Origin of the sequence: Mesorhizobium sp. M0898 (genome assembly GCF_040319695.1) — a bacterium.
Taxonomy (GTDB): Bacteria; Pseudomonadota; Alphaproteobacteria; order Rhizobiales; family Rhizobiaceae; genus Mesorhizobium.
The window spans coordinates 1-57,671 of record NZ_JAMYOE010000007.1; the positions used below are offsets into that span (position 1 = coordinate 1).

The following is a 57,671-nucleotide window of genomic DNA, read 5'->3' on the forward strand; positions in this document are numbered from 1 at the left end:
ACCTGCAACGTGCTCCCAAACAACGGATGCCAGCGATAGGCAACCGTCGCAAAGCGAAAACCATATGCAGAATGTCGATAATTGCCCTGCGCGCCCACGAAACAAGAACAAATCGGCGCCATGGGGATCGCGCTTTTCGCCGATCACATGCATAGATGCCCGACAACAGTGGACACGCGCCCAACCTATGCAAGCGCAAACAACGGTGCGTACGCCACTTCTATCCTTCTCAGCTGTTGGGAAATTGCGTTTGCACCAGCCGATGAAATCGAAGATCGCTCCTCCGATAGACACCGTGCTAGCTTAGCAAGGACCCGATCCGACCAACCAGCCTGCTGCAATCTTTCAGTTTCGAGCGGATAATCCAATTGGCGAAAGATCGCTGATAGTTTGAAGACCGACGGTTCGATGCTAACGACCGGGACACCCTCGCAAAGCGCCAAAATCGAAGCATGCAGGCGGCTGCTGATGACGGCATCGCATTTTCGGTATATGGACCGAAGCTGCTGATATCGAGGCTGGTGGTTGATAACCGTGGATTTATCGATCATTCGACTCAAGCGTCTGGCGAAAGCCAAATCGCGATGGATTGCGTTCGACACAAGAACGATGGGACGCCCGGTCTTATTCAGACCTTCTGCCAGACGCGCCCATTCATCCACGCCCTGCATAGCCCCCAAGCCATTAACGGCAAGCCCGATCGCCCCGCGGGGTATGGCGCTCGCAGCCTCCGGCACCGATGTCTGTGAGGCCAGAAATACCATATCCGGTGCCTCATGAATAATCGAATTGCGCACGCCAAGATCTATCGCAACTTCAACCGATTTTGCGTCGCGCACGCTCAAATAGCACAGGTTCTTGTATACGTGAGCAATCAAGGCACCGAGAGCATTGTTCCCGATCTCGAGGCTGTGGTTGATTGCGACAGTCTTCTTTCCGCTTAACTGAGCGATTCGAAGCAACAGAAGCAACCGCATCACTTGATGAGGATCGCCGGTTGGACAAATTTCCCCTGCGGGATTCCAAACGACTAAATCAGAAGTACAACAAGCTGTTACAGCGGTTACAGGTACTGATCTCTCGATTAGTCCCATGCCGGCCAATTTTCTGCGCAACGCCAGCTTACGCGTTACTCTTCGGAAGGGACCACGAAGCTCCTTTCCAGTCTCGTCAAGCTTGACCAAATTTAACTCAGCTTTCGCTGGCAAAGGCGCGTCCTCCCTGCGAAAGCGCAATGTCAGCGCGTGAGCTAGTGCGTCAAACTCCTTGATCGACCCTCCACCGATGCCCCTCAGATCAAATTGTTCGAAAAAGCGTGGGTAACGATCAATAGCTCGAACATCCGCAGCAGGAAAACGGGATATTGCGTACCGTATGAACTCTGTAGAGAGTCCCTCGTTGCCCGCATTTTGCGTATGAAGGCGCGTTATAAGAAGAATACGAGGTCTCATATTAGTCCCGATCACATAGAGTAACGAGCCAACCGGCGAAAAACAAACCTTAGCGACGGCAGCGTTCGAAGACGGAGTAAACCGCCCTTCCTGCTTTTCGTCCACTGGCCAAATATGAGCGTCTGTGCATCAGATCCTCGCTTGGCAAAAGCAGCACTCTACCGGACGAATCTCCTCTTTGTACCGAGCATGTTGGTCCCAGACGTCACATGCTGCTGCATAAGAGTGGAGTATAGCTCCATTTGCTGCAGGGCGACGCTCTCCATGCTGAACCGCGCGGCGATTGTCTGTACTGCGTGCTGCGCCATCTCATAGCGCTCGGCTTCCGATAGGCCGAGCGCGCGACGAAGAAGCCCGGAAAACTCGGCATGTGAGCGGGCCAGAAAGCCGCTGCGCTCATGCTCCACAATGTCGGACGCACCGCTGACATCGGTGATGATTGGGACCACGCCGTAGCTCATGGCCTCGAGCAGGGCGTTTGACATGCCTTCCGACGCCGAGGTGGAAAGATAGAAATCAGCCTCCCACAGAAAGGGAAACACATCTTCGACCGCCCCGGCGAATGTGACGTTGCCTGAAAGGGCCAACCGGGCCGCCTGTTCCTCGAGAGGGACGCGGCACTGGCCGTCGCCCAGGATAGTGAGTTGCGCCTTTGCCTCGGCGGGAAGTGCCGCGAACGCATCGATCATGTGCTCGAGGCATTTTTCCGGTTCGAGACGGCCAAGGCAGATAAAGCGCCTGCTGCCATTGGCGCTCGGCTCCCAGCGCGCCTTGCGGGGCAGATCGATCCCATTCGGAATCAAATGAATGCGATCCGCGTCGATGCCATGTCTCTTCAGATCACCAGCGATTTGGCGGCTATTGGCGATGAACGCCGTGACATGACGTTTAATCAGGGCGGACGCCAAGCGACCGATGATCCTCTTTTCGCGCACCACATCGAGATCGAAACACCGTCCGCCCCGGCCCAATTTTGCGAGAACCGGTTTGTGCAGGAGGGCTCCCGCCAAGGCAGCCGGAACGGCGTGAAGTCGGGCATGGATGATATATACGACATCGAATTCGTCGCGACGGCGCAGCATCCAGACCACAACCTGCACACACCACGACAGGAACGACAGCATATGCCGCCCGCCTAAGTTCGGCGCCGCGCGCAAGCGAAGGCGCTGGATGGGCACCCCGTCGATGGCGGAGCGTTTTGGCGTCGAGTGCGACAACCTGGGTGCTATAATAGTTACGGAAACGCCCCTTTCAACCAGCACCCGGGCAAATCGCCGCGTCTGTTGTTCAGCGCCGCCACATGACTCAGGAAAATAAGTTGGGAGCACGAGCAGAATACGAGCTTCGGCTCGCGGGAACTTCATCGGATGCGCAGAGGCAATTTCTGTTACAATCATATCAATCCGCCGGATAGCGTCCCTCGGGTCGATGGCGGCCACCAAGATTACAACCGGTCCCACGTGCAAAAAAGAGCGTGCACCGCTATCCAATCTGATAACCTATCGATCACTGTAAAACGCACAGGTCACAGCCGTTCATCGCGGAAGCGCAACATTTCGGACAGGACGCCTTGCTGACACTCCCTTGCTTGCCCAATGCTGGTGGAGAACTTTGCGGTAAATGGCATCGATCCGCTTGCCCATCAGCCTGGCGTCCCAGTTCGAAAGATCAGTCGCCGCGGCACCTTGGGCGAGGCCAGCCAGTCTTTCACGATCCTCAAGGAGGGCTGCAATGGCGTCGGCCATGGCTGCCAAATCGTGCGCGGGTGCAATCACACCGTTGATACCAGGGCGGAGCACTTCGCGAAGACCTGGCAGATCGCAAGCGACGCAAGGCTTGCCGCCGGCGAGATATTGCATGACCACGCGGGGGAGTCCCTCACGCATGGAACAGAGCAGGCAGAGATCCGCGAGCGCGATCAGCCGCTCCGGGTCGTCCCGATAGCCGGTAAAGACCACTTGGCGCGCCAGCCCTAGCCATTTGGCCCGCGATTCGACGACCGAGTGAAGCGGTCCGTCGCCCGCAAGCACAAGCATCGCGTCGGGTAAGCGGGTTTCGACTTTCCTGAAAACGTCCAGAAATTCCGTGTGTCGCTTCCGTGGCTCGAATGCAGCGATCATCAAGAGCACAGGCGGCCGCGGCGCGCCCGGTGCCAAGCGCAACAAATCGCGCCAATCATCGGGCGGACCGGCGTTGCGAAAACGATCGAGATCGAATCCGGAATGGATCACATAATGTTTGTCCGGACGTCCCACTCCTGCGCTTAAGCACAAATCACGGATGCCCTCGCTCACACTGATGAACGCACTGGTGAGTGGTGCTGCCAGCTTTTCCAAGACGAGATAGGCAAACCGCTCGACGACACCGACATTGACAAAAGGCACGATATGCACGCCATGAACGATCCCTGGAACGCCCGCCGCCCATGCCGCGAAACGCCCGAGAATGCCTGCTTTGCTGGTGTGCGTATGCACGATGTCGGCATTCAACGAGCGGAAGCGTCGGGTAAGCGACAACAATGCCCTCACGTCGCAAACGGGCGAAATGGACCGGGTCAAGCTAGGGACACCAATGAGTTTCACCCGCGGGTCCACTCTAGCTATGATTTCCGGGTGGACCGTCTCGCCGTGAAGCAGGACAACATCATGTCCTCTTTGCGCGGCCCAATTGCAGGAATGGACAGTATTCTCATCAGCACCGCCATTGATGAGACGGGTAATGACATGAACGATCCGCAGTCGATGCCCCATGTCGATCTTGTTTTCCGGATCCCGTGCTTTCATATGGCCGCACCGATCGCGCTGAATCCATGGGATGGGTACGTTCCATGCCCAGCCGTGCATCGATGGGTGGCATGCCGCATCCTCAAGACCCCCGAATCCTGTTCTCTGCCCTTCTCCTTGTTGGGTCATGGCACGTGCAGTTCCATAAGGAGGGGGGTTATCCCAGTCGCTCAGATTGAGCCTGATTAATTTAAACGTCTCAGAGACATATCGCTGTTACCCCGGGCACAGCGGACTGCTTATTTTGCGGTATACTTCTATGCTAATGTCTCTGCTTAACGCGTTTGCGCGAAATCGGATTCGTTGAAAGAAAAAGAAGTAGTCAAGGCAACGCTTTAAGGAAGCGGTGCGCTTACCTTTTCCAGGGGACAGGAGCCAATGGCAGAGGTCGCTTGGCCTGCAGCTCGGGGAACTTTCGCGTGCCCCAAGTTGCTTATTGTCGATGTGCGCCGGCATCGATCAAGAGATTCGTGGCTTTGATATGAAGACATTGATCCTTCCCTGGTCGGCGGGTCCTACGGAGTCTGACCCGAGGAGCATTCTGGCTTGGTTAGCCATAGCCGGCCAGTTGGCCCTCTTCATCACACTCGTCTATCTCCTCAGGCTTGAGACTACTGCGCTTGTCCGCGTCCTGCTCGTCGCTCTCGCCGGCTGGTGCGTGCACTACTTCCTGCCACAGCGTTACCGGCTGCAGTTTTTCGTGCTGCTCTCGTTCGCGGGTATCGCCGCAGTCTTTGGTAACTTTGGGCCCAACCATCATCATTGGAGATTTGAAGGCCTCATCGATGCTGCCTGGATCGTCGTCATTGGGCTCGTATTGATCGAAATTGCTCGCCTGCCGATCGCTTTTGGATGGAGAGTGCTGGTGCTGGTTGGCGCCGGCTGCGGGCTCGCCGCCGCACGGATCGATTGGATAGCTACCCCATGGACGCACGCAATCTGGCCCGTGCTCGCTTCCATGTTCATGTTCCGTCTAATCGTCTATGTATACGAAATGCGGCGAGAACAGAGAATGTCGACGCTGTCGGAACGGCTCGCGTATTTCTTTATGTTGCCGAATGTATGCTTCCCGCTCTTTCCAGTCGTAGATTTTAGGACTTTCCGTAGCAGCTACTACAATGCTGACCAGCACTATATCTATCAAACGGGTATTCAGTTGCTGTTTCGCGGCGCTATCCATTTGATATGCTACCGCATCGTATATCAGCGATTTGTGATCGATGCAGCGGATGTACAGAATCAGGTTGAACTTGTGCAGTTCATGATCTGGCCGTTTTTGCTTTATATGAAGATTTCAGGAACATTTCACGTAATCAGCGGGATTCTTCATTTATTTGGATTCAATCTTCCAGAAACCCACAATCTCTATTTCCTCTCCTCGAGCTTTACAGACTTCTGGCGTCGAATAAATATATATTGGAAAGACTTTATAATGAAAATTGTATACTATCCCGTTTATTTTCGTTTTCGACGCTGGGGAGAGAGCGTGGCGCTCGTCAGCGCGACACTCCTGGCGTTCCTCGCGACTTGGCTGCTGCACAATTATCAGTGGTTTTGGTTGCGTGGCACCTGGGTATTCACCTGGAACGACTTCCTCTTCTGGATGATCCTGGCCGTGCTCGTGACAATCAACGCCCTCTATGAAATGCGGCACGGTCGCACGCGGCGCCTGCGTGGCGGGGCACTCAGCTGGAACGGTTCGCTGCAAACTGCGGGCCGGACCATCGGCGTGTTCGTCGTTATCTCGCTCCTTTGGTCGTTTTGGAGCGCGAGCTCGGTCCCGCTATGGTTCTCGGTCTTCGACACCGTGGGCGTCGAAGGTCCCGGCAAAATGACGCCCGTCCTCGTGCTGGTCACGGTGGTAGCTATAATTGGCATTCCTGCCCTTGCGCTCGCGCGTGGCGCCGCCGACCGCCAGTACAGTTTCTGGCGGTCGGTTGCGTCGGTCGGTGTCTGCGGGTTTATCGCGGTTTGCACCTCGCTCCTGGGGGTTCGCGGTGGCCTGGGCGAGACAGTCAGTACCGCAATGGCCGACATTAGAATGCCGAACCTCAACACTCGCGACAGGGCGAACCTGGAGCGCGGCTACTACGAGAACCTCGTCAATGTCGGCGCATTTAACCCAGAACTGTGGATTGTCTATGGCCAACGACGACTTGACGGATGGGAGAATTTAGACAAAACGCCGCTGAGTGAGTTCACAGGTGCGCTTCCCACGACCTATCTGCGTCCACTCTCCCAAGCAGACTTTAAGGGAACCCGGGTCCACATCAACCGCTGGGGCATGCGAGATCAGGATTACGAAAAGCTCGCTCCTCCCGGCACCCTACGAATTGCAGTCGTCGGCTCTTCGCACGTCTTCGGCGAGGGTGTCGCGGATGACGAGAATTTCGAGGGCCTGTTGGAGCGGCGGTTGAATGAGCAGGCGGCCGACAGCGGGTATCAACACTACGAGGTGCTGAACTTTGCCGTTGGGGGTTATGCTAGTCTGGACATGCTGGCCATCATCGAGGATCGGGTGCTTGCATTCAAACCACAGTACATCTTTTACTTTGAGCACAGCGCGCTTAATCCGCGAATGCTAAAGCAGCTCGTGAAAGCAATCCAGAATGGCTCCGCATATCGCTACGACTTCGTGCGCGACATTATACGCCAGGGCGCGATAGATCACAGGGCCGATCGTGAGGTGATTAGACGAAAGCTCACGCCCTACGGAGAGACACTTTTGCGTGCGATCTATTCTCGAATCGTGGAAACTGCGAAGCGTGAAGGTGTGGGGGTCTTTTGGATCTATCTTCCCAGACTAGACGAGAGGACCAATCCTGACCTGGAGAGGCGCCTCGCTGCCGAGGCCGGATTCAACGTTCTCGATCTTTCCGGCGTGTATGACGGGTACGACTGGCGGACCCTTCAAGTAGCGCCTTGGGATGATCACCCAAACGCCGCTGGCCATCGGCTTATCGCCGACAAGCTTTACGAGGTGCTGCAGCAACGCCGGGATCTAATTCCCCTGAACCTTGCGGTTGCTCCACAAAAGGAGGAAAAATGGATGCGATCCAGATTAGGACAATGGCAAAGGACTTCATATTGAAGGAGTTCCTGCCCGGTGAAAGGCCGGAGAATCTGACGGATTCAACGGAGCTGATAGATGGCGGCATTCTCGACTCGCTGGCGACGCTTAGGCTCGTTGCCTACCTAGAAAAGTCCTGCGGTATCGAAATCGCCCCCGACGAACTCGTGCCAGAGAACCTGAACTCCATCGCCCATATTGCCCATTTCGTCCAATCGAAGCAGGCGTTTACATAGAGCCCGTCATGACGGTCGCTACCTTACACGAATATCTGGAACAGAGCGCGATGCGGCATAGCGGTGCGTGCGCAGCCGTCGAGGCGAGTTCCGGGCGGCAGATCACTTACGGCGAACTCGACACGCTGTCGAGCCGAGTGCGCGCCTATCTCCGTCGGATAGGCGTCCGTCCGGGGGATCGCGTCGGCATTTGCCTTCCAAAGTCGATCGCTTCGCTCGCTGTTTTATTCGGTATCTTGAAGGTCGGCGCGGCCTATGTGCCTGTCGACTCTCTGGCGCCGCCTGCGCGTAATGCGTTCATATTCACCGACTGCGGCGTGCGCGCGATTTTCGTGGAGGCGTTCCGAGCCGAAGCTTTGCGCTGCGAGTTAGCGCGCTTAGATGCGGAACCTCGGCTCTTGCCGCTCGACGGGTCCGACAGTTCCTCGCCGCTCTCGACGTACCTGGCTCGCATGGAAGCCGAGGGCGGTTTGGCGGTGGAGGACGAATCGGCGCGGCCGGGGCCGGAGAACCTGGCTTACGTGCTCTACACTTCGGGCTCGACCGGCCAGCCGAAAGGTGTGATGCTGACGCATCGTAATGGCTCGAGCTTCGTGGACTGGTGCTCCGAGATCCTCGCCCCTGACGAGACTGACCGCTTCTCCTCTCATGCGCCCTTCCACTTCGACCTGTCCCTCCTCGACATCTACGTACCGCTGAAGCACGGCGCGACCGTATTCCTGATCGGTGAAGAGCTCGGCAAGAACCCGGCCCGAATGGCCTCGGTTATCGCGGAGCAGCGGTTGACCGTCTGGTATTCCACGCCCTCCGTACTGACGCTTCTAGTCGAGCACGGCGGCCTTAATGCTCGCGACGACTACGCTCTTCGGTTCATTCTATTTGCCGGCGAGGTTTTTCCGGTCAAGCATCTGCGCAGGCTGAAGGCTCTGATTCCGCGCCCCCGCTACCTGAATCTTTATGGCCCAACCGAAACCAACGTCTGTACCTATTACGAAATCCCGCAGACGATCGTCGAAGACCGCACAGCACCATTTCCGATCGGGCGCTCTTGCTCGCATGTTAAGGCACGCGTGATTGATGCGAAGGGCCGCGACGTGCCGCGAGGCCAGGAAGGCGAGCTCGCAATCAGCGGCGCGCCCGTGATGCTGGGCTATTGGAACCTGCCTGAGCGAACAAGCGGCGCTTTTCACGTCGATTCAACCGGCCGCTGGTACCGGACCGGCGATATCGTGGTCGAAGGCGATAATGGCGTCTACATCTTCCGCGGTCGACGCGACCGGATGGTCAAGAGGCGGGGATATCGGATCGAACTTGGCGAGATCGAGACGGCACTCTATCGCCATCCAGCGATCTCCGAGGTGGCGGCGATCGCTCGCTCGGAGGAGTCGGGCGTTTCGATTAAAGTGTTCTATGCCTCGCGCAACGGTGCTGCGCTGTCACTCATCGACCTGAAGCGGTTCTGCGCTCACAATTTGCCGGCCTACATGGCCCCGGACTGGTTCTCGCATCAGCCATTACTTCCGAAGACATCGACGGATAAGATCGACTACCAGCATCTAATAAGGATGGAGTGATGGATTTCGCGCTGAACGAGGAGCAGCGTATCCTGCGCGGGGAGATCCTTCGCTTCGCGCAAGGTAAGCTCAACAAGGATCTCAGGCAGCGCGACCGAGAACAAATATTCCAGCGCGAGTTGTGGCAGGCCTGCGCGCAAATGGGCCTGACCGGCCTGCCAGTCCCCGAAGCCTACGGCGGATCCGGTCTCGATTCCCTGTCCACGGCCATTGCAATCGACGCGCTCGGCTACGGCTGCGAGGATTCCGGCTTGGTGTTCTCGATCTGCGCCCACCTTTTGGCCGGCGTTGTGCCGATTTGGAAGTTCGGCACTGAAGAGCAGAAGAATCGATATCTTCCGGGGCTCTGTGATGGCACTTTGATCGCAGCCAATGCGATGAGCGAACCGGAGTCGGGCTCCGATGCATTTGCGATGAAAACCAGGGCGGAGCCCCATGGCGACGGCTTTATAGTCAATGGGACGAAGACCTTCGTGAGCAACGGGCCGGTGGCGGATGTAGCCGTCGTCTTTGCTATCACTGACTTCGCACGGGGTCATTTCGGCGGGATCACGAGCTTCCTGATGGACTGCACGCTGCCGGGCTATCGGGTCGCGCAGAAGTTCGAAAAAATGGGGCTGCGGACGTCTCCGATCGGGGAGCTTGTCTTCGAGAATGTGCTCGTTTCGAAAGACGCCGTTCTCGGCGGAGTGGGCGGCGGCTCGAGGCTATTCGCCCATAGCATGGACTGGGAGCGGGCGTGCCTATTCGCCGGCCATGTAGGTACGATGGAGCGGCTTCTGGAAAAGGCAGTGGCCTATGCGCGCACCAGACATCAGTCCGGCCGAGCCATCTCCAAGCACCAGGCGGTCGCCCATAAAATTGCCGACATGAAGATGCAGGTGGAGGCGGCCCGACTCCTCGCCTACAAGGCGGCGTGGGGCCTTGAGCGCTCCGAGTCCGTATCCCTCGATGCCGCCGTTTCGAAGCTCTTTGTGAGCGAATCGCTAGTCCGCACTACGCTCGATGTCGTCCAGGTCTTCGGCGGCTACGGCTTCTTGAGCGAATTCGATGTCGAACGTGCCGTGCGCGATGCCATTGGCAGCAAGCTCTATTCCGGAACTTCGGAGATACAGCGCAACATCATTGCTGGCTGGCTGGGGCTTTGATGACCGCTGTGGTCAGAGGACCTATCCGGTGAAGGGCGACGTGAGCTGTCGCGGGCCCTGCCGTAAGCTCGCGAAAAAGGGCGCTCGACTTTGCTGAGGCAACCGGAACGGCGGCGCGGTGGCTCGACCTGAACGGCTAAGCTTAAGCTAGAGCTTCGCGTGCGGGGCCGGCACCTCAGGAATGGGTCTACAGTCTGTTGCCGATTGATCGCCGTTACTGCGAGCACTTGTTCGCGGATTGCCGATTATGGTCTTGGCACCCTTTGATTGCTTGCGGCACAGAAGCTTGAAAGATAGGCTTTGTGGATGCGGCTTCTGTATATACATTCTGCATACGCCCAGCGCCGGCCGCCAATGCGGCACATGTCGCAAAGATGTCTCATGCATTTCGCGTTGCCGGTGCGGAGGTCCTGCTAGCGAATTCGCGCGCGATCTTTTCATAATGATCCCGTGTATTCATAGAGGCGCGAGGAAGCGGATTGAACACCGAGTTCGGCTACTGTAGCGCTTGTTTCCGCCGGAATTTTCCGGTTCACGATTTTGAGCTTCACCATCCGATTGGCGGTTTGAGCAGCCGTCAGCGTCGGCGCCTTGCCAAACTGATAGGGTTGGAGGCATTCAGTATGCTGGTCACCCACGTCGCAACGTCTGCCGGACGACAGCATCTGTCTTTTTCCTCAACATGCCGGAAAATTTTTCATCGCGCCCAATGGCGCGGACCCGGTTCCACCGAACGTGGAGACATGCAGCCTGCCTGCCACGTTTAAGATCGGTTATGTCGGGATGAGATCATAAGCGCTATTGCGCCTCGATGCGGCTGGGCGACATTTCATATCGTCGGGGGAACACCCAGCGATTTAGCGTATTGGACATCGAAGCTGGCCCAATGCCCGAACACAGTGTTCCATGGCTACGTCCCCACCGCGACATGTGCCTACTTGGCTGAAATGGACGTTGTACTCGCGCCGTATCTCAGAAATGTACAAGGCCAGGGTGGCGGTCGAGGCTGAGGGAATGTCGCTGCTCAAGCTCTTCGAATATATGGCGCACGGCAAACCCATAGTATCCTCCGACCTGCCGGCTATCCGTGAAGTCTTGAGGGATAGCGTCAACAGCGTTCTGGTGTCGCCGGACAATCCGTCTGACTGGGTCAAGGCCCATCAGCGGCTGCATGAAAACGAGGTGTTTCGGGATCAGATTGGCCTACAGGGGAGGCGGACTTTCTGGCCAAGTATAGCCGCATCGCACGCGCAACCAACATCTTAAAGGAAATCGAGAACCGGATGTCGTCGAGCCGAAGCTTATAGGCTGCACAGTTTTTCTTATTGAAGGCGGCCGCGCCGTCAGCAGGTTTTCCTGATCCACTTCCCGCGCCAGAAGAAATCATGCGCTCATAAAGATCCGGCGACTGAACCGGCACGACCCGAATTTTGGGGCTCTATATACTCACTGGCGCGGGATCGCTCGAGCATCAAAATCAAAACTATCAGTTCAATCCCGGACGATGGATCGCCTGTCCATGCCGCTTCTGAGAGTCCGTTTTGAAATTCAGGGATGAGCGTTTCGGCGGATGAGATTGCCGCCCATTGCGGCAAGGATCATGGCTTGCGAGACATCGATGCGCTGCTCGTAGTCGCGCACGAGGCGGCGCCATCTTGTCATCCAGCCGAAGGTCCGCTCGACGACCCGGCGGCGGGGCAGGATCTGGAAGCCCTTCTGGTCGTCGGATCGACGAATGATCTCGACCACGAAGTCGAGATAGGCGGCTTTGTCCATGAGCTTCAGCCTGTCATAGGCGCCGCCGGCGAATAGATGCTTCACCCAGGGCCAACGCTTGCGGATACCATCCAGGATCGCCTGAGCACCGGCACTGTCGGAGATATCGGCGGTGGTGAGATTGACCATCAACAGGCGCCCATCCGACGGCAATGTGTCGCTTGCGGCCGACAATCTTCTTGCCGGCGTCGTAGCCCTTGTTTCAGCTTGCGGAGCTTTGACCGACTGGCTGTCGATCACGCCAGCCCTGGCCTCGCGCCCGGCTCGCTCGCGATCCAGCTTCAGCGCCACATCATGGGTGGTCTAGTCTATAGTCTAGAGCAGAAACCGCCGCGCCAGCTCGCGAAACCAGCCGTAGACCGTCTGCCAGGGCCCGAAATGGATCGGCAGCATTCGCCAACCGCAACCGGAGCGGACCAGGTAGCGCACGCATTGATCACCTCGCGAAAATCAACCTCGCGCGGACGGCCGCGACGCCCAGGCTTGGGCATCAGCGGCGCGAACTGCTCCCACTCCTCGTCCATCAAATCAGACGGGTAGCGCTTGGTCTTCTTGGCGATCGGGCTATCCGGCCACGACTCTGCTCTGATCGCATCTAAAGCTTGAATCACAACCAAGCTCAGATGGAACCCATAGTCAGCCGATTTTCAAAACGGTCTCTGCGAAGCCCGAACCCGGTGGATCGCTCGCTGACCGTCTCGACCTGTCGGCGTTCGCCGCACGCCAATCCCAAGGTTGATCGAACCGGCCCTGCCAAATGCCGCGGTGAGCCGCCTTGGCGTTGCCTTGCTCGGCGGCAAATGTCCCATTCGAATACCGTGCCCAGTCCAATGCGAGGCCTTGTGTATTTCGGCGTGGAATAATTGCGGGCCGATTGAGAGACAGGGCGAGTCTGGGCGCAGCGCCGTCTCCCCAATACGAGGTATGACGTCGCATGCGAGGCATCGAAAGAGGTAATTGCCTCCGAAATCGCCTCCGGTCAGACTGGCTGATTGTCGCGAGCGCGAGAGCCAGGCTGATGCTGAACAACCTCCAGGTGCTCCGGGCTGTCGCCGCCTATGCGGTGGTTTTGTACCATGCCCAGCCGTTCATCAAGCGCCTGCACCCGCTTCCCTATCATTCACATCTGGGGGCTGCCGGTGTCGATATATTCTTCGTCATATCTGGCTTCATCATGGTTTATGCGAGCGACAGAAGCCACTGTGGCCCCGCCGCGTTCTGGCGTGACCGACTCATCCGGATATTGCCGCTATACTGGATCATCACTGTCGCGATGATAGCCGTCCACTCTGTCGGCTTCAGTCCGTCGGGACTGCACAATTGGGACGGCTCGGACCTGCTGACATCCCTGTTCTTACTGCCAAATATACGACTCGACGGCGTTTCGGAGCCCATACTCAGTCCGGCATGGACGCTGATCTACGAGGCCTTTTTCTATTTCTTCTTCGGCCTTTTCCTGCTTTCGGGGCGAATTAGTCGGGCAACTACCATTTTGTCGGTGGTCTTTCTGTCGTTTTGGTTCATGGGCGTAGTATTCAAGCCACAACCTTTTGCGATCAAGTACTATACGAATGCCATCCTACTTGAGTTCGGGCTCGGCTGTTTGCTGGGGCTCTTATATCTGAAGTCACAGGCACTCGACCTGCCCCACGGAGCAACACTGAGTGTCCTCGCGATTGGGCTAGCCATTGCTGTGCTGATTGCCCAGGACTGGTACTTGGGCGTCGAGGTTACGCGCACCGGGGAAATCAGGCTCATGCGGCTTGGCCTACCAGCGACGGTCATCGTCGCCGGAGCGTTGATACTTGAGCGTTCAAACCATCGGGCGTCGCATCGAGGCGCTCTCCTGCTGGGGTCTGCGAGCTACGCGACCTACCTAATCCATCCGCTGATTCTGCACGCCGTCTACTTTCTTTCGGCAAAAGTGCTTCCAGCTGGTTCCATTTTCTCAGCCACTGTTTATTTGTTCGCCGCATTTGCCGCTGTCTGTCTCTTCAGCGTTGGCCTGCATTTGTGGGTAGAGGCACCGCTCACCCGCTCTCTCAAGCAGCTGTCCCGCAGCCAGTCAGACAGGACAGGTATTCCAATGCCCAAAGGTGCGAGCGCTCGGTAGGACCTGTCAAGTCTTCCCGGCGATGCTACAAGACCGCCGTGCCGGTGCGGTCGGTCTCGCGCGTCATGCCAAGTGCAGCGCGGCATCGACCTGTTCCGCGTCCTCAGAGACGGTCAGACTGTCCTGAACGTGCTTCGGCGTGTGGGCGTAGCCTTTGGTTGTCTGGAGCGAGGTGTGCCCCATCCATTCACCGTGACTGCCCCTCCCAGCGGCGTCTAGAATGCGCAGTTAATGTGAGAGGCCGCTCTATGGCCTGCTACCGGTTCCATGGACACAGAGTTAAGAGTCCGTTTTGAAATTCAGGGATGAGCGTTTCGGTGGATGAGATTGCCGCCCATTGCGACAAGGATCATGGCTTGCGAGACATCGATGCGCTGCTCGTAGTCGCGCACGAGGCGGCGCCATCTTGTCATCCAGCCGAAGGTCCGCTCGACGACCCAGCGGCGGGGCAGGATCTGGAAGCCCTTCTGGTCGTCGGATCGACGAATGATCTCGACCACGAAGTCGAGATAGGCGGCTTTGTCCATGAGCTTCAGCCTGTCATAGGCGCCGTCGGCGAATAGATGCTTCACCCAGGGCCAACGCTTGCGGATACCATCCAGGATCGCCTGAGCACCGGCACTGTCGGAGATATCGGCGGTGGTGAGATTGACCATCAACAGGCGCCCATCCGTATCGACGGCAATGTGTCGCTTGCGGCCGACAATCTTCTTGCCGGCGCGCTACCCGTCTGATTTGATGGACGAGGAGTGGGAGGAGTTCGCGCCGCTGATACCCAAGCCTGGGCGTCGCGGCCGTCCGCGCGAGTGATTTTCGCGAGGTGATCAATGCGTGCGCTACCTGGTCCGCTCCGGTTGCGGTTGGCGAATGCTGCCGATCCATTTCGGGCCCTGGCAGACGGTCTACGGCTGGTTTCGCGAGCTGGCGCGGCGGTTTCTGCTCTAGACTATAGACTAGACCACCCACGATGTGGCGCTGATGCTGGATCGCGAGCGAGCCGGGCGCGAGGCCAGGGCTGGCGTGATCGACAGCCAGTCGGTCAAAGCTCCGCAAGCTGAAACAAGGGCTACGACGCTTGGTCTTCTTGGCGATCTGGGCTATCCGGCCACGACTCTGCTCTGTCCGCATCTAAAGCTTGAATCATAACCCAGCCTCAGACGGAACCCATAGTCAGCCGATTTTCAAAACGGTCTCTGCGAAGCTGCTATACATCAATAGACATTACGATCCGAAAGCACCAGTACAGCGGTTGTCCAAATTATCTTAAGATCGAGCTGCACGCTCCAGGACTGTATGTACCAGAGGTCATGCTCTACGCGTTTTTCCATCCTCCACAGCTCCTTCGTTTCCCCTCGAAAGCCATTGATCTGAGCCCAGCCTGTCAAACCGGGTTTTACACGATGGCGATAAGCATAGCTCGCAATAACCGCACTATACGTATCGTCATGAGCGACGGCGTGGGGTCGTGGCCCCACGAGGGACATCTCCCCCCGAAGCACATTGAATAACTGCGGCAGCTCGTCGATATTTGACTGGCGCAATATTCGGCCAAGTCGGGTAACCCGCGCATCATTACGCTGAGCCTGGCGAATTTCCGCACCGTTCTCCTGCACGGTCATTGATCGGAACTTGTAAATATTGAATGGCTTACCACAAAAACCCCGCCGCGTCTGCCGGAACAGCACTGGGCGACCGCTCTCGAGCGCGATGGCACACGCGACTACGGCCATCAACGGAAACAGGAACAGCAGTAGCAGTGATGCAAAGGCAATGTCGAATAACCGCTTCAGCAGGCGTTCGGCAGGCCTCAAAGGCGCGCGCTGGACTTCGAAGGCTCGCTGCCAGCCGGTGTGCAATGGGCATCCGGCCAGAATCTTGTCTATGTAGGCATCGGCGAAAAGATAGATCGGCAGCGGGAGGCGGGACATTTCGTCCAGGATGCCTGCGATCAACTTCCGCTGATCCCAAGAGCAAAAGAGATAAACTGCCCCATACGGGTCACTACGGAACGCAGCCTGCGCAGCTGCGACGGCGGCTTGCACCGATCGTGCTGCGATCGTGCCATCATGGTTCTCGATGTTCGAAACACCGCAAACCGCGATGCCCTGTTGCCCGAGCTTGCCGATTATCCCCTTTTCCATTCCAGGAACGCCAGCGTAAAACAGATAAACTGTGCGCAGGACGAGCTTCTCGGCGGCCAGAAGCCGTTTCAGCACACGCGCTAGAACTGCGTGGCTAGGCAGCAGGGTTGGGAATCCGACCGCAAACGCCAGCGTCAAGGAACCGCGGGAGAACGTCGACGTCGTCTTCGTGAGAAAGGCGAGCCAGAGAATTGAAAAGAAAACGAATAACCACCCGGTGAAGAGTGTTTTGATCACGCGGTGATCGTCCAGGATGCCACTGATCGTGTAGGCGCCTCTGGCCCCCATGAATGCGACAAGCAATAGGCCGGCGGTAAGACTTAGATAAATCGTCTCCCAAATATCTGGCCGGCTCACGCCGACGTACCTATGATAGACGTCATTTGACGCAAGAAGTATCGTCTCTCCGAGGAGGAAATCAGCAGTTGCAAGAAACACGCAAACTGCTCCCACAGGAAGCCGTAGCGGTTCTACGCTCCGCTTCAAGAACGCACGCGACGCCTGGGTTGGTGCATGCCGCATGGAGACAAGCCCCCGAATCCTGTTGTATCCCTTCTCCTTTTTGGGGCATGGCACACGCCGTCCCATAGAAGGGGGTTATCCCAACGGCTTTCAGTCGATCACATTTGATTTAAACTCTCTCAGAGACAGGGTCGCTGTTACCCCGGGCACATAGAAGTGACTATTTTATGCTATCCTAATATTCCTAATATGGTAACACTTCTGTCTGAGCGCTCTTGCGCGAGAACGGCCCGAAATCGGACTCGTTCTAAGGGGTAGTCAAGGCAACGCTTTAGGGGACCGGGGCGCTTTACCCTATCAGGGGGGCAGGAGCCATGGCAGAGTGCGGCGCTGAGGTTCGAGTCAAACAGCTCGATAAAATACGGTTATTTCAGCAATTTGACCAGGATATCCTTAGTGAACTGGCAAAAGTGGCCATTCTGCGAAAGGTTCCGAAGAATAAAATCTTAACGCGCCTTGGCGACGTGCCAATTTATATTTACTACATAATTCAAGGAAAAATTCGGCTTAGTGCTCCCCTCTCGGACGGACGAGAATTCATCTTTGCAGATCTTGGTCCCGGTGACACTTTCGACCTGACTAGATTGTTCATCACGCGAAGAAGTAACATGAATGCTGAGTCAGTTGCGGACAGCGACTTGCTGCAAATCGAAGTAGCTTTCATGGTTAGGGTCTTCGACAAACACCCCGATCTCGCATTAAAGGTGATCCCGTACTTGTGCGAAGCAACCCACGACGCGCAGGAGCGAGTGATCCACAGTGCGGCCAGTGCCCTATCCACTCGATTGGCGAGCACGCTCTTGCGATTGACAAAGAGGCCGCACAGCACGGCTACCGTGGATAGAGCTCTGAGTATCCACATTTCGCAGACCGACCTCGCGGCAATGGTCCCGGCTTCTCGAGCGAAAGTGAATCGTTGCCTGAGAGAATGGGAACGGCGGTATATGACCCGATACGACCACGGCTCGCTGACGATCCTCAATCGCGCCGCGTTAGAGTCTGTTGCTCTTGGCGAGATCGCCTTTGATCGTTCTATGATGCAAATGCCACGTGCTCGAGCATCTCCGTGGCATGCTCCGGGGAGACAATGAAACCGGAAGTGGTGCCGGTCGTCCTCGCATCCCTCGGTAAAGTCCTTCTCGTCGGCGTCGTAAGTCGCCGCACCGGACATATGCGCCTTCTCACCGGCGTCAGCGCCAATGAGACAGAATTGGGGCTAATTGAGAGCGGAGGGTTTCCGAGTCATCGTAGTCTTTCAAAGGCGCAGAAGGTTTTCGCGAATGGATTCCGCCGGCCAGTCGCGCATGGGCCGGCTGCACTGGGACCGTCGCGACAAACTCGAAATCAGCCCGAACCCTTTGGGCCGGCCGTCGGCCTAGCGCGATGGCGCCGGCACCGCCCTGGTCGACGACGCGGCGACAATGGCGGAGCGGATCGACGAATACCGCGCATTGAGATCGAAACCTTCATCCTGCCCGACTATCCGCATCTGGAGGAAGCCTATCGCTTCGGCGAACTGGTGCTGCCGCTTCTGCCGCTCGATCACGAGGTTTCGACGCGGCCAATGGCCGTGAGCATGGGGCCGTTCGGCGAGACGTGGCTGGCGACCATCTGCGCGCGAGCCAGTCTTGGGCGTGCGTCGTCTGCTTCCAGCGTCGTGATGAGGCGAGCGGGGCCTTAAGACTACCGGTAACAAGATGCGGCTCAGTTTTTCAGATCACTACGATCAGTGAATGTCGGTATCGGTGCTTGCGTGTCCCTGATTTGAACCTGCGCCGGCAAAGAGCCGATAACTATCAGGCAGCAGGTTTGATGGTCCTCTTGCTCAGCTTTACGACGAAAGCGTTCCTATAACGCGACAATCTGGGAGAGACCTCGCGTCCTGATCGCCGCGCCGCATATTCCCCTTCTTCATGGCTACCGTTTTCCGGCATGTAGTTCCAAGTGGGGCCGCCAGAAGGGTACGCAGGGTTTAATCCTGCGTGATCAAGATTGGTCGAGATGAATGTCCACCAGCCTCACGGTTGATTGCGACCTTTCGCGAGCCCGTCTGCTCGCAATCGCATCGCGCGTGTCTGCTTTCCGGAGCAGGGCCATGTTCGTACACGGCGTAATCCCGCCGTGTGCATGTCTTTTCACGATGCCGTCGAATCTACGATGATGGCTTTGCAGGCCTAGGCGAGGGCAGGGCGCTACGCGGCGCAGATAATGCCAGACCTGCTCGACCCGATTGAGCTCCGGAGAGCGCGATGGCAGCAGGATCGGCGCAATGTTCTTTGGCCAGACGAGATTGCCGGTGGTATGCCATCCGGCTCGGTCCAGCAGCAGCACGGCGTGAGCGATATCGCGGTGGAGAGAATGCCAGACCGCTCGTTGTCGGATTTGTTCAAGAGCTCGCGCGCTGTTGAGGCTACGACGGGATGCGGGTCGATCTCTCCGAGATGCGGCGTCGTCATCATCGCTGCCACAGTGGTCTCGATCGGCCGCTTTGGGTCTGACACGATTCCCGCGACGCCGGCCAGCATCTTGTCGGGCTCGGCGTAGAGTACGTGCAGGATCGCCCCGATGAGCAGCGAGTGACTGATCTTCTCCCAGTGATTGCGCTTTCGAGCGAGCCTTCGGGATCGACCAGCACGTCGACGACATTCTGGACGTCACGCGTCTCCCACTCACCGCGGCGCACTTCGAGAAGCGGGTTGTAGGCGGAGGACTTCCTGTTCGTGGGATCGAACAGCAGCACCCGCCCGTGCCTGGCCGCGGCGCGAAAGCCTGCGGTGAGCTGCCAGTTCTCACCCTTGATATCGTGCACGATGGCCGAGCCCGACCAGGTGAGAAGCGATGGCACGGCGAGGCCGACGCCTTTGCCGCTTCTCGTCGGCGCGAAGCACAGGATATGTTCCGGCCCGTCGTGACGGAGATAGTCGCGATCGAACATGCCGAGTACCACGCCGTCAGGGCCGAGCAGACCGGCGGACTTGACCTCATTCGGTTTCGCCCAGCGCGCCGATTCGTATGTCTCGACGTTCTTCGCCTCGCGCGCCCGCCAGACCGAGATGCCGATCGCCACGGCGATGGAGATGGAGCCGCCAGAGGCGGCGATGAATGCGCCCTCGACGAAGATCGGTGGCCGCATAGCTGGCAAGGTCCTCAGCGGTTCAAATCGGGACTAGCCCTTGCGAGCCGTCGCCAACTAGCGGGGCTCCTTCCACCTCGGCAGGTCATTTCAGGTCGCGACAGCCTAACGCTAAACGCGCACGCAAGTGCAGTTCTCTCGGTGGCTGCTCTCCACAAGTATCCTATAGATTCGGCGGCGGGCGGGGATCGTTTCCGTGCGTGTCTTGCGCATTCAGCGTGGTTGAGACACCGTGGCAGCGCGGACGGCGGTGGTACGACCTGCTGTAGTGAGGGAATAGATCAACAAGCCCCGCATTTTCCTTGGCTCGTCGGGAGCGCAGATGAAGCTGGTGCAGGCGCTGACGCGCGGCCTCGAAGACGTCGCGCCTGTCGATCCCTGGACGACATCCTTCAATCCGGGAAGGAGCACGCTGACCGTCTCCTCGAGCTTACGCGTGAGGTGGACTTCGCGACGTTCGTGTTCGCCAGCGACGACTGGACGACGGCCAGCCTGCCCGCTTCCCCTCCCGCTGGTTCCGGCCAGGCTTCTCCGCGCGACAATGTCGTCTTCGAAGCCGGTCTTTTCAGCAGCGTCCTCGGCTTGCGCCGAACTTTCATACTGCATGCGAGCGGTTCGAAGCTTCCGACCGATCTCCTCGCATTGACGTGCGCAGGATATGGCGAAGCGACAAACGCTGCCGAGATGAGGACCATCAACCAGAAGCTTCGAAAGGTGATCGAGAGCGAGGGCCGCGTTGCACGCATTGAGGGCCTGTGGTGGCAATTCTCCCTCTCGGCGCGCGGGAACCTTCCGGCCTCCTGCGCATCTCGCGAGCCCTCGACGCTTCCCCGTCGGTTCTTTAGGTCACGTAGAAGGAGGCTGCCGAGAGAGATGGGGGGAAAAGCGTGGCGAACTGTGTTTGAGCTGTGCCGCCGATCCCGTCGCTGTCGAAAGAGAGCGCCCCGGTTGCACTATTGTAGATGATATGATCGGAACTGTCGTGTGCTGCCGTCCCGGCATAGAAAGCAGCCGGGGAAAGCGCTCCAACCGGAAGCCCTTTGAAAATGCCATCGTCGAGGTGGATTTTGTCCTGCGAGGAGTTGAAGTCGGTAATCCTGTCGACATTGCCGCTGCCAAGGGTGTTATTGAAGACGAAAGTGTCGTTGCCGCCAAAGCCGGTCAGCGTATCGGCGCCGCCGCCGCCGTTGATCACGTTGGCGCCGGCATTGCCCTGGATGGTTTGGGCGAACGCATTGCCGGTGAGGTTGATTGCCGTGGTGGCGGACGCGTTGGTGGTGGCAAGAAGTTCAATTTCCGAGCCGGCCGAGAGCGCGTAGCTCACAGAGGTCCACACCCTGTCGTGACCGCCGCCCGAAGCCTCGTTTACCTTGTCACCGGCATTGTCGACATAGTAGGTGTCGTTGCCGCCATAGCCGGTCATCGTATCGGCGGCGCCGCCGCCGTTGATGACGTTGGCGCCGGCATTGCCCTGGATGGTTTGGGCGAACGCATTGCCGGTAAGATTGATGGCCGTCGTGCCGGACGGGTTGCTGGTGGCGAGAAGCTCGATCTGCGAGCCGGCCAACAGGGCATGGCTTACCGAGGCGAGCACTTTGTCGTTGCCGCCGCCCACCGCCTCGTAAACCCTGTCGCCGGCATTGTCGACATAGTAGGTGTCGTTGCCGCCATAGCCGGTCATCGTGTCGGCGCCACCGCCGCCGTTGATGATGTTGGCACCGGCATTGCCCTGGATGCTCTGGGCGAACTCGTTGCCTGTAAGATTAATGGCCGTCGTGCCGGACGCGTTGGTGGTGGCGAGAAGCTCGATCTGCGAGCCGGCCAAGAGGGCATGGCTTACCGAGGCGAGCACTTTGTCGGTGCCGCCGCCCACCGCCTCGTAAACTCTGTCGCCGGCATTGTCGACATAGTAGGTATCGTTGCCGCCATAGCCGGTCATCGTGTCGGCGCCGCCGCCGCCGTTGATCACGTTGGCGCCGGCATTGCCCTGGATGGTTTGGGCGAACGCATTGCCGGTGAGGTTGATTGCCGTGGTGGCGGACGCGTTGGTGGTGGCAAGAAGTTCAATCTCCGAGCCGGCCGAAAGCGCATAGCTCACAGAGGTCCACACCCTGTCGTGACCGCCGCCAGCGGCCTCAATGACTACGTCGAATGCGTTGTCGACGCGGTAGGTATCGTTGCCGAAACCGCCGGACATTTTGTCAGCACCAGCTCCCCCATCCAGAACGTCATCAAAGCTGCCGCCGTTCAGGATATCCGCCGCATCCTTCCCGGTCAGGTGCTGCTCCATCACGTCCGGCGCGGCATAGGCGCGCACGTAGTCGATGACCAGATCGTAGGTGCCGGACGCCCGCTCGACCTCAAGGGGATTCATGGCAAGCGAGGCCACCATATAGAGCGGCGTGCGGAAGAACTCGCTCATTGGAAAGCGGCTCAGCTCCGTGCCGTCATAGTACACGGTGATCCAGTCCGTCGTGATCCTCGCGCCGTAGGTGTGAAACGCCCCGTCAAACATCGAACCGGCGAGGCCCGTATAGTTGCCTTTCGAAGCCTGGCTTTCCTTATTGCTCAAGTGCACCGCCTGGTGATGACCATCGGGATCGCCCCCATACGCTTCAACGATGTCGACCTCGACGCGTGGCACAGTCTGATCGGGCGACAGCATCCAGAAAGCCGGCCAGGCTCCCGCCCCGCCGTGAAAGGCGGCGCGCATCTCGAAATACCCGTACTCTTGCGCGAAACCCTGGCCGGCGCTGTTGACCGTTTGCATCGTTCCCGACTGCCAGACGCCGTCCACCTGCTTCATGGTAATGGTCAGCTTCCCGTCGGAGACAGAGAACGGATTCGTTGCCCCCACCGGCGACATGAACGTGGCGGCCCCATAGGGGGCGTGTACTGGCGCGAACCACTTGCCGGTGCCGTTGTTCGGCACGACATCAAGCGTGTTGAACTCGTCAGAAAAGGAGAGCTTGAACCCCGAGAGGTTCAGCTTCGATCCCTTGTACTGTTCGGTCCAATCGCCAGGGAGAGCAATCGCAGCCATTGATGGGGTCCTCGTTCTCGCAACATTTTCGCGGTTGACCCCCCACCAAGGCTTATAGTGGACACCCATTCCGTCGCAAATGCGGCCAGTACGGTTGTCCCCAACATTTCACGAGAAATTTGGGAGATGTCGCAAATCGGTTGACTAGCCGGCACACGATACTGCGAATCCTCCGATACCGTGACGCCGGGCGCGAACGTCGCTGCAACCAGCCGCTCCTTCTCCGCCCGCGACCAGCGCCGCCGGCGCTGCACCGAGGTGATCACTTCCACCGCGCAATCGTCATAGGACTCCTCCCCGGATTATTCCCGGATTTGCCAATGCGGCCTCAGTCGGGGTTTCAAGAGGCTCGGGCGTCTCGCCAGCGGGGTGGCGCGACGGTCGGCGCAGATAGGATGGCCGAACGTCCGTTTTCTCAATCCGATTCGGACCTGCAATTTCGCCTCCGGAATGACGAGGCTCTGTACTCTTTCGCTTTGACGCTCAGCCAGCCCGGTAAGGGCCTTCTTCCGTCGTTCCCTGTTTGGCTCGATCACTCGCCGCAAATAACGACTGTAAGGTTGGCGGCAGTTCTGGTCGGACTACCAGCTTTAAGGGCCTGTGCATGTGACGACGATTGTCTTCGGAACGGACCAGTTTCCGAACTGCTTTGGAGACGGACTGACAATCTTTCTTTGTTTCTCTTTGTCATGTTCGGGGCGTCCCTTCCCAGTCAGCCGCAACTCGCGTAGGCGCGGATGAGGGAACGATGTAGGCCCTCGCGGGTTTAGAGCTCGCAGCGGTCGATTCTTCGTAGATGTGCAGCCGCTGTGGGGGGGGCCGTCGCCTCTCCCTCACCGGCGGCGGGCTCCTTTCGCGAAGGCGGTGTTGGTCAGAGACACATAGAACCTCATACCGCAATCCAATTTAGCTAGTTGTCATTGGGGGGAGTAACGTTCCCTCCTCTTTTGCAGCAGCCAAGAATGCCTTGCGGGCCTCCTCAGGTTCCATCTCGTCGAAAATCACGGCCATGCAAACGCGCACCGCGAGATCCCAGCAAGGGCCACGCTTGGTCCACTTCATCAGCTCCTCGCCGGCTGCCTCGGCGTTGTTGACGTTGCGGATGATCCTGGGACGCTCGGTCTTGACCGGGACCGGAGGGTTGAACCAGTGGGGGGCCATGAAGGGACCTCAGGGCGGCTAGCGGGTTTCGTCTCTACTAACCGGCTCAGCGATGAGGACGGTTAACCGTTTGTTAGGCATGTCTGAGTTCGTGACGGGCTGTTTCCAAACATTCATCGACGGTTGTCCGAGCTGTCGGTACGAAGCCGGTATACGCTTGCCGCGGCATGCCGAATCGACGGCTAACAGCGCTTGGGCCGAAGTCGGGCGCGGTTTTCCCTGACCCCAGTCGCGCCGCCATGCGCAGTATCTAGCGTTCGCACATGGCGGACAGTTGGGTCAGCCGCAAACCTGCTTCGGAACGGCCTTGCTCATATCCAAAGCTGGTAGCGGGAATGGTTCGACTTGTCCTCCGGTCTTGTCCAGATACTGCATCAAGGCCGTCACGAGATGGTAGAAAATGCTCGCGGGGACCTCAGTCGCCAGTGACCTTCCGCGCTCGTCAATCCTGTCGATCCACAAGCCAAGCGGTGCGGGATCGATATGCCATTTGAAGAGGCGGGCGACACGAGCTTCGATCTCGGGTTTCAGATCGGGCCCGCCGATGCCGTCCAGGGCGACGGCCGCCTTGACGGCTTCGCATTGCGGCCAGCTGCGGGAGAGCCGGTCGAAGGGCATTCCCTGCCGCGACACGGCTGCATAAGCCAGGCCCGTCGCCCGGTTCAATCCGCTGGCGATCGCCGACGAATAGAGCTTCCTGGCGTAGGCTGCCAAGTCTTTCTGCCCGCTTGCCCGCGCGAACTCGACGAGGAGCGAGGCCCATTCGAAATGGTGCCCTGGTTCGGTCCACTGTCCCTCGTCTCCCGGCAACGGTAGCCAATCAACGTCGAAATGTTCCCCAAGCGTCCAGCTCTCCTGGTCGAAGAAATGGCACCGGAAGAGATCGACGACGCGTGCCGCCCGACGGAGATATGCACGGTCGCCGGTGACGCCGTGCCAGGCAAGGAAGGATTCCAGCATGTGCATGTGCGGGTTCGAGAGCCGCACCCCCTTCCAGCCGGGGGTCTCAAGGAAGCCGTTCAGGCTGACGTCCTCGAGATGGGTGTCGATGAAATGGAACGTCTCTTGTGCCAGCTGCAGGGCGTCCTGATGGCCGCATCGGTGAGCATGGGCAAGCGCCAGGAGCACGCAGGAATGGTCGTAGGCGTCCTCCGTCGGGTCAGCCACGCTGCCGTCGGAATTAAGGGTGCGCACCCAGCCGCCGCGATCGGTGCGGCCGTGTTTCGCGATGAAGTCGATGCCGTGTTCGATGAGCTTGTCGGCCGGTCCGACCCAGCCGCGTTCTTTGGCCACAGCAAAGGCGTAAATCTGACGAGCCATCGTCCGCATGCGCTTGGGTTTGCCCAACGGCCTTGCATCGAAACCAAGAGCCTCGTGGAAGCCGCCATATGCATCGTCGACACCTGCAGTGGACCACAACGGCAGGGTCTCGTCGAAGAGCCAGTGCTCGACGCGCTTGCGCCATGATCCGCTAATGATGACCCGGTATTCCGACGCCGTGAACTTCGTTTCAAGGCGTCCGCTCTTCTCGAGTTGTTCGACGACTTTCTTCACGTTCTGGCTGTGGCTGACAGGAGCAACGAATACCGCGTCCGGTGTCGCCACCACGGCAACGTGCTTCATTCCGACGACTGTCAGCAGCCTGCCCTGGCTTCTAAGATAGGAGTTGCCACAATCCATGGCGACGACGTCTCCCATTACGACATTGCCGTCACAGTCCGTCGGGCTGGCTTCGAGCAGCGATTGCCAAGATCCAAGGTCGTTCCAGCGGAAGGAAGCCGTAACCATCGCAATATCGCGTGCATGCTCTATGACTGCGTAGTCGATCGACGTCGACGGGACAGCCGAATAGAAGCCTTGGGGCAGGTAGATGCCCAAGACGTCGGTCCGTGCAGCCTTATAGGCCCGTTCCGCGGTATCCCAGATGTCCGGCCGGAAATCGATAAATGCTTTCCGCATCGTGTCGGCACGAAACAGGAAGATGCCGGCGTTCCAGTAAAATCTTCCCGAAGACACGTATTTGCGGGCCGTCTCGGCATTGGGCTTTTCGACAAAGTGCAAAACGGAAACGGCGGCCCCGCCGTCACTATTTGCCGTAACCTCGATGTAGCCGTACCCGGTTTCGGGATGCGTCGGCCTGATGCCGAAAATGACAATGCTTCCTGAATCGGCGGCGGGTACGCCCGCTTCGACGGTTTCCCAGAATTGCGTTTCGGTCGATATCTGATGGTCGGAGGGGACCACGAGCACAAGCGTGTCACCGCCATATTCGGAGATCGTCTGCAAAGTGGCTATGGCCGCCGCCGCGGCGGTATTGCGGCCGACGGGTTCGAAAATCGGTCTGCCGCCATTCAGGCCGAGCGGACCGACGTCCGAGATAACACGGTCGGCATGCCGCTCGGAAGCTATCAGGTAGATCGGCGTCTCGCCGTCCTTCCGCGCCTTGAGGCGCCGGACAGCCTTCGCAAGCATGGAGCCGTCGCCCGAAAGGTCGTGGAATTGCTTGGGATTGTCTTCGCGCGAGAGCGGCCACAGCCGTGAGCCGACGCCCCCGCTCATGACAAAACTTACGATCCGCTCCGGCATGGTCCAGTCCTCTCAAAATGTCTGATTGTAGGTTCCGACCTCTGGATTTCGAGAGCCTCGAACATCTCGCGACGTCGCGCCGGAGACCAGCACCATCTTGCTCCGCTCTTGCGCAGAACAGCCCTAGCACGCTGCCGGGCGCAGGCCCCCTCGTGAATTCGAGTAGTCCTAACACGCTGGTTCGCGCCCCCTCATCCAATGGGAGCATGCTTGCCGATGGCCGAAATGATGACGCGTCCAAGCGTGGCGGTGTATTCCCGAAGCTGCACTCTGCTCGGGCGCCGACGACAAGGATGCGCTGCAAGATGCCACGGCCCGCGGTTTCCTTTCCGCGAGAATGTCGACGAAAGACGTTTCGCACGCTTGGCTCGCCTTCTCGAAGGCATTCAAGTGGAAATCCAACGGCATCCGCGGAACTCCGCCCCGTCCGAAGAAAGGATGATGGACTGTGCGCCGTTCGCCCTGGAGGCGATCGAAAAGGCGAGACCCGGAACGTATGTGCACGAAGATCGATACGCTCACCGCGGGATGTAGCGATCAACCGCGGACGGCGGGTCTCGTGGAAACCGCAAATATCATTTGTCGACAGATCGAGAACGAGGCCTACCGCGCATTCTCTCCTCCCATAGGGCGTAGGCCCATACGCCCATTGGGGGCGTTTAACCTTTCCTGGCGCAGGGGTAGCCTTTTGCGGCACTCTGGGAACGCCGGGCCTTCGCGTTCATGAAAACATCGGCCGGATGCCATGGACCGCCTGCATCGAGACGGCGTGCGCGCAGGATTTTTCCGCACGCGTGCTGGAGAAGTTGATTGGATCGCATATCCCCCCACCAATGGGCCTCTACAACGGACCCGCAGGCTTCCGCCAGCCAGGAGTTCATCGGCCTCGCCGACATAACCGGATTTCTGAGGCGCTATATCGGAACGATCATCGCCTGTGTTGCCGCGGCTGTCTTGGTGGCCTGGTTCTACAATTTGACCACCGACCCGGCTTTCACTGCCAGCACGCAGATCCTGATCGAGCCGAAACTGCCGCAACACCTGCAGGAGGGCGGCGAAGTCAATCTGTCATTGGACACTGCCCAAGTGGAAAGCCAGATCGCAGTGATGCAGTCGGAAAAGATCGCGGCGATGGTCCTCGATCAGTTGAAGCTCGTTGACGATCCCAAGTTCAACCGTCCACAGGTTCCGATTTTGGTGGAGAGAATCAGGAAAATAAAAGCGATCCTGGTTGAAGCTTTCGGGCTCCAGAAAAGCGCTTGGCTCACCCCGCTTTGGGAGTTTTTTGGCTTGGACGTGCCTGAGACGCCTGCGATGCTGACCGATTACCAGAAGTCCCGGCGCACCATGTTGATTTTCCGCCAAGACCTCGACATCCGCAGAGTCGGCGTTTCCTATGCCATAAACATATCCTTCACCTCACTTGATCCCGAGGGCGCAGCCAGAATTGCGAACGCCACGGCCGATGCCTTCGTGCGTGAGCAGATCGAAACCAAGGCCGACGCTGCTAAACAAGGCGGCGCATGGCTCGAAAAGCGCCTTCGGCAGCTGCGCACTCAGATGAACGAGGCCATGGCGACAGCGCAGGAGTTCCGTTCAAGGCACGACTACAGCGTCGGCAAAGAAGCCAAAGAGGCGGACCGGGCCAACGCTGTCCCGACGCTTGAGGAGCTTGAGGTGACTGCCGAAACCTACCGGAAGATGTACGAGAGCTTCCTGCAGGCCTACACCAACTCGGTGAGCCAGCAGTCGTACCCGGTTGCAGACGCAAGGGTGATCACGGCTGCGACGGCGCCGCTCTATCCGAGCGCTCCAAGGCCGAAGCTGATGCTGGCTTTCGCGGCGGTTTCCGGGTTTATTCTCGGGATCGGAGTTGCGTTGGTAAGGCATACGCTCGACTGGACCGTAAGGTCGCCCCGACACATCCGGGACAATCTGAGTATTGAATGCGTCGGAGAACTGCCGGCCATCAGCAGGAGGAGGGCATCCGGCCACGTCGACGAAGTGGTAAGATATCCGCACTCCCGATACAGCCAGAGCCTCAGGAAAGCGAGGACCGAAATCAGCCTTGCGGAAACCAACCACCCGATCAAATTGCTTGGGTTAACCGCTGTATCCAATGACAGTTCGAAGAGTTCCGTTGCCAGCAATCTTGCCACGCTTTACGCGATGTCCGGCCTGAAGACATTGGTGATCGACGCCGACGTCTGGCGGCCGGCTATGACCAAGCGGCTACTCGGCCCATCGGGCGCCCTGGACAAACCGTTCCAAGATCCTGTCCGGCTCAACATCGTCTGCGCTCCGGGGCGGTCGTTCGACCTGCTTCCAAGTTCGGTCGTGCAGGCCAAGAACCTGCTGGCACCACGTAACATGGAGGCGTTTCTCTTGGACCTTGCCGCCTGCGACATTGCCCCCTACGACATTGTCATCTTCGACTTGCCGACACTTGCCTCGGGAGCCGACATGCTGATGGTCGGATCCGTCCTGGACGGCGTGGTCATCGTCGCCGAGTGGGGTAAGATACACGTCGAAACGTTGCGGGGACTAGTCAGGACGCTGCAGGCCAGCAGGACGCCCGTCCTTGGCGTGCTTCTGACGAAGGCGCGCGCCAAGCACCGCAAAGCATGAACGGATGGCGAGGCATTCTCCTTCGAAAGTCGCAAAAAGCGTGTGGGGGATCAGTCCTTGGGATTAGCATGGGATTAGGGGGATAGTTCCGGACCGCGACGCTACCTCCTTTGCCTTTCTTGCCGACGAGCCCCGACCTTGGAAAAGTGTGGAGAACAATTCGAAACAGCGACCCTCCCATGACAACGAATGCCGTCGAGAAGCCGTCGCATCAGGGAACCCCGATCTGGGTTGAGTCATCTCGACTGGCGGCGACCGACAGCCGAACAATAGCACTGCACGTTATTCCCGCGCCCGACCAGGACAGTGCCGGGACAGTGTTGACAGACCTGTCGCCCGCCACCAGTACAGGAGCGACGGAACCTCCCTTGGGAGGTCTCCTGAAGCGGATCATGGATCTGGTCGTAGCGGTCATGGCACTTGTGATTGCCGCGCCAGTGATGATCGTCGTCGCCCTGCTGATCAGGGTGACGGCGGGAGGCCCGGCAGTGTTTTCGCACAGCCGAGTTGGCCTCGGCGGGAAACCGTTCAATTGTTACAAGTTCCGCTCGATGGTTGCCAATTCGGAAGAAGTTCTAAAAGCATATCTCGAAGCCAATCCGGAAGTCATCTTGGAATGGGAGGAAACCCACAAGATCCGGGACGATCCTCGCGTCACATCCCTTGGGTGGATGCTTCGTAAGTCAAGTCTGGACGAACTCCCCCAGCTCTTCAACATCATCCGCGGCGACATGAGCTGTGTGGGTCCGAGGCCCATCGTGAATGACGAACTCAAACGGTACGGCGACCACCTCGGGGAATACCTTCGGACGCGGCCGGGACTCACTGGCCTGTGGCAGGTGAGTGGAAGAAGCAGCATGGACTACGCCAACCGCGTGGCGCTGGACAGCCAGTATGTGCGGAACTGGTCGGTCTGGGTCGACGTCGTGATCCTGTTCAGGACCGTCTTTGCGGTCATTCGCATCGACAGAGCTTGCTGAAGTCCGCAAACATCACCGTTCGTTCCGCCTCCGGTGCACCGAAAGGAACAGACCTGCGATATAAGTGCAGGCCAATGCGAATGCCAGGATCAGGAATTTGGTGACGGTCACGTAGCCCGGCAGCCCTAGGGTATTCCAGACAAAACTCCCCATCAGCAGCAGGGCGGTCGCCGCAATGAGGGCGGGAGCCTTGAACCGCACTCCCAACATAACGCCGACCGCCGATACGGCCACTACACTTATGAGCACCAATATCTCCACCGGTATCCGCGGGACCAATTGGCTCTTTGCGGCAGGGAAGGTTCAGTCAGGGTGGTGATTTCTGTCGCGTTTGACGGCTCCCTGATAGGGGGCCTCAAAGTACATGGCAAGTGCCCGGTTCACGCCAAGGCGTCAAATTCTGTGGGTGGACCGATCAACGAGCGAACGAGGCGAAGGCCACGCTGGACCATAGAACTTGATCAGTTGGCGTCCAGAACCGCTATCGGCTCCGCCTGAGAGCTGCCGCCTGCAGGCAGCGCAGCCAAGCCTGACCGCGGCAGTGGGATCTCGATCTTCACGGTATCGCCGGGCTCGATCGGCGTCGTTTCTTCAACCGTGAGTTCTTCCGTGCCGCTGTCGGACGTCCTCACGATCTTAAAGATCGGTTTGGCCCTTTCGGAGCGTTCCCTGAGGGCGAGCAGAGCAGGGGCCGTGATCTCGGTTTCGTGCAGCAACTGTACTGCGGTGTCGGTTTTACTGGCGACTTCATTGAGCTGTAGCTGCGTCTCCCTCAAAGTCTCGGCGACCTCGCTGGTATGGCGATTGCTGAGGTCGAGGATCTCGATGTCAGTCTTGCTTATCTCCTGCCTGACCCGCAAGAGCGAGGTCTCGGCAGCCAACCTGTCGCTTTGCATCTGGGCGACCATTCCCGCCAGAGAGAATTCCCGCGGTGCAACCGCAAGCCCTTTCTCGACAAGGGTCGAAACCCCGGCGAGCTCCTTCTGGACGAGTTCGACCCGTTTGTCGTGGAAAGTCAGCTGCTTCTTGAGCGAGACCAGTTCCTTTTCCAGGAACTCCCTGAGTTCGTGAAGTGCACGGAGTTGCGTCGTCAGCGCGTCTTTGCGAAAAGCGAAGATCTTGCGCTCCTGCTCCATCGTCAACCCGACCGTTTCGTTCGAAGCCCTGTTCTTCAGTTCTGCAGGGAAAGAGATGTCGTTGCTGCCAGCCAGTTCGGATTCCAGTCGCGCCTTGCGGGCAAGCAAACTGACGTTGGTCAGCGCCAGCAATCCCACGTCACCTTGGCCCGCGATCACCTCACGCTCGAGTCTCAAGACATCTTCCTCGCGTGTCCGCAGGCCGCCCGCGATCCCCACCGCCTGCAGCACCGTCAGTCCGGGCCTGTAGGGAAACTCGCCGGGCTGCGTGACGTGGCCGACTATGTAGAAGGGTCTGTACTGGATGATTTCGACGGCGACATCCGGCTGGCGGCCAAGGCCCATCTGCTGCATCAGGCGGTCGCTGATCGCGCGGGCGAGGTCGCCGGGGGCGGTGCCTTGCGCGCGTATCTGGCCCGCAAATGGCAGGAAGAGCGTGCCGTCGGCGCCGACAACGAAATCGTCGTTGAGAGCCGTCCATTCGAAGATCACATCGCGTGATGCGCGCCACTCGTAAATTTTGAGCCTGACCTTATCCTGAGGTCCCAGGAGATACTCGGCAGCCACCGTCGGCAAGGGCCAGGCCGCGGCCACGTGTGAAGCCGCCACCACCCTGACCAGCCATTTTCGCATTGTCTTCCCCACATCAGATTTTCAAGATGTATTCGGGTTCGATCCGTCCTGTGGCCACGTGACGGATCGCGAGCATGTTGCCCCTGAGCCTGCCCCTCCGATCGACAAACGGCTCAGGCCACAGGCTCTTTGCGAGGTTGGCCGCTATGTTCCTGAACATCAGGGGAAGCGCGAAAGAGGCCGGAACAGTCCCCTTCTTGATCAGGTAGATCGCATTCGCAACCTGGGAGTATCCGAACCGCTCTCCGCTGACACGCCCTGTCTTGATGCCGAGATGGACGCCCCTGATTGAAGTCACGCAGACCACTCGGCCTTTGGATCTCATTTGGCTGGTGAAGTCGATGTCTTCCTGCCAGCCGTACAAGACGAGGCGCTCGTCGAAGCGCAAACCGCCCACCAAGGAAGAACGGAGGGACATGTTACATCCGTATGCACCGACATGATCGACCACCGATGGTCCATCATGTTTTTTGCCCTCGCTTGCCCGCAGGACGGCTTCAGCATCTTCCCAGGTGAGTCCCGCGTTGGTGGCCCCGTCCTTTACGACTATGCCCATCACCACCGCCCATCCGTCATTTTCCACGAAAGCTTTCTCGACCTGCTCCAGGTATTCGGCGGACGGAACGAAATCGTCGTCGAAGAATGTGATGATATCGAAGCGCTCCAGGGAAGGTACAAGAGCCGTGTTCCGCTGGGCAGACGATCCTATCGGCCCGAAAACGAGCGACAAAAGGAAAGGACAGCTTTCCGGCAGCTCGACATGCGCGGCGTCGGGCGCCGACACTATCACCTCGTCGGGAAGTCTCGTCTGGCCACCCAAATATCTGAGCAGGCGCGCGACCTGTCCGCTGCGGCCAAGAGTCGGGATGATTACGGTGAGTCTCATGCTGGATCCCGTTTCGGTTCCAGCGGACCGTAAGCCGACGAGAGGACCGAGACAGCCTGCATAAAAGGAGACGGCAGGAGCTTGGCCTACCTCCGGACACAGGCTTTGTGAGTACTGCGGGTGAATGCCCACAGCCAAATGTATTAGGTAGGCATGCACCCGGATCAGCCTGTAACCGATCGGACAACTTGCCGGAGCCATAACACGGAATGGAAACTGCTGGCCTGCTGAGGCTAGGGGAACCATGCTCCACGAACGCTCTTCCGATTTGGCCATCACGGCCAAGGTCAACGTGCCCATCGAGGAGTTGCCCGCCGGGCCGGGGCTTGGCGTCGACAGGTACGCGAAGATCGCGGTCGTTCATGACTGGTGCCCGAATTTCCGGGGAGGTGAACGGGTTCTAGCGCAAATTTGCAAGCAGTTTCCTAATGCCGAAGTCTTCACGCTGTTCGATTTCTTGCCAGCCGATATAAAGGAGAAATATTTCCGCGACGTAGAATTCCATACGTCCGCAGCCAACCGCATACCGATGGTGCACAAATTCTATAGGTCTCTCTTCTTCTTTTGTCCTTTCCTGATCGAACAGTTCGATGTGACAGGTTACGACGCAGTGATCTCGTCGTCGGCAGCATTTTCGCGCGGCGTGATCACCAGGCCGGACCAACCGCACCTTTGTTATGTGCACAGCCCCGTCCGCTACGCCTGGGACGAGCAGTTTTCTTATCTTCAGCAAGGGCGGCTTGGTTTCGGTCCCAAGGGAATGCTCTATCGGTACATGCTCCATCGGCTGAGGACATGGGACACGAGAACCGCGCACGGCCCGGATATGATGCTGGCGAATTCGAATTACGTCCGCTCCCGAATCCAGCACATTTATGGGCGCCAGGCACGCGTCGTTTTCCCGCCGGTCGCTCTGGGAGAACTGCCCTGTGTGGAGGACAAGGACGACTACTACGTTTCGGCGTCCTTCCTCGCCCCTTACAAGCGCACTGACCTCGTCATCCGGGCCTTCAACGAAATGCCGTCGCGGCGGCTAGTCATCGTTGGCGAAGGGCAGCAATCATCCAGTCTGCGAGCGCTTGCCGGCCCGAACGTCACCTTCTCGGGTTATCTGCCTCGGAAAGACTATGTGGACAGCTTGGCGCGGGCAAAGGCCATGGTCTTTGCGGGCTGCGAGGATTTCGGCATAGCGCTGGCCGAGGCACAGGCCTGCGGAACGCCACTGATTGCCTTCGGCCGCGGCGGGGCGGCAGACATCGTGCAGCGCCTTGGATCATCCCTCGAACCGACAGGAGTGCTGTTCAAGGCTCAAACTGTCGATCACCTCAAGGAGGCAGTCGAATGGTTCGAAGAGAACAGCTATGCCATCACGTCCCGCGCCTGCGCCAGGAATGCAGGACGCTTCTCCGAAGAGAACTTCGACCGCGCGATCCTGGAATCGCTCGGGGCTGTCCAGGCACTTCACCAGATCATGTAAGTTCGCGCGCTCTGACGACCCTCGTTTCCGTATCGATACCGTCGGCGGCAGCCATTACCTCGAGATAGCGTAAGGCCGTAGCCCTCCAACTGTATGCCGAGGCTCTGGCCTTGCCCTTGCCTATCAACTGGAGTCGCAAGGCCTGAGAACTGTGAAGCTGCACGAAGCTTTCGAACCATGCTTCCGGGTCGTCGGGAGGTGCAAACAGGGCTGCGCTCCCGCAGACTTCCGGCAGGCTGGCGCGGTCGGAAACCACCACAGGGCAGCCGACCGCCATCGCCTCGAGGACCGGGAGGCCGAAGCCCTCTGAAAGGGAGGGGAAAGCTAGACACAGTGAGTCCCTCAGGAGGGCCGCCAACTCGCCATCGGAAATGCGCCCGAGCCAGTGGATGTTTCGGGCTTCGGCTCGGGCTGATGGTGATCTAAAAACACGGGAATCCGACATCCCGACAATCGCGATGCTGAGTCCGGCCTCGCCAAGATGGTCAGCCATGTTCAGGATGAGCTCCACATTCTTGTGGGGTGCGGCACTGCCGATCATAACGATGGTTTCCCGCGAGGCCGCCAGGCGTGTCTCTGCCGAGTGTTCAGGCTTCCACCGCAAAGCATGCTCGTGGCCGTTTGGCGCTACGAAAGCCTGTTGCTCCCGGATGATGCGGCGGCGGACCAGTTCGCCCAACGAGTAATCGGAAACCGTCGAAATACCCCGCGCCGTCTTACCGAGGCATGGCAACAGATTCTTGTAAACTATTCTAAACGCGATGGAATAGCTCTGCGGAGCGTTCCAGACGTTTGCGTCATGAATGCAGACGATGTGCTTGTGGGACAGCAGCGGTCCGGTGTTGCAGAGGCTGAGCAGTCCGCTGCCGTCTAGCGAGGACGGGAGCTGCACCTGCTCCCAGACATGCCCCCTCCTGCTGCCGATCTCGCGGCGTTCGATGGAAACGAGGGGGATGTCGCCCGACCCCGGCGGACAATGCAGTCCGACTTCGAGACCGCGGGCGAGAGGCTCCTGTTCCGCGATCAAAGCGTCGAGCGAACGGACGACCTCGCGCGCATAGCGCTGGACGCCTGTCGTCGGTTGGGAAAGAAAACGCCCATTTATCGTCCAACGCCGTGCCATGTGTTCCCCTTTTTTACCCTCAGTGTGCAGCCGCGAAGACGGGCGGTCATCACGGCCATTGGGTCATCGGGGCTGACCGGGAATCATCCAGATAGGCGAGAGGATAGTGTGCCTACCTCAAACGTCTGAGGACCCTTGCACCCCCGAGAATGCTAGTCTGGCTCGCGACGCCGAAAGGGCGGGGGAGCGACATGGGCAATCTCGAAACCGATACGACAAAGTGGCCACCAAGACGGCCCAAACAGGTGAACAGAAACAGCGCCGACACAGTGCTGGCGAGATCGCTTGCCGAAGATCCCGAATATCTGGTCGGGCACCCCGGCCGGACGTGGGCGGACAGCGAAACTGCGAGGCGGCGTTGGACGATAAACGGCGACTTCACCACGCTCAGGGCGACCGGAATAGCCCGCTACGCCAGCGAGGTGACCATGGCTCTCGACGCGCTCATTTCGGAAGGACACCCGCTTGGTCGCGATCTGGAGATCGATCTCGTGGTGCCGCGTCCGCTTTCCGAACCTTTCCGCCTCAACGCCATCTCCACCCGAGTCGTTCCCGAATTCAACTTGCCGCGACTTCCCCAATTCTGGGTGCAGGCGCAGTTGCCCTGGCACGTGCCCGGAGGATTGCTGAGCTTCTGCAATCTCGCTCCCGTCGTACTGAAGCGTCAGATCGCGTGCATCCATGACATGCACACCAGGCTCATGCCGTCGAGCTACGGGCGGGGTTTCAGATGGGCGCACCGACTGATCTTGCCGGCACTTGGCAGGCGAGCCGCCCGCATTACGACGGTCTCGCAACTCTCGCGCAGCCATCTTGTCAAATTCGGGATCGCGCCGGCGGAAAACATCGTCGTCACATACAACGGCAGCGAGCATGCAAAGAGATGGGATACAGCGAAATCCTCACTGGTTGTCGATCGCAGCAGGCCATATGTCCTCTGCCTCGGCAGGCGGGACCAGGAATACAAGAACATGGGGCTTCTCGCCAGGCTGGCCCCGCTGCTCGATGAGATGGGTCTCGATCTCTGGATGCCAGGCGATGTCGACGAGACCACCGTCCTGCGCTACGTTCCGGAACTGCCCGGGAACATCGTCCTCCTTGGCCGCATAGGAGACGACGACTTCAAGAAGGCGCTCGAAGGCGCCCTGTGCTTTCTGTTCCCGTCACGGATCGAGGGTTTCGGGCTACCCGTCGTCGAAGCGATGGCGTCAGGCTGTCCGGTGGTGGCCTCGACCTCGCCGTGTCTTCCCGAAATCTGTGAGGATGCCGCTCTCTACGCTGATCCCGACGACGTCGATTCGTGGGCCGAAACCGTCCGCCTGCTGATGCTCGCCCCAGATTTACGGCAGCGATTGGTCACGAAGGGGTACGCCAGGGCGAACAGTTATTCCTGGCGGTGGATCGCGTGGAAATACCTCGAACTGATGATTCAGGTCGACGCCGATTTCGGGGAGTTCGGCAGTTGACCGGCTTGAGTGTTGGGCAAAACGAGCCAGGAAACCCAAGCCTGGGTTCGGTTTACCGCAACGAAGCTCATTTTGTGCTCGCAGTTTGGGGACCCGAATTGTGGGTTTCCTATGGTGACTGGCAGAAGGTTGTGGCGTGAAAAACGGCGGTGCGTCGGGTCGACCCCTGGTTGCTGTGGTGACGCCTGTTTACAATGGGGGCGCCTATCTCGAAGCCGCGATGCAGTCCGTTCAACAGCAAACCTATGACAGACTCATACATGTAATAGTTGACAACTGTAGCACGGACAATACGCCAGAAATCATCGATCGATTTCGCTCCCAACGCGTCGAGTTAATCACTTTCCGCAACGGAAACTTACTTCCCGTGCGGGAAAATTGGACCAAGGCGCTGTGCGCTGTTCCAGCCGAGACGTCTTATGTGAAATTTCTCTGCGCCGATGACCTGATGCGAAGTGATTGTATCTCGCGCTTCGTGGCGGTCGCGGAATCTGACGATAGAATTGGGGTCGTCCTTTGCGATGATGTCTTCATGGACAAAGTGCACCGCGCGAATTTGCGTTCAGACCAGAGCGTCTTTGACGGGATTGAGATTGTGGGCAAGATGCTAGATGGAAGCATCAATTGGTTACCCTATCACCATCTGTTTGTTCGGTTCCATCAGGACACTCAAAGCGCCGAATTTTTCAAGGATGCCCCCGTTCATTTTGACTTTGCCGCGGTCGCCCGCATTTCACTGTGTAGCAAGATCGCCTATTTGCATGACCCCCTCGTCTGGACGCGTTGGCACCTGAATTCGCTCACAAGCCAGGAGCTTGGTGCGAATCGGCTAAAAACCTTGGTTGAGGGGTTTGATCTTTTGTGCACATTTGGTCTCCGATGCTGGGACGAGCCGACCTTTCGAAGAAAAAAGGAATATATGCGCTCCAGAATGATGCGCTCAGCTATAAAATGGACACTAATGGGCCGGTGGGACGCCGCTCTAGAGCTTTTGAGGGACCTGAAAGAGCGGCGAGTCACTCCGAGCGCTGCAGATTGGGCCAGATCGATAATTGAGCTAATGTCCTATGCAAGCTGGAAACGAACCCGGCGTCTTCCAACCGGCCCTGAAATTGATGAAGGCAAGTTCCGGTCTGAAAATTTTTAGCTAGTAGCTGTTGAACAAATGGCTCGCAGCGAGGCTGTGAGTGTCATTCAGTGTCTCGGGAGAGATTCGAAGAGCGAAGTATGCGCGGCGGACGAATGGTCTGGCGAGCTGTTCTGTTATGTTGATCTCGAGACGCGGGTGCGGTGCGATCGGTGGGAATGAATTCAATGCCCTAGTTCCCTCCGCTAACAGCTGAGGCTCTCACCGCATGCTACGACTCATCAGATCCAGTACGGAGCAATTCAGGCGCCGGGGGTCGAGGCATACCATAGTCGCAGCGGTCCATCTCTGACTGGAGCAGCCATTCAACCAAATGGGGGTTTTGCCATCGCTCGGTCATCGCGTTCTTCGCCGCACAAACCGCATCATCGCTAGTGGATGATGCCGGGCGACCGAGGGATAGCGCGCGGGCCAGCTTTCAAGCACCGGCCCCCGCTTCGCGCCGGAAGCTCAGCAGCACATCCTGGAACAGCTTGAACTGCCCCAAGACGAACAGCAAGACGAACGTGTAGATACTGGTCAGGACCACGCCTCCCGCCAGGAGTCGCAGAAGCGAAGGAACCTCCGGGCCGAGATAGCGCTGCACCGCCAGCGCACCCGCCGAGGCCACGATACCGGACGTCCACGGCCTCGCGATCGTCCGCAACAGATCCCCAACTGAAACCGGCGTACGATGCAGGCTCCACGCCAGGTGGGGATAGAGCCAGAGCAGCAGCGCCGTCGAGTAGCTCAGGGCCACGCCCTCGGGGCCGAAGGAAATCCCGATGCAGTAGGAAACGATGACGAGAGGCGCGATGGCAAAGGCGAGATACAGGCTGCGCTTCTGCCTACCGGTCGAGATAAGCAGCCAATATGTCGGGTTGATGATCCCGAACACCAAGATGGTAGGGGTGAGCAGCCGGAAGATAGTCGCCGCTTCCGTCCATTGCGAGCCCAGCACTACGGTGACGATCTCATGTGCGAACAGGAACGAGAACATTGTGATGGGTACCGTCGCCGCGATGAGGATCGAATATCCTTTGAGGTAGAAGTTCCGTAACCGCGCGGGATCGTTCTGCATCCGCGACAACGCTGAGAACAGTACCGCCCCGACGGCGTTATTGATGGTCGCCGTGGGAATGCCAATCAGCTGGAAGGCCCGGGTATACAATCCGAGTGATCCAGCGCCCCAGAACCGGCCAAGAAGAACTTTCTCGGCATTGTAGCCAATATAGACGACGAGGCCGTTCAGCGTGACGATTCCACCGAAATGCAAGAGCGAGCGGATATTGGCGCCGCGCCGAGGCAGTCCAGGAATCCATCCAGTGGCGATCCAGCAGCCCAGACTGTTGATCGCCGGTGAGATAAGTATCGGGGCGATCAGTGCCCAGGGACCGTAGCCACGGAACGCCAGCAGCGCACCGGCCACAATGCCCAGGCACAGGGCGCCCGTGTCGATTCCGCTCAGGGTGACATAACGAAGACTGCGCTCCAGCAGAGCGGCATGCTGCACGCCGGCCGCGTTAAGCAGGAAACCTGGAGCGATCGCGATTGTGATCCAGAGCACGCGCGGCTCATGGTAGAAGGCGGAGATGGGGTAGGCACTCGCAGCGCAGAGCAGCGTCAGAAGGATCCCGACCAGTATATTGATCCAGAACAGTGCCGAGACCTCCTCAAACGAAATCTCATGCTTTTGGATAGTCGCGGAGGAAAGCCCGGCGCTGGTGAAGACATCGAAAACGCCTGTGAGTGCCACCACCATGGCGACCAGACCAAAATCATTAGGGCTGAGCAGGCGTGCCAGTATAGCAATGTAGCCCACCTTGAGCATCAGGTTCGCGCCCTGGCTCACCATCCTGACGACGCCACTTTGAATGGCTTCGCTCTTGATGTTCCGACGCTCGCCTTTCGCAGTCAGGGCCTTGTCGGTCATGTATCACTGGCTGCATGCGCCCGTGTCTCCGTTTGAGCGGCCTGGGCATGCATTTTCTGATCAGGCCGGTCGCCAGAAGTCCTCTCGAGCCATATCTCCCGCCACCAAGGATAGATGGCTCTCGGGCACTGCATCCGGCAACCGCTATACCGCGAATTGCACCAGGCTTTCTCCAAGATAACGGCCGGCCCTCTAAGCCTGTTAATAAGTCCGGTCTGTTCATTAACGAACGTTGTCACGCGTGATCTGACTTTGAAGATGTGGCCACAATAGGGAACCATCTCCGCATCGAAAGTAAGACCCCGGCTCTTGTTGTCGGTATCTAAGGTCGCGAGTATTTCTTCATAAGATCTAACCCTGATCAACTCGCCGGGTTGGAGATCAAGCTTGACAGTCGGAACTGGCTGGCCGGCAGGAATTGATCCCCGATGTCGCGGGAAAGGAACACCACCGTAGAGGCGCTGCACCTTGTCATAAACCCAGCTGACACCCACGGATAACCTGGTGAGGCCTAAACGGCGCGTGTAATGATAGTAGCTGAATATCGTTGCGTAGACGAACCCGGCGAAGAGGCGCGATGCGCCGGCATTTCCCGATGCGTAGTCTTCCGCGTATTGGCGAACATCCCACCAACGAAGAGGGGTAGTCGCCTCCAGAAGTTCTGTGGCTTGGCATGAGTATCTCGGACCACCCGACAAAGGCTGATTCTTGGCGCGCGCGCCAGCCAGCACATCCCCTTCTGTGCAACCCTTTCCGTCCGCCATCTTAGTCGGAAGCGAGACAGCTCCATTCGAGGACGGCGAGGCCACAGGCTTAAGCCATCCCTCCTTCCAGAAAACCAGGCACGCCGCCTGGCAGCCTCCAAACGCGTTGCCGTCGCACCTCAGGTTTTCAAGATGGATGACGCCCGATAACTTACGACCGCCAGCACCGTTGATCGTGTCACATGTCTTGTGCGCGCGCTTATAAACACGAAAGCGGAGACCACAATATCGAAACATTTGTGGCATAAAAGGAAGCTTCTCAAGGCGACCATTCTTGTCGAGTGTAAGAAGGATTTCTTCCTTGGACCGCACCTCCACCCAGTCTCCGACCCTCAGGGACATGTATCACTCCCGTTCACAGCGCTCTGGAACCTATGTCATTTGCCCAGCGCCAAACTATACCATCCCGAAATTCCAATAGCCGGCCCCAAATTAGCGGTAGCTACCTTCCACTTTTGACTGAGTGGACGCTAGCCCGAGAAGAGCGCAGAGTTGCCGAGAGCCCCCTGCTGGATTTGCAGGCTGTGACTTGAATAGCGGGCGAATAAGAAGCAATGGGGGTGGTCTGCTGCGCCGACGTGGACACGCTGGCAACATCATCGCAAAGTTGGCAAACGTGCCCAGCGTCGATGTAGTCATTCCGAACATCAGTACGGGTGCCGAATTATCAATCTTCTTCTTTTCATACCCGTCTGTATCAAGACGCGAGCAGATTACTTTATGATACGTTGCTCGACGACATTCTCGCGCCGGGCAGTCCGTCACGCGAGGCCAAGGCTGGATTCTGGGACATTGACGAGCGTTATGTCCGGCTGAGCGCGGCCGGCGATCCACTGGAGAAGCTGAACGCGGTGGTGCCTTGGGAGGTTTTCCGGAAACCGCTGGCCAAGGCGCTGAAGCGCTCCGATGGCGCCAAAGGCGGCCGGCTGCCCTTTGATGCGGTCATGATGTTCAAGGTCCTGGTTCTGCAGGCGCTCTACAGTCTCTCGGACGATCAGACCGAGTTTCAGATCCAAGACCGGCTTTCCTTCATGCGTTTCCTCGGGTTGGGGCTCGGCGACAAGGTGCCCGACGCCAAGACGATCTGATTGTTTAGGGAGCACCTCACGCAGGCCCGGGGCGGTGGACAACCTGTTCGCCCGTTTTGACAAGCACCTCACCAAGGCCGGTTATCTGGCGATGGGTGGCCAGATCGTGGATGCCACGATCGTGGTGGCGCCGAAGCAACGCAATTCCGATGCTGAAAAGGCTGACATCAAGGCAGGAAGGTGCCGGACGAGTGGCAGAAGAAACCAGCCAAGCTGCGCCAGAAGGACCGGGACGCGCGCTGGACCGTGAAGTTCTCGAAGGCCAAGGCCGATGAGGAGGGAAAGACGAAGCAGCGCGATATCGCCGTTCCCGCCTTCGGCTACAAAAACCATGCCTCGATCGATCGCCCCCACGGCTTCATCCGCGGCTGGAACGTCACCGGCGCCTCGGCTTGGGACGGGGCGCAGCTTCGCAACGTGCTGGACAAGAACAACACCGGCTCGACGAAAGGCCGGCCGATGAGCGAGGCGATGGCACGGGCCAATGGCCGGCGCTCAAAGATCCGCGCTTTCGTCGAGCACGTCTTCGCGCAGCAGAAATCCCGCATGGGCCTGTTTGTCCGCACGATCGGCATCGCTCGCGCTTGCACCAAGATCGGCATGGCCAACCTCGCCTACAGTCTCACCCGCTTCGTCTGGCACCAAGGGCGAACTGCGTTCGCCTGACGGCGAGAGCGGCGGAAAACGCCGCCGCGATGCCGAAATCGGCAACCAGCATCAGTCCCAACGACCGAAATCCAGCCCCCGCCGCGCGCCAGGCTGTTCGCAACCTCATTGTCGCACCACCCACTCTGGAAACGCCGGGTTCGAGGTGTCCAATTGTCCAAGCGGCGGCTCCGCAGCGGTCAACTCGGTCGGCAGAGCATCTTCGACATCAAGGATTTGTGCCTCTCCTTGCGCCCAAACCTGGAGTGGGGACCGAGTGCTAGGTGCAGCGGACCAGGGTGCAAACCGCAAGCATTGCACAAACAGAGACTTGAAACACGCCGCGAGAATCTTGCGAGACTCGATGCGCTTCAAAGGGATCCGGCAGACAGAAGTCGCAGGATCTTTCCCTTCCTCGTGATCTTGCGCCATGGGTAGACCCAGTTGAGCCTGTTTTTTGTCCGCCGCCTGTGCGAAACCCCCGCGCGCACCTGGGCCTCAGGCGGCTTCGGCGGCTTCACATGGCAGTCCATGAGCTGCAGCACTGCCATCCGGTAGAACCGGTTGAAATACTCGCCCCAAGGCCACCCCGACCTATCCCACGGCTTGGGCCCGCCCGTGAAGTGCCAAACGACCGGGGCGAACCCGTTCCTGCGCGGATCGAGGATCATCATGTGCTCGCTTTGGTAGTTGTACGTGAGCGGCAGCATGGCAACGCGGCCGCGGGCGGCGTGATTCAGCGCGCTCTGATCTGAGGAGCGGCAGAGTTCGGGATGCTCGACTAGAAATTCCAGTGCCTGCGGAACGATGCTGTTCCAAGCCTCGCGCGACGTGTATATCACCCCCGCATTGAAGTAGCTGTCCGCGTCGCAGCCCAGGCCGTTAAGATAGGCGAGGTCGCGTTTTTTGCCCCGGCTCTTCTCGTCCATGAACATACGGATTACGTCCGGGGCCGCCATGATCCTTCCAGGGGGAGGCCTCATAGCCAAGAGGCTATCCAACTCTGCGTCGACCATCGTGTCTCCGTCGATGTAGAAAAACCTGTCTATCTCCTGGTCGAGCAACCCGTCGAGCCAAAACCGCGCCAGTGTGATCGGGGGCAGGTATCTGTCGCGGTGGAACCGAGCTGCTTCCTCGAGCTGCGGCAGCTGAACCGCCACTATCCTGATCTTGGTGCCCGCCACCGCACGGTCGAACTGGCTGGCCCATCCGGGATCGGAATTGACCACGAATATATAGACCGGAACATTAGTCGCTGTATGGCGGTCAGCCGAAAGAGCCGTGGAGAAGGTGGGCAGGAGGTAGTTCTCGTTACAAATGAGGACGATCGCAGAGCCTTGTGTTGCCGAAGAAGCCAATAGATCCTCCTATGCGCAAGATTCATTCGCGGGTTGAGCTTGGCTCGCCGGAATACCGGATGGTCTTCATTGTCTCGTCAAAGAGCGGATGTCGGGCGAGAATCAATGCTGTTGCGCACCCCCCAGAGCCAACAATCCCCCCGAATGCATGCTCGAACGAAAGGGCGAAGCCGAAGCCTCGCGGCTCAGTTCGTCACGCGGATGAGGAAGTTAGAACTGGAGAACTCCCTGGCGGACAGACAATCGCCGGGATGGCCATGCCGATCACCGACAGCCCGATTTCTTCAGGTGTCAATATTCGGGAGACTACGGCTGCAGTGACAAAATTCGTAACGAGCACGACGTAGCGTTCACCCGTGCTCATGAGGGATGCACGTTTTACCGAAGGCATTCTTATCCCTCTTCCCAGCAGGCGGGCGCTGCGCCCGCGGGGATATTCTAACAATTGAGGACGGAGGTCATGCCGCCCAATATGTTGAAGGAGCAACCACCTAAGGGTGTAACAGACAACCGGGTGATCCTGAGGGATGCATTGTATCTTCGCTGCCCAAGCTCCAGGCTCGGCCACCTTTTTTGTTGCATGGCGAAATCATATGACCAGGCAATGCGCCCCTGACCGGTTCCCTCGCTCCACGGAGTGGGAGACCATAACGGGGATACGTCTCAGCCGATTGCCCGCTGACAAAGACAAGCTGAGCTTGCAGAGGACGGCAAGGGCCATCTGTTCTTGCGGTCGCGGTCAATTGCAAATGACGACTGGTTGCTGGTTTTTGGCCTGCTGTCGGTTACGCCCTGGAGAGGGGCGCGGAGGAACCAGGACCCGAAGTCCTGTAGAGTCTCGCCCTTCCGAGCCACCCTGCTGCACAGGGATTCTGGCTGGCTGCCAAAGCAGCGACGGTTAGGAGACGACCCCCGAAAGGGGTAGCGCGGGCCATTACTCAACCGTATGTGCGAATTGCCTGACCCAAGCAAAGTCCTCGAATATCCCGGTCTCAAGTCAGGGCAAGGAGGTCCGGTTGCCATGTTAATTCGTTACGCAAAAGCTATGGCGTGCCTGCTGGCACTAACCGCGCCGGCATCCGCCGACGTCCTGTGGGGCGTCAACGGCCATCCGGTAATATCTTATCCGGGGATCCCAATCGAAAGGCAGCTCGATTTTATCAAGGATCTCGGCCTAAAATCATACCGGGTCAACGTCACGGGCGAGGATGACGCGGATATCCTTGGCCACCTTGTCGACGCCGGAAAGGCGCGAGGGATCGAGATCCTGCCCGTCATCACCCCCGCGGCCATCGATCTGGAAAAGGACAGCCCGGACGAGCTCTACGGGAAGACCCGGAAACTGGCGGTCACCCTTGGCACCAGGTTCAAGAACGACATCCGCGTCTGGGAACTCGGCAATGAGATGGAGAACTACGCCATCCTCAAGCCGTGCGAAAATCGCGACGACGGCTCGAAATATTCGTGTAAATGGGGACCTGCCGGAGGAACGGGAGAGCTCGATTACTACGGCCCGCGGTGGGTGAAGGTGAGCGCCGCCCTCAAGGGACTGTCTGACGGCATGACCGAGGTCGATCCGGGCATCAGGAAGGCGATGGGCACTGCCGGATGGGGCCACACCGGTGCGTTCGCGCGGATGAAGCGGGACGGGATCGCCTGGGACATCTCGGTCTGGCACATGTACGGCGAAGACCCAGAATGGGCTTTCCTCGAAATTTCTGGTTATGGCAAGCCGATCTGGGTCACCGAATTCAACAATCCTTATGGAAGTCAGCGCAGCGAGCGGCAGCAGGCGGATGGGATCAAGAATGCAATGACACGGCTTCTCGAACTCAATGAGAAGTACGACGTCGAGGCCGCGCATATCTACGAACTGTTCGACGAAACCTACTGGGCGCCGAGCTTCGAGGCTAATATGGGATTGGTGAGGCTCGCCGCTGCCTCCGATGGCAAATGGACGGCCGGCGAGCCGAAGCCTGCCTACGAGACGGTGCGTGACCTCACCCGCGGCCCGCGACCAGTGCCCAAGCCGCATCGGAAGTGCGATACCGAGATCGCGGCCACAGGCGAGTCCATGCACGTTCGGCAGGCACGCTTCGCCTACTGCCTCATCCTTGGCCACGAGGGCGACGCGGCGAGCCTGGATCAGTGGTCTGCGGCGCTTGAAAGTGGAGACACCAAACTCGCAGACATGATCATACATATGATGCACTCAGACGAGTTCGAAACCAAGTTTGCCACGATTGGCCTGACGGACCGCGCCTATATCAGTTTTCTGTTTCTGCTGCTTCTGAACCGTCCCGCGGACGGTTCGGGGCTCGAAACTTATGCCCGACCGTTGGGCGAGGGATCCATGACGCGCGAAGCCGTGGCCTTCGGAATCATCAACTCATCGGAGTTCAAATCCAGCCACGCGGTCATCCGCGAAACCTACACGCTGTCGAACCCCGGGTGAGCAGAGCCAATGAGCGCACGTGAGCCGGAAGGTGGTGGCAAAAGGCCACGACCGCAAGGCAAGGCAGCAGGAAACCGCCGGCGGCAGGGAAACCGGACGTCGCCATCTTCGGCTTGTTCGGCTGCGGCAACCTTGGCAGTGATGGCTCGCTCGAATCCATGCTTTTGTTCCTCAGGGCGAAGTGACCCGACGCGCGGCGCGCTTCTGCATCTGCCAGCCCCCCGAAGTGCTAGCCGAAAGCTTCGGCATCAAGACAGTCCCGATCCGGATCGCGAAACCAGAGGGGACCGCACGCCTTCTCGACGGCATTTTCCTGAAATCCCGCGCAAGACCATCGATTCCCCCATGCAGCCCAGCGCATCGCCAAGGCGGGAGTCATGGTCGTGCCCGCAACGGGAATGCTTGATGATTTCGGCGACCGCCCGATGGGCATGCCTTTCGATGTCTTCAGCTGGTGCCTGGCGGCGTGTCTCGTGGGAACGCGTATTGTCCTTGTCAGTGTAGTGCTGCGCCGGCTGGACACCACCTCAGCCGATGGCTGATAACAAGCGCGGCCCGCATCGGAGCTACAGAGACACGGGCTCGAGGGAATTCATGGAAACGTCGGCGTCGACACCAGCCGGGAGTCGACGGATCCCGATCTCGCTTTCACGCTGCGCGTTCCACAATCCGCCAACGCCGACCCTTCACACCTGCTCACGGTCGGTGTCGGCGTAATGAACTACGGCGGCTGGTGCGGTTTCGAGGAGCGCGGGCAGGGCATCTCTGAATCTTATTTGCCAAAGTAGCGATATTCGTCGCCTACCTCCTGGCCAGCGGCTAAAATGTCCGCTTTCGCACAGGCGACGAAGGTGATACTCCCGCGGTCGAGGCGGTCCTGGGCGAAACTTGATACCCAAGGGCTTTCGTGCCCACCCGTCCATTCCCTGCGCGACGTCTTCGGCCAATTCGCCCTGACCGATCTCGTGGTGGCGACCCGCTTCCAGTATTGTGGCCGCCCTGATGGCGGGAAAGCCCGTGATAGCACTGGGCTATGCGCTGAAGAACGACCAATTGCCCGGTCAGATGGGTTCCGTCAGACGTCGAAAGCTTCGATGTCGAAATCTTGATCAGGCAGTGGCGCATCGGCAAAGAACATGCACGCAGGGTCCGCAACAGCGTCGAAAATTCAGGGAGAGCCTCGACGTCCAAGGACGGATTCCTGCTCTCGACCATCCTTTGACAGAAAGCGTCGAAAGGACTAGGGGCTCACCGCCCGAAAGAGGTAGCCGACTGTAAGGCTTCGTCCAACGGGGCATCCTGATCGCCCATTGGCGTTCTCCCCCACTCCTCTCAGCCCACGTAGCCTCTGCGTGATCATATCCGCCCGAGAAGAGGTGTGCGATGAAAGTCATGGTAACCGGCCATCAAGGCTATATCGGCTCGGTGATGGTGCCGATGCTGCTCCGCGCAGGACATTCGGTGACGGGCTACGATAGCGATCTGTACCGGCGCTGCACCTTTGCTTGGGGAGGAGAGCAGGCTTCCGTCCCGTCCATCCAAAAGGACGTCAGGGACGTGCAAGCGCGCGACCTCGAAGGATTCGACGCCGTCATTCACCTGGCGGCTCTTTCCAACGACCCGCTGTCCGACTTCGATCCGGACATCACCTACGAGATCAATCACAAGGGTAGCGTCCGCTTCGCTAAGGCGGCCAAGAAGGCGGGCGTGTCGCGCTTCCTCTTCGCGTCATCGTGCAGCAATTACGGACAGGCGGGCGACGAAATGGTCGACGAAACGGGCGAGCTCAACCCGGTTACGCCCTACGGCTGGTCCAAGGTGCTTTCCGAACGGAATATTTCCGAACTGGCCGACAGCAGCTTCTCTCCGATCTATTTCCGGCCCGCCACGGCCTACGGGCTGTCGCCCCGGCTCCGCTTCGACATTGTGCTGAACAATCTTGTCGCCTGGGCCGTTACCAGAGGGGTGATCCTCCTGAAATCCGACGGGACACCGTGGCGGCCGATCGTCCACATCGAGGATATTTCCAGGGCGTTTATTGCCGGACTGGAAGCACCGCGCGAGGTCATTCACAACGAAGCCTTCAATGTGGGTCAGACGGATCACAATTACAGGATCCGCGATATAGCCAAGATCGTCGCCGAGGTCGTGCCGGGCTGCCGACTCGAATTCGCGTCCGATGCTGGACCCGACAAACGATCCTATCGCGTCAGCTTCGACAAAATTGCGCGTACCCTGCCTGCCTTCAAACCGCAATGGGATGCGCGTAAGGGTGCCGAGCAGCTTTACCAAGCTTACCGCAAGTCGAATGTTACTCTCGAGGAATTCGAGGGGCCCCGCTTCCAGCGCATCGACCATATCCGGTACCTTTTGGCCAACGGACTTTTAGTCGGGCGCATGCGGGTCGCTGAACGTTCGACAACGCTCGATGTCGCAGCCGAGTAATCGGAATGGAACACCTGAACCCCTACGGACTCGGGCCGCCGTGGTCTTCTATCGGCGTCGGCCAGGAAATCTATGCCTTGGTCGAACGTCTCTTTCCGATCTGCAGGAGCATCACCGGAGACGGGGTGCGACAAACGCTGGATATCCTATCGGGACACGTTGATTTGGAAAGGCACGAAGTGCCCACCGGGACGCAGGTGCTCGACTGGACTGTTCCGAGGGAGTGGAACATCCGCTCGGCGAGCATCACCGGCCCGGACGGGAAAACGGTCGTGGATTTCGCCGACTCCAACTTGCACGTCGTCAACTACAGCGTACCCTTCAAGGGAGTCCTGCCGCTCGACGAACTGCGGCCGCACATCCATACGCTGCCTGAACAGCCAGAGGTGATCCCCTACCGCACCTGCTATTACGCCCCGGCATGGGGCTTCTGCGTTGCCTACGAACGTGTCGCCAAGATGCCCGACGGCCTCTATCGCGTGGAGATCGATGCCGAACTCAAGGACGGCAGTCTCACTTACGGCGAATATCTGCACTGCGGGCAGACGGAGCGGGAATTCCTTCTTTCGGCACACATCTGCCACCCGTCACTGGCCAACGACAACTGTTCAGGCTTGGCCCTGCTGGCAACCCTTGCTAGAAGCCTGAAGGCAAGGAAAACAAGATACAGCTACCGCTTCCTGTTCGCTCCGGGCACGATCGGCTCCGTTGCATGGCTGTCGCTCAACGAGGACCGGACACATCTGATCGACCACGGTCTGGTGCTGTCATGCGTTGGCGATGCCGCTAGCCCGGCATACAAGCGCAGTCGTCAAGGCGACGCCTTCATCGACCGTGCCATGGCCCATGTGCTCGGGCAGGAAGCAGGGGCAAAGTTGATGGATTTCTCCCCTTACGGCTATGACGAGAGGCAATATTGTTCGCCGGGCTTCAATCTTCCAATCGGCATGTTTCAGCGAAGCGTCCACGGCACCTTCCCCGAATACCACACGTCGGCCGACAATCTCGACTTCATCGGCCCGGAGCACCTGGAAGACTCCTTCCGGATTCTGACGGATGTGATCGACATCGTCGAAGGGGACTGGACGCCTTCGAACCTTTTTCCCAAGGGCGAACCACAGCTCGGCAGACGCGGCCTCTACGCAGCCCTGGGAGGGCAGAAGTCTTCGGGAGCAACCTCGATGTCCCTGCTTTGGGTGCTCAATCTCGCCGACGGACAGCATTCGCTTCTTTCGATGGCGGAGTGCTCGGGTCTGCCATTCAGGGAATTGGCCGCCGCCGCGAGATTACTGTCAGATCACGGTCTCCTGGCCGAGGGGCCTCCATGAGCGCTGTTGAACCTTTCGCCTCCAGTCTTTCGGTTCGTTAGGGGACCGGCTTCTTGACCAGCGGCCACGTCCTGTCTTTCTCCGACATGGCGGTCGGCATCAAAGGCCAGTTTATCGAAATGGCGGGGTCGCTGTAGCGGACGCCTTTCGATGCCTGGGGTGTATAGAACTGCGATATGAGATACGAGACCTCGGCGTCGTTCGTCAGGGTCTGGAGCCCGTGGGCGAACCCGGCAGGGATGTAGACCTGTTTCATGTTTTCGGGCGTCAACTCGAAGCTCAGCCAGCTGTGGCGCGTCGGCGAGTTCAGGCGCAAGTCCACGACGACATCAAAAATCGCGCCGCGGACACAGGAGACAAGCTTTATCTCGGCATACGGTTCCTCTTGATAATGCAGCCCCCGGAGGGTTCCCTTTTCGACCGAATGAGCGCGGCTGTGCTGGACAAAGCGCGTCACCAGCCCGCAATCAGCCATTTCTTTTTCGCAGAACAGGCGGGTGAAGGAACCGCGGTCGTCAATCACCGGCGTCGGCTCGATCAGCCAGACACCCTTCAGCTCCGTTTCGGTAAACTGCATGTCAACCTTAGCCCCAGTTGCCGGGTAAGGACCGGCAGTTCCAATTGTTGGCATCGCCCGCCCGGGCTGGAAGCGCTACCTAGGTCTTAGCTGGCTTCTCCGATAGCGGTATGCCGGGCCGATCGCTTACCCGATCGAGGGTCTTGGCGGCTTCACTGCCCTGACGGTTTCCCTATTAGGATTAAGGCAACCCAACGGATTGGCAAATCGAACCCGCGTGCGCACCGTCCTAAGCTGCCGCTGTCACAAAAGAAGCACCCCCTGCGGAGGGCGGCGGCAAAGGTTCTTGGTCAGGCCAATGCGTCTCCGCCTTTCAAACCGGCGGGGCAGGAGCACGGAATGAACATTCAGGCTGTCGAAATCGTTCGCGACCATAACGGGGCACGCCGGACTGCCAGCTGCAGACTTTGCGGATCGCGCCTGTACCACACGCTAGTTGATCTAGGCATGTCGCCTCCTTGCGAGGGCTTCCTGCGGGCCGATCAGCTCGACCAGATGGAACTCTATTACCCGCTCAAAGTACTGGTCTGCGACAGCTGCTACCTGGTGCAACTCAAGGAGTACATGAGCCCCGAGACCATCTTCAGCGAATATGCCTACTTCTCTTCTTTCTCGACAAGCTGGGTAGCCCACTCGAAAGCCTATTGCGAGGCGATCACGAAGCGGCTTGGACTTGGAACTCACAGCTTTGCGGTGGAACTGGCAAGCAACGACGGTTACCTGCTGCAGCACTTCCTGCCGCTCGGCGTTCCCGTGCTTGGCGTCGAGCCGGCGGCCAACGTTGCGCGCGCTGCGGTCGAGAAGGGCGTGCCTACCCGGGTCGACTTTTTTGGAGCGCGGCTGGCAAATGAAATGGCGGCCGAAGGGCTTCACGCCGATCTCATCATTGGCAACAACGTCCTGGCGCAGGTGCCGAACCTCAACGACTTCGTCGCGGGAATGAAAATCCTTCTCAAGCCAGAGGGCGTAATCACTCTCGAGTTCCCGCACATTGAGCGGCTGATGGCCGAGAACCAGTTCGATACCATCTACCACGAGCATTTTTCATATTTCTCGCTGCTGACGATCGATCTGATGGCGGCCCGCCACCGGTTGCGGCTCATTGATGTCGAGGAACTGCCCACGCATGGCGGCTCGCTGCGTGTTTATCTCGCCCACGAGGGCAGCAGCTGGGCCGTGGATCACAATGTCGGCGAACTCCTCGACCGTGAAAAGAGGCACGGGCTGACTGTAATGACGACCTACACCTCCTTCGGCTACAAGGCGCAGCGCGCGAAGCGAGATCTCCTAGCGTTCCTGATTTCGGCTAAAAACGAAGACAAGAGGATCTGCGGGTACGGCGCGCCTGGCAAGGGCAACACACTGCTCAACTACTGCGCTATCGGCACCGACTTCCTCGATTTCACGGTGGACCGCAATCCATATAAGCACGGCCGCTTCACGCCGGGCATGCACATCCCAATCAAGCCCATCGACGCGATCGACAAGGCCAAGCCAGATTACATCCTAATCCTTCCGTGGAACCTGAAGGACGAGATCGTCCAGCAGATGCACCATGTCGCCGCTTGGGGCGCGAAATTCGTGGTGCCAATTCCTTTCGTGACAGTGATCGATTCATCGGAGTTACCAAGATGAAAGTCATCCTTTTCTGCGGAGGTCGCGGGACCCGGATCCGGGACCATTCCGAAAGCATACCGAAGCCGATGATTCCGCTCGGCCAGCAGCCGATCCTGCGCCACGTCATGCAGTGGTACAGCGATTACGGACACGACGAATTCGTCTTGTGCCTGGGCTACAAGGCAACCGTCATTAAGGATTTCTTTCTGAACACCCGGCCACAGACCTTTTCCGATTGCGTGGTCACGCATGGTGGCCAGGACGTGAAGCTGCTTGGCGACATCGTCAAGGACTGGAGCATTACCCTGCTCGACACGGGCATCTGGCGCAACATCGGAGAGCGCCTCTGGGCCGCGCGGGATCACGTCAGGAACGAGAGGATGTTCCTGGCCAACTACTCCGACGGCCTGACCGATGTCGACCTCGACGATATGATCGCGAAGTTCGAGGCCAGCGGCAAGATCGGCTGCTTCCTTGCCGTGCACGCGCCGCTGACATACCACTTGGCCGACATCGCGGAAGACGGCCGCGTGCGCGAGTTCCGCACGACGGAAACGTCGGAGATCTGGATCAATGGTGGCTACTTCGTATTCCGCCCCGAAATCTTCGACTACATGCGCGACGGCGAGGAACTCGTTCTCGAACCCTTCGGACGACTCATCGCTGACAACAAGCTGATGGCGTACAAGCACGATGGGTTCTGGCGTTCGATGGACACGCTGCGCGATTGGCAATCACTCGAAGACATGGTCGAAAAGGGCGACATGCCCTGGAATATGAAGGTCACCGCCGAGAAAAACAGGCGCAATGTGCTGCTGGCCGTATCATGAGGGGGCTTGGCCTCGCACGTCGCGGGGAGGAACTCTCGATCCTCTGCCTTGGTGCCCATTCCGACGACATCGAAATCGGTGCGGGAGGCACGATACTCGGCCTGATCGCGTCGGGCGTCAAACTGGACGTCCGCTGGTGCGTGCTGAGCGCAGGCGGTCGACGGGTCGCGGAAGCCAGGGCTTCGGCCGAAGCGTTCCTCGAAGGATCGAGCTCGTCCACTGTCGACGTTGCGGATTTCGAAGACAGCTACTTCCCTGCCCATAGCCGATCGATCAAGCAGTGGCTGACGGATGTAAGATCACGGGTTGATCCCGACGTGGTGTTAACCCACGCCAAGTTCGACGCCCATCAGGACCACCGGGAGGTTAACCAACTGACCTGGAACGTCTTCCGCGATCATCTAGTGCTCGAGTACGAGATCCCGAAATGGGACGGTGACCTTTGCCAGCCCAATGCCTACGTGCCGCTCACGGCCGACGTGCTGAAGCGCAAGATCGAGCTCCTATACGAACACTTCGGGACGCAGCGCTCCAAGGACTGGTTCGACCGCGAGACATTCGCCGGGCTTGCGAGGTTGCGCGGAATGGAATGCCGAGCACCAGAGCATTTCGCCGAGGCTTTCACGCTCCGGAAGACCAAAATTCTTTAGCAGTTGGCCCATATTCTCCTGTGCATAAGGTTGGATCAAGTTTTATTAAGTGAAACAGGTTGTATTCATCGCTTGATTTGACAAGAACATGCATAAATACACTAAATATAACGTATTTTTACTACCATTTTGAATTTGAGGGATTCGTCAAAATGGGCAAAGCAAAAATACCTTCTGGATTGTCGTTCAGCGAAGTTCGGATCGGAACGGTCGAGGGCGGAGAAGCCGGGGTTCTCGTGTGGAAACGCGACCAACTGGTGGCGGTCCTTACCCAGATCGACGAGGAGGCCTACTCGACGAAAGGCAAATGGTTTCTCGAGACGGGGTTCGGGCTGCTGAGCGGGCAGCACAAGAATTTCGATACGATCGAGGAGGCCATACGATGGGTTGGCAGACACACCTTTCCCGAGCCTGCTTAGACTGCAGATTGGTCGGCCGATTCCGCGGCAGCAATTAGGCCGAATTACGCTCAACTGGGCAAACTGCTGATCGAGCCGAAGACCCATGACGAAGGCCCTTCGACTTCCGCGACCCAAGGCAGGCAGATTATGCCTGGGTCACTCTCCAGCCAGAGTTCCTTCCGCGAGGAGATCGTTGACCTTGTAGGCGACTTCCGTGCGGTTGGTCGCCTTCAGCTTCTTCATGATGTTTCGGATGTGGACCTTCACGGTGCTTTCGCGCAGATTCAGTTCGTAGGCGATGATCTTGTTCGCCTTGCCGCGCCGGAGCGCTTGGGCAACCTCGGCCTGCCTGAGCGTGAACATGCCTGTCAAAGGCTGCGTGTTGCGACTGCCCGAATCTATCAGGTGCCGCATGGAAAGGACACTGCTCGCCGGCACGAAGATGCCTCCCGCTGTCGCAAGGTTGATAGCCTCGACACAGACGTCGATACCGACTGAGGTCGGAATGTAGCCGCGTGCGCCGCATTCGAGAGCGCTCAGTATCTGTGCAAGCTCTTCGGTGTCGGCCAGGATGACCACAGGAACTGATTTGAACTCGGACGAAATATGGCTGATCTCGTCTGCGATCCCCTGATCGGTGACCTTCCGGCCGCCAAGGTTGAAGAGTATGGTTGCAAGGGGAGGAGCCGAACCCTTCTTCACGCGCCATTCGCCGATCGAAGCCATGGCGACGATCTCCATGCCGAGATCGTGGTCCACGAGAGCCGAAGCGAGACACTCGCGGTCTAAGGCCCTTCCGTCTAGGATGAGGAGACATTGCCCGCGGACGCCTTCCGTCCCGTCGGACGGAACTCCTGACCGATTGGCTGAAGAGTAGTTATGCGGTCCTGCTGTGGAATCCATATCAATACCCCAATCTTTCCCAAACAAACCGCCTTGCGGCGGCCGATATAGTCTCCTCATTCCCTAGCATTGAAGATTTGATACCACGCCTTGTGAAGGCCGAGGCCCGATTAACCCCACTAAACCCTTTTCAGTTCTCCGCCCTCAGCGAGACCAGCTTGGGTAAGTGTAAGGTTTATTATTTAGCAGTCTCTAACATAGGTTGTCTTTTCATGATTTTCAGAAAAATTCCATGCCGAGCTGGGCGGCAATCTGGCTGAAGACGCAGGCATGGACCGCTTAGCCAATCGCCAGCAGGCAATCGAACGTCGACCGCTAGTGCCTGCGGCGATTGCAGGGCTAGAGGAGAATGCCTGAAAGGGCGCAGCGCCGATATGGTATGGCCCAATGCTTTAGCTCGAGAACGCTCGGTCTACCGGGACTAGGTGGGCGCTTGCATATATTTCGGCAGTGCGCTGGTCCTCGCGACAGACCGTGTTGCGGTCGCGGCTGCCGTCGAGACATACGGGCCCTGCCAAGTATGCGGCGCACGACCAGTTGTCCGCAAACGTCCTCTCTCCTAACGGAAAACTTACTGATGGCCCATACGCTGCCGCTCGAACAGAGATACCCGTTACCTGAGATACTCTTTATCGAATCCGGCTGTTTCAACCAGCTTCTTGCGATTGATCACCTCTACATGGCCTGACTTGAAAGAGACGAGATCGGCCTTGCGAAGTTCCATTAATGTTCGGTTGACGTGAACGGTGGTCATTCCAAGAATGTCGGCAAGTTCATTTTGGGTGAGGGGACATTCATATCTTCCATGGGCCGACAGCCCAACTATGGAGAGCCTCTCCTCCAACTCGAGCAGGAAATGGGCCGTGCGCCTCATCGCGTTCCGCCGCCCGGTGTTCATAAGATGTTCGGCAAGGATGGCGTTCAGGCGGGCCAGGGAATAGGCGATCTTCTTGCCGAGGCGGCCGTCCGACGAGATCGCCTCTACCAGTTCCTTACTGGAAATTTCATAAACAGCTAGTTCGGTTATGGCCGCCAGTGACGCTAGACGGGGTCCGTCCGCAACACGAAAACCGACAATGTCCCCGCTAACAGGAGTGTCGATGATCTGCCGTTCTCCGTCCGGTAATCCATGGTAAAGGATGGCCCAACCCGATTTTACGATGAATATCTCACTGTTGTCGTCATCCTGGCGGCATATCACCGAATGGGGTTTGTAGATTTTTGCGGTAACACCGAGAAAATCGTCGTTCCCCCACTCGTTCTTCGACAATGTCTCCCCTATGGGATGAGAGCTTAAGAACTGCAATAATGTCTGCATGGAGTATCACGAGGTTGCTTCTATTTTCCATCACCTTCAATATAATCTCCATTATCCCCCAGATAATTTCGACAGAACGACCTCTCACCCTAAAGGCGGGCTGGCCCATTGTCCTCGTCTGTTTGAATGAGGTAAACTGCGTTTAGCTAGGAGTGCTGCAAGGGCGGTCAGCCTCCGAGTATCCACCATAAGGAGGAGTGCCTGCCGCGTGCTGCAATTGCGGGATCTTAGGCTACGCCCTTTGGCTCGCTTGTCCGGAATACCCACCTGCCGAAAGATGAGCCGTCGGGCAGCGTCCTTCGTGCGCACACCAGGGCCAAACCAAGCGGGAGGGCCGATCAACAATGCAGGTCTCTTTACCGGGCTTGCTGGTGTGCGCGGCTATTTTGGTCGTTGCCTACTATTCCAGGGGAATGCTGATCATAGGCCTGATAGCTTCCCAGGCGTTCGGCGCGACGGCCCTCATGACCCTGACCTTTTTAGGTGGATCATCTCCACTGATCTACACCATGTTTGCGGCCCTGCTCGTCATGGCGGTTACTGCAAGACGTCGCATCTGGTTCGACCTTGGCAGCGTATTCGGAAGCATCGGCCCTGTTTGGATTCTCACGAGCCTCATAGCGTACGCAATCATCGGAGCATGGCTGTTTCCAAGATTCTTCGCAGGACAGACCGCCGTCTTCGTACAGTCGAAAACCCGCGGCGCGGTCGTCGAAGCTTCTCTCGCGCCGGTTTCGGGCAACGTTTCCCAGACGGGCTACTTCATTCTTGGCGGGCTCACCGCCATCGCGCTTTGTGCGCTGCTGCTGCACTCCAACAGGATCCATCAGGTCCGCCGCGGCTTCTTTCTGTGGTGCGGTCTGCACACAGGCATGGGGCTGGTCGATTTCATTGGCAAGAACGCTGGGGCGGGAGATTTGCTCTCCCCAATCAGAACCGCGAACTACGCCCTTATAACGGAGGCGGTCGAGGCAGGGTTCGTTCGGATCACGGGACCTTTTTCGGAGGCCTCTTCCTTCGCTGGCGTTTCCCTCGCCTGCCTGGCATTCTGCTACACGTACTGGAGAAAGACTAAATCACGCCTTGCCCAGTGGCTGGCAGGCGTCTTGCTCTTCCTGACCGTTCTGTCGACATCATCGACCGCCTACGCTGGTCTGATTCTCCTGT

43 protein-coding genes and 6 pseudogenes (1 of these 49 running past the window's edge) are annotated in these 57,671 nt (G+C 58.5%); 25 read left to right on the forward strand and 24 right to left on the reverse strand.

Annotated features, from left to right (window positions below):
• Positions 1-185: 185 nt before the first annotated feature.
• The 3 genes from NKH90_RS10880 to NKH90_RS10890 all read right to left on the reverse strand — a co-directional run bounded on the left by NKH90_RS10880 (position 186) and on the right by NKH90_RS10890 (position 4,234).
• Complete coding sequence (locus NKH90_RS10880) at positions 186-1,556, reverse strand: polysaccharide pyruvyl transferase family protein (protein ID WP_352819339.1); 1,371 nt, start codon at positions 1,554-1,556, stop codon at positions 186-188.
• 53 nt (positions 1,557-1,609) lie between these two features.
• Positions 1,610-2,890, reverse strand: coding sequence for a glycosyltransferase (locus NKH90_RS10885; RefSeq protein ID WP_352771950.1), 1,281 nt, complete (start codon positions 2,888-2,890; stop codon positions 1,610-1,612).
• A 96-nt stretch (positions 2,891-2,986) separates the two neighbouring features.
• Complete coding sequence (locus NKH90_RS10890; RefSeq protein WP_352819341.1) at positions 2,987-4,234, reverse strand: glycosyltransferase; 1,248 nt, start codon at positions 4,232-4,234, stop codon at positions 2,987-2,989.
• 442 nt (positions 4,235-4,676) lie between these two features.
• Here NKH90_RS10890 and NKH90_RS10895 point away from each other — a divergent pair, with 442 nt between their 5' ends.
• The 4 genes from NKH90_RS10895 to NKH90_RS10910 are packed head-to-tail and all read left to right on the forward strand — an operon-like array spanning position 4,677 to position 10,262.
• Entirely contained in the window at positions 4,677-7,325 is a 2,649-nt protein-coding gene (locus NKH90_RS10895; RefSeq protein ID WP_352771946.1) for an SGNH/GDSL hydrolase family protein, read from the forward strand.
• The gene (locus tag NKH90_RS10900; protein ID WP_352771945.1) at positions 7,280-7,540 is read left to right on the forward strand and encodes an acyl carrier protein; all 261 of its coding nucleotides are present in this window, start codon (positions 7,280-7,282) and stop codon (positions 7,538-7,540) included. Before NKH90_RS10895 ends, NKH90_RS10900 begins: the two co-directional genes overlap by 46 nt.
• Before the next feature lie 8 nt (positions 7,541-7,548).
• Positions 7,549-9,114 carry an amino acid adenylation domain-containing protein gene (locus NKH90_RS10905; protein ID WP_352771943.1) on the forward strand — a complete coding sequence of 522 codons (1,566 nt, stop codon included), beginning with the start codon at positions 7,549-7,551 and terminating at the stop codon, positions 9,112-9,114.
• Complete coding sequence (locus tag NKH90_RS10910; protein WP_352771941.1) at positions 9,114-10,262, forward strand: acyl-CoA dehydrogenase family protein; 1,149 nt, start codon at positions 9,114-9,116, stop codon at positions 10,260-10,262. The genes NKH90_RS10905 and NKH90_RS10910 overlap by 1 nt, the downstream gene beginning before the upstream one ends.
• 437 nt (positions 10,263-10,699) lie before the next feature.
• Here NKH90_RS10910 and NKH90_RS10915 read toward each other — a convergent pair whose 3' ends face one another.
• Positions 10,700-10,927, reverse strand: a complete 228-nt coding sequence (locus NKH90_RS10915; protein WP_352771939.1) for a hypothetical protein — start codon at positions 10,925-10,927, stop codon at positions 10,700-10,702.
• A gap of 313 nt (positions 10,928-11,240) precedes the next feature.
• On the opposite strand from NKH90_RS10915, the gene NKH90_RS10920 reads away from it, so the two are divergent.
• On the forward strand, positions 11,241-11,528 hold the full coding sequence (locus NKH90_RS10920; protein WP_502898820.1) for a glycosyltransferase: 288 nt from the start codon (positions 11,241-11,243) through the stop codon (positions 11,526-11,528).
• Between the two features lie 282 nt (positions 11,529-11,810).
• On the opposite strand, the gene NKH90_RS10925 is transcribed toward NKH90_RS10920, so the two are convergent.
• The gene (locus NKH90_RS10925; RefSeq protein ID WP_352819344.1) at positions 11,811-12,329 is read right to left on the reverse strand and encodes a transposase; all 519 of its coding nucleotides are present in this window, start codon (positions 12,327-12,329) and stop codon (positions 11,811-11,813) included.
• Positions 12,330-12,353: 24 nt separating this feature from the next.
• Positions 12,354-12,467 (reverse strand): transposase, encoded by a 114-nt coding sequence (locus NKH90_RS10930; protein WP_352771933.1) that lies wholly within the window; start codon positions 12,465-12,467, stop codon positions 12,354-12,356.
• Between the two features lie 589 nt (positions 12,468-13,056).
• On the opposite strand from NKH90_RS10930, the gene NKH90_RS10935 reads away from it, so the two are divergent.
• The gene (locus NKH90_RS10935; RefSeq protein WP_352771931.1) at positions 13,057-14,151 is read left to right on the forward strand and encodes an acyltransferase family protein; all 1,095 of its coding nucleotides are present in this window, start codon (positions 13,057-13,059) and stop codon (positions 14,149-14,151) included.
• A 299-nt stretch (positions 14,152-14,450) separates the two neighbouring features.
• On the opposite strand, the pseudogene NKH90_RS10940 reads toward NKH90_RS10935, so the two are convergent.
• Positions 14,451-14,879, reverse strand: a pseudogene (locus NKH90_RS10940) (IS5 family transposase); the annotation flags it as partial.
• 103 nt (positions 14,880-14,982) lie between these two features.
• Between NKH90_RS10940 and NKH90_RS34820 the strand changes: the two are divergent.
• Positions 14,983-15,096, forward strand: a complete 114-nt coding sequence (locus tag NKH90_RS34820; protein WP_352771933.1) for a transposase — start codon at positions 14,983-14,985, stop codon at positions 15,094-15,096.
• Between the two features lie 266 nt (positions 15,097-15,362).
• On the opposite strand, the gene NKH90_RS10950 is transcribed toward NKH90_RS34820, so the two are convergent.
• Positions 15,363-16,730 carry an exopolysaccharide biosynthesis polyprenyl glycosylphosphotransferase gene (locus tag NKH90_RS10950; protein WP_352771929.1) on the reverse strand — a complete coding sequence of 456 codons (1,368 nt, stop codon included), beginning with the start codon at positions 16,728-16,730 and terminating at the stop codon, positions 15,363-15,365.
• 398 nt (positions 16,731-17,128) lie between these two features.
• On the opposite strand from NKH90_RS10950, the gene NKH90_RS10955 reads away from it, so the two are divergent.
• The gene (locus NKH90_RS10955) at positions 17,129-17,905 is read left to right on the forward strand and encodes a Crp/Fnr family transcriptional regulator (protein ID WP_352819345.1); all 777 of its coding nucleotides are present in this window, start codon (positions 17,129-17,131) and stop codon (positions 17,903-17,905) included.
• A gap of 180 nt (positions 17,906-18,085) precedes the next feature.
• Positions 18,086-18,411 (forward strand): annotated as a pseudogene (locus tag NKH90_RS34825) (alkanesulfonate monooxygenase); the annotation flags it as partial.
• 389 nt (positions 18,412-18,800) lie between these two features.
• Here NKH90_RS34825 and NKH90_RS34830 read toward each other — a convergent pair.
• Complete coding sequence (locus NKH90_RS34830; RefSeq protein ID WP_502898821.1) at positions 18,801-19,196, reverse strand: transposase; 396 nt, start codon at positions 19,194-19,196, stop codon at positions 18,801-18,803.
• Positions 19,154-19,950 (reverse strand): annotated as a pseudogene (locus NKH90_RS10970) (type IV secretory system conjugative DNA transfer family protein); the annotation flags it as partial. The gene NKH90_RS34830 and the pseudogene NKH90_RS10970, both read right to left, overlap by 43 nt.
• Positions 19,951-20,388: 438 nt before the next feature.
• Between NKH90_RS10970 and NKH90_RS10975 the strand changes: the two are divergent.
• Positions 20,389-20,538, forward strand: a pseudogene (locus NKH90_RS10975) (TIR domain-containing protein); the annotation flags it as partial.
• Positions 20,539-20,788: 250 nt separating this feature from the next.
• Here NKH90_RS10975 and NKH90_RS10980 read toward each other — a convergent pair.
• From NKH90_RS10980 to NKH90_RS10995, 3 genes are all read right to left on the reverse strand, one after another.
• Positions 20,789-22,990, reverse strand: coding sequence for a family 16 glycosylhydrolase (locus NKH90_RS10980; RefSeq protein WP_352819346.1), 2,202 nt, complete (start codon positions 22,988-22,990; stop codon positions 20,789-20,791).
• 906 nt (positions 22,991-23,896) lie between these two features.
• Positions 23,897-24,151 carry a DUF982 domain-containing protein gene (locus tag NKH90_RS10990; protein WP_352819348.1) on the reverse strand — a complete coding sequence of 85 codons (255 nt, stop codon included), beginning with the start codon at positions 24,149-24,151 and terminating at the stop codon, positions 23,897-23,899.
• Between the two features lie 279 nt (positions 24,152-24,430).
• Positions 24,431-26,737, reverse strand: coding sequence for an AGE family epimerase/isomerase (locus NKH90_RS10995; RefSeq protein WP_352771921.1), 2,307 nt, complete (start codon positions 26,735-26,737; stop codon positions 24,431-24,433).
• Positions 26,738-27,547: 810 nt separating this feature from the next.
• Between NKH90_RS10995 and NKH90_RS11000 the strand changes: the two genes are divergently transcribed.
• Together NKH90_RS11000 and NKH90_RS11005 are read left to right on the forward strand one after the other, a co-directional pair.
• Entirely contained in the window at positions 27,548-29,365 is a 1,818-nt protein-coding gene (locus NKH90_RS11000) for a GumC family protein (protein WP_352771919.1), read from the forward strand.
• 179 nt (positions 29,366-29,544) lie between these two features.
• Positions 29,545-30,345 (forward strand): sugar transferase, encoded by an 801-nt coding sequence (locus NKH90_RS11005; protein ID WP_352819349.1) that lies wholly within the window; start codon positions 29,545-29,547, stop codon positions 30,343-30,345.
• A 12-nt stretch (positions 30,346-30,357) separates the two neighbouring features.
• On the opposite strand, the gene NKH90_RS11010 is transcribed toward NKH90_RS11005, so the two are convergent.
• The 4 genes and pseudogenes from NKH90_RS11010 to NKH90_RS11025 all read right to left on the reverse strand — a co-directional run bounded on the left by NKH90_RS11010 (position 30,358) and on the right by NKH90_RS11025 (position 33,000).
• Entirely contained in the window at positions 30,358-30,594 is a 237-nt protein-coding gene (locus NKH90_RS11010) for a hypothetical protein (RefSeq protein WP_352771916.1), read from the reverse strand.
• A 212-nt stretch (positions 30,595-30,806) separates the two neighbouring features.
• The gene (locus NKH90_RS11015) at positions 30,807-31,712 is read right to left on the reverse strand and encodes an HlyD family secretion protein (RefSeq protein ID WP_352819505.1); all 906 of its coding nucleotides are present in this window, start codon (positions 31,710-31,712) and stop codon (positions 30,807-30,809) included.
• Positions 31,713-31,715: 3 nt separating this feature from the next.
• Positions 31,716-32,114: pseudogene (locus NKH90_RS11020) on the reverse strand (polysaccharide biosynthesis/export family protein); the annotation flags it as partial.
• Positions 32,115-32,127: 13 nt separating this feature from the next.
• Entirely contained in the window at positions 32,128-33,000 is an 873-nt protein-coding gene (locus tag NKH90_RS11025; protein WP_352771912.1) for a glycosyltransferase family 2 protein, read from the reverse strand.
• 244 nt (positions 33,001-33,244) lie between these two features.
• Between NKH90_RS11025 and NKH90_RS11030 the strand changes: the two genes are divergently transcribed.
• Complete coding sequence (locus NKH90_RS11030; RefSeq protein ID WP_502898813.1) at positions 33,245-34,477, forward strand: glycosyltransferase; 1,233 nt, start codon at positions 33,245-33,247, stop codon at positions 34,475-34,477.
• Here the strand turns inward: NKH90_RS11030 and NKH90_RS11035 are convergent.
• Positions 34,470-35,600 carry a glycosyltransferase family 4 protein gene (locus NKH90_RS11035; RefSeq protein ID WP_352771908.1) on the reverse strand — a complete coding sequence of 377 codons (1,131 nt, stop codon included), beginning with the start codon at positions 35,598-35,600 and terminating at the stop codon, positions 34,470-34,472. The genes NKH90_RS11030 and NKH90_RS11035 overlap by 8 nt on opposite strands.
• 245 nt (positions 35,601-35,845) lie before the next feature.
• Between NKH90_RS11035 and NKH90_RS11040 the strand changes: the two genes are divergently transcribed.
• Positions 35,846-37,066: a glycosyltransferase family 4 protein gene (locus NKH90_RS11040; protein ID WP_352819353.1), complete on the forward strand. Its 1,221-nt coding sequence runs from the start codon at positions 35,846-35,848 to the stop codon at positions 37,064-37,066.
• A gap of 136 nt (positions 37,067-37,202) precedes the next feature.
• Positions 37,203-38,213 carry a glycosyltransferase family A protein gene (locus NKH90_RS11045; RefSeq protein WP_352771904.1) on the forward strand — a complete coding sequence of 337 codons (1,011 nt, stop codon included), beginning with the start codon at positions 37,203-37,205 and terminating at the stop codon, positions 38,211-38,213.
• Positions 38,214-38,631: 418 nt separating this feature from the next.
• Here NKH90_RS11045 and NKH90_RS11050 read toward each other — a convergent pair whose 3' ends face one another.
• Complete coding sequence (locus NKH90_RS11050; RefSeq protein WP_352819354.1) at positions 38,632-40,125, reverse strand: lipopolysaccharide biosynthesis protein; 1,494 nt, start codon at positions 40,123-40,125, stop codon at positions 38,632-38,634.
• Entirely contained in the window at positions 40,122-41,231 is a 1,110-nt protein-coding gene (locus NKH90_RS11055; protein WP_352819355.1) for a hypothetical protein, read from the reverse strand. The genes NKH90_RS11050 and NKH90_RS11055 overlap by 4 nt, the downstream gene beginning before the upstream one ends.
• Positions 41,232-41,629: 398 nt before the next feature.
• On the opposite strand from NKH90_RS11055, the pseudogene NKH90_RS11060 reads away from it, so the two are divergent.
• Positions 41,630-42,643 (forward strand): annotated as a pseudogene (locus tag NKH90_RS11060) (IS5 family transposase).
• A gap of 350 nt (positions 42,644-42,993) precedes the next feature.
• Here NKH90_RS11060 and NKH90_RS11065 read toward each other — a convergent pair.
• Positions 42,994-43,980 (reverse strand): glycosyltransferase family 8 protein, encoded by a 987-nt coding sequence (locus tag NKH90_RS11065; RefSeq protein WP_352771898.1) that lies wholly within the window; start codon positions 43,978-43,980, stop codon positions 42,994-42,996.
• A gap of 1,045 nt (positions 43,981-45,025) precedes the next feature.
• Between NKH90_RS11065 and NKH90_RS11070 the strand changes: the two genes are divergently transcribed.
• The 4 genes from NKH90_RS11070 (at position 45,026) to NKH90_RS11085 (ending at position 50,208) form a co-directional block, all read left to right on the forward strand.
• Positions 45,026-46,435, forward strand: a complete 1,410-nt coding sequence (locus NKH90_RS11070; RefSeq protein ID WP_352819356.1) for a DUF4214 domain-containing protein — start codon at positions 45,026-45,028, stop codon at positions 46,433-46,435.
• A gap of 377 nt (positions 46,436-46,812) precedes the next feature.
• Positions 46,813-46,977 carry a hypothetical protein gene (locus NKH90_RS11075; RefSeq protein ID WP_352771894.1) on the forward strand — a complete coding sequence of 55 codons (165 nt, stop codon included), beginning with the start codon at positions 46,813-46,815 and terminating at the stop codon, positions 46,975-46,977.
• 841 nt (positions 46,978-47,818) lie between these two features.
• Entirely contained in the window at positions 47,819-48,880 is a 1,062-nt protein-coding gene (locus NKH90_RS11080; RefSeq protein WP_352771890.1) for an NAD-dependent epimerase/dehydratase family protein, read from the forward strand.
• 5 nt (positions 48,881-48,885) lie between these two features.
• Positions 48,886-50,208, forward strand: coding sequence for a DUF4910 domain-containing protein (locus tag NKH90_RS11085; RefSeq protein WP_352819357.1), 1,323 nt, complete (start codon positions 48,886-48,888; stop codon positions 50,206-50,208).
• Between the two features lie 37 nt (positions 50,209-50,245).
• On the opposite strand, the gene rfbC is transcribed toward NKH90_RS11085, so the two are convergent.
• Positions 50,246-50,785, reverse strand: coding sequence for a dTDP-4-dehydrorhamnose 3,5-epimerase (gene rfbC, locus NKH90_RS11090; RefSeq protein WP_352771886.1), 540 nt, complete (start codon positions 50,783-50,785; stop codon positions 50,246-50,248).
• Positions 50,786-51,124: 339 nt separating this feature from the next.
• Here rfbC and NKH90_RS11095 point away from each other — a divergent pair, with 339 nt between their 5' ends.
• The 4 genes from NKH90_RS11095 (at position 51,125) to NKH90_RS11110 (ending at position 54,301) form a co-directional block, all read left to right on the forward strand.
• A complete protein-coding gene (locus NKH90_RS11095; RefSeq protein ID WP_352771884.1) occupies positions 51,125-52,420 on the forward strand; it encodes a methyltransferase domain-containing protein in 1,296 nt (431 codons plus the stop codon).
• A complete protein-coding gene (locus tag NKH90_RS11100; RefSeq protein WP_352771882.1) occupies positions 52,417-53,232 on the forward strand; it encodes a sugar phosphate nucleotidyltransferase in 816 nt (271 codons plus the stop codon). The genes NKH90_RS11095 and NKH90_RS11100 overlap by 4 nt, the downstream gene beginning before the upstream one ends.
• Positions 53,229-53,882 (forward strand): PIG-L deacetylase family protein, encoded by a 654-nt coding sequence (locus NKH90_RS11105; RefSeq protein WP_352771880.1) that lies wholly within the window; start codon positions 53,229-53,231, stop codon positions 53,880-53,882. The genes NKH90_RS11100 and NKH90_RS11105 overlap by 4 nt, the downstream gene beginning before the upstream one ends.
• A gap of 152 nt (positions 53,883-54,034) precedes the next feature.
• Positions 54,035-54,301, forward strand: a complete 267-nt coding sequence (locus tag NKH90_RS11110) for a hypothetical protein (protein WP_352771878.1) — start codon at positions 54,035-54,037, stop codon at positions 54,299-54,301.
• Between the two features lie 138 nt (positions 54,302-54,439).
• Here the strand turns inward: NKH90_RS11110 and NKH90_RS11115 are convergent, their stop codons facing one another.
• Positions 54,440-55,186, reverse strand: a complete 747-nt coding sequence (locus NKH90_RS11115; protein WP_352771983.1) for a LuxR C-terminal-related transcriptional regulator — start codon at positions 55,184-55,186, stop codon at positions 54,440-54,442.
• A gap of 613 nt (positions 55,187-55,799) precedes the next feature.
• Positions 55,800-56,456 (reverse strand): Crp/Fnr family transcriptional regulator, encoded by a 657-nt coding sequence (locus NKH90_RS11120; RefSeq protein WP_352819360.1) that lies wholly within the window; start codon positions 56,454-56,456, stop codon positions 55,800-55,802.
• A gap of 392 nt (positions 56,457-56,848) precedes the next feature.
• Between NKH90_RS11120 and ligD the strand changes: the two genes are divergently transcribed.
• On the forward strand, positions 56,849-57,671 hold the start of the coding sequence (gene ligD / locus NKH90_RS11125) for a non-homologous end-joining DNA ligase (protein WP_352771874.1). The gene runs 1,793 nt beyond the window's last position; 823 of the gene's 2,616 nt are visible here — the first part of the coding sequence; its start codon is at positions 56,849-56,851; its stop codon lies off the right edge, out of view.

Excerpts from the sequence above, each read along its gene's own strand:
- NKH90_RS10890 (WP_352819341.1), bottom strand. The coding sequence starts at position 4,234 with ATGAAAGCACGGGATCCGGAAAACAAGATCGACATGGGGCATCGACTG.
- NKH90_RS11075 (WP_352771894.1), top strand. The coding sequence starts at position 46,813 with ATGGTCGTGCCCGCAACGGGAATGCTTGATGATTTCGGCGACCGCCCG.
- NKH90_RS11105 (WP_352771880.1), top strand. The coding sequence starts at position 53,229 with ATGAGGGGGCTTGGCCTCGCACGTCGCGGGGAGGAACTCTCGATCCTC.
- NKH90_RS10995 (WP_352771921.1), bottom strand. The coding sequence starts at position 26,737 with ATGCCGGAGCGGATCGTAAGTTTTGTCATGAGCGGGGGCGTCGGCTCA.
- NKH90_RS10980 (WP_352819346.1), bottom strand. The coding sequence starts at position 22,990 with ATGGCTGCGATTGCTCTCCCTGGCGATTGGACCGAACAGTACAAGGGA.
- NKH90_RS11110 (WP_352771878.1), top strand. The coding sequence starts at position 54,035 with ATGGGCAAAGCAAAAATACCTTCTGGATTGTCGTTCAGCGAAGTTCGG.
- NKH90_RS11070 (WP_352819356.1), top strand. The coding sequence starts at position 45,026 with ATGGCGTGCCTGCTGGCACTAACCGCGCCGGCATCCGCCGACGTCCTG.
- NKH90_RS11100 (WP_352771882.1), top strand. The coding sequence starts at position 52,417 with ATGAAAGTCATCCTTTTCTGCGGAGGTCGCGGGACCCGGATCCGGGAC.
- NKH90_RS10905 (WP_352771943.1), top strand. The coding sequence starts at position 7,549 with ATGACGGTCGCTACCTTACACGAATATCTGGAACAGAGCGCGATGCGG.
- NKH90_RS10915 (WP_352771939.1), bottom strand. The coding sequence starts at position 10,927 with ATGCTGTCGTCCGGCAGACGTTGCGACGTGGGTGACCAGCATACTGAA.
- NKH90_RS10895 (WP_352771946.1), top strand. The coding sequence starts at position 4,677 with ATGTGCGCCGGCATCGATCAAGAGATTCGTGGCTTTGATATGAAGACA.
- NKH90_RS10900 (WP_352771945.1), top strand. The coding sequence starts at position 7,280 with ATGGATGCGATCCAGATTAGGACAATGGCAAAGGACTTCATATTGAAG.
- NKH90_RS11085 (WP_352819357.1), top strand. The coding sequence starts at position 48,886 with ATGGAACACCTGAACCCCTACGGACTCGGGCCGCCGTGGTCTTCTATC.
- NKH90_RS11025 (WP_352771912.1), bottom strand. The coding sequence starts at position 33,000 with ATGAGACTCACCGTAATCATCCCGACTCTTGGCCGCAGCGGACAGGTC.
- NKH90_RS10990 (WP_352819348.1), bottom strand. The coding sequence starts at position 24,151 with ATGGCCCCCCACTGGTTCAACCCTCCGGTCCCGGTCAAGACCGAGCGT.
- NKH90_RS10920 (WP_502898820.1), top strand. The coding sequence starts at position 11,241 with ATGTACAAGGCCAGGGTGGCGGTCGAGGCTGAGGGAATGTCGCTGCTC.
- NKH90_RS11005 (WP_352819349.1), top strand. The coding sequence starts at position 29,545 with ATGACAACGAATGCCGTCGAGAAGCCGTCGCATCAGGGAACCCCGATC.
- NKH90_RS11035 (WP_352771908.1), bottom strand. The coding sequence starts at position 35,600 with ATGGCACGGCGTTGGACGATAAATGGGCGTTTTCTTTCCCAACCGACG.
- rfbC (WP_352771886.1), bottom strand. The coding sequence starts at position 50,785 with ATGCAGTTTACCGAAACGGAGCTGAAGGGTGTCTGGCTGATCGAGCCG.
- NKH90_RS10935 (WP_352771931.1), top strand. The coding sequence starts at position 13,057 with ATGCTGAACAACCTCCAGGTGCTCCGGGCTGTCGCCGCCTATGCGGTG.
- NKH90_RS11095 (WP_352771884.1), top strand. The coding sequence starts at position 51,125 with ATGAACATTCAGGCTGTCGAAATCGTTCGCGACCATAACGGGGCACGC.
- NKH90_RS11055 (WP_352819355.1), bottom strand. The coding sequence starts at position 41,231 with ATGTCCCTGAGGGTCGGAGACTGGGTGGAGGTGCGGTCCAAGGAAGAA.
- NKH90_RS11050 (WP_352819354.1), bottom strand. The coding sequence starts at position 40,125 with ATGACCGACAAGGCCCTGACTGCGAAAGGCGAGCGTCGGAACATCAAG.
- NKH90_RS10910 (WP_352771941.1), top strand. The coding sequence starts at position 9,114 with ATGGATTTCGCGCTGAACGAGGAGCAGCGTATCCTGCGCGGGGAGATC.
- NKH90_RS11080 (WP_352771890.1), top strand. The coding sequence starts at position 47,819 with ATGAAAGTCATGGTAACCGGCCATCAAGGCTATATCGGCTCGGTGATG.
- NKH90_RS11030 (WP_502898813.1), top strand. The coding sequence starts at position 33,245 with ATGCTCCACGAACGCTCTTCCGATTTGGCCATCACGGCCAAGGTCAAC.
- NKH90_RS10955 (WP_352819345.1), top strand. The coding sequence starts at position 17,129 with ATGGCAGAGTGCGGCGCTGAGGTTCGAGTCAAACAGCTCGATAAAATA.
- NKH90_RS11115 (WP_352771983.1), bottom strand. The coding sequence starts at position 55,186 with ATGGATTCCACAGCAGGACCGCATAACTACTCTTCAGCCAATCGGTCA.